The 53,262-nt window shown below is 36.9% G+C and carries 38 protein-coding genes, 1 other RNA gene and 2 pseudogenes; 26 read left to right on the top strand and 15 right to left on the bottom strand.

Going from position 1 to position 53,262, the window contains the following annotated elements:
- From SAGCYANO_RS31365 to SAGCYANO_RS31350, 3 genes and pseudogenes are all read left to right on the top strand, one after another.
- Window positions 1-969, top strand: a pseudogene (locus tag SAGCYANO_RS31365) (glycine dehydrogenase (aminomethyl-transferring)); the annotation flags it as partial.
- Window positions 970-1,644: 675 nt separating this feature from the next.
- Complete coding sequence (locus SAGCYANO_RS31360) at window positions 1,645-2,418, top strand: Uma2 family endonuclease (protein WP_307786022.1); 774 nt, start codon at window positions 1,645-1,647, stop codon at window positions 2,416-2,418.
- 619 nt (window positions 2,419-3,037) lie between these two features.
- Window positions 3,038-4,216, top strand: coding sequence for a calcium-binding protein (locus tag SAGCYANO_RS31350; protein ID WP_202223649.1), 1,179 nt, complete (start codon window positions 3,038-3,040; stop codon window positions 4,214-4,216).
- A 110-nt stretch (window positions 4,217-4,326) separates the two neighbouring features.
- Here the strand turns inward: SAGCYANO_RS31350 and SAGCYANO_RS31345 are convergent, their stop codons facing one another.
- On the bottom strand, window positions 4,327-4,902 hold the full coding sequence (locus SAGCYANO_RS31345; protein WP_202223648.1) for a Uma2 family endonuclease: 576 nt from the start codon (window positions 4,900-4,902) through the stop codon (window positions 4,327-4,329).
- A 205-nt stretch (window positions 4,903-5,107) separates the two neighbouring features.
- Between SAGCYANO_RS31345 and SAGCYANO_RS31340 the strand changes: the two genes are divergently transcribed.
- From SAGCYANO_RS31340 to SAGCYANO_RS46045, 3 genes are read left to right on the top strand one after another with little or no spacing between them, the layout of a single operon-like run.
- Window positions 5,108-5,542: a hypothetical protein gene (locus SAGCYANO_RS31340; RefSeq protein WP_202223647.1), complete on the top strand. Its 435-nt coding sequence runs from the start codon at window positions 5,108-5,110 to the stop codon at window positions 5,540-5,542.
- 19 nt (window positions 5,543-5,561) lie between these two features.
- Window positions 5,562-7,241 carry a ParA family protein gene (locus tag SAGCYANO_RS46050; protein WP_237396882.1) on the top strand — a complete coding sequence of 560 codons (1,680 nt, stop codon included), beginning with the start codon at window positions 5,562-5,564 and terminating at the stop codon, window positions 7,239-7,241.
- A gap of 4 nt (window positions 7,242-7,245) precedes the next feature.
- The gene (locus SAGCYANO_RS46045) at window positions 7,246-8,133 is read left to right on the top strand and encodes a P-loop ATPase, Sll1717 family (RefSeq protein ID WP_237396881.1); all 888 of its coding nucleotides are present in this window, start codon (window positions 7,246-7,248) and stop codon (window positions 8,131-8,133) included.
- A 355-nt stretch (window positions 8,134-8,488) separates the two neighbouring features.
- On the opposite strand, the gene SAGCYANO_RS31330 is transcribed toward SAGCYANO_RS46045, so the two are convergent.
- Complete coding sequence (locus SAGCYANO_RS31330) at window positions 8,489-9,055, bottom strand: 2'-5' RNA ligase family protein (protein ID WP_202223646.1); 567 nt, start codon at window positions 9,053-9,055, stop codon at window positions 8,489-8,491.
- Window positions 9,056-9,079: 24 nt separating this feature from the next.
- Between SAGCYANO_RS31330 and SAGCYANO_RS31325 the strand changes: the two genes are divergently transcribed.
- The 8 genes and pseudogenes from SAGCYANO_RS31325 (at window position 9,080) to SAGCYANO_RS31285 (ending at window position 16,433) form a co-directional block, all read left to right on the top strand.
- Complete coding sequence (locus SAGCYANO_RS31325; RefSeq protein WP_202223645.1) at window positions 9,080-9,346, top strand: YciI family protein; 267 nt, start codon at window positions 9,080-9,082, stop codon at window positions 9,344-9,346.
- A gap of 23 nt (window positions 9,347-9,369) precedes the next feature.
- An RNA gene (gene ffs, locus SAGCYANO_RS31320) (signal recognition particle sRNA small type) lies at window positions 9,370-9,466 on the top strand.
- A gap of 25 nt (window positions 9,467-9,491) precedes the next feature.
- Window positions 9,492-9,860 carry a phasin family protein gene (locus SAGCYANO_RS31315; protein ID WP_202223644.1) on the top strand — a complete coding sequence of 123 codons (369 nt, stop codon included), beginning with the start codon at window positions 9,492-9,494 and terminating at the stop codon, window positions 9,858-9,860.
- A 77-nt stretch (window positions 9,861-9,937) separates the two neighbouring features.
- Entirely contained in the window at window positions 9,938-10,363 is a 426-nt protein-coding gene (locus SAGCYANO_RS31310) for a hypothetical protein (protein WP_202223643.1), read from the top strand.
- Between the two features lie 473 nt (window positions 10,364-10,836).
- Window positions 10,837-11,675 (top strand): annotated as a pseudogene (gene rsmI, locus SAGCYANO_RS31305) (16S rRNA (cytidine(1402)-2'-O)-methyltransferase).
- Between the two features lie 862 nt (window positions 11,676-12,537).
- The gene (locus SAGCYANO_RS31300) at window positions 12,538-13,461 is read left to right on the top strand and encodes a hypothetical protein (protein WP_202223642.1); all 924 of its coding nucleotides are present in this window, start codon (window positions 12,538-12,540) and stop codon (window positions 13,459-13,461) included.
- Between the two features lie 352 nt (window positions 13,462-13,813).
- Entirely contained in the window at window positions 13,814-14,707 is an 894-nt protein-coding gene (locus SAGCYANO_RS31295) for a RimK family alpha-L-glutamate ligase (RefSeq protein WP_202223641.1), read from the top strand.
- A 463-nt stretch (window positions 14,708-15,170) separates the two neighbouring features.
- Entirely contained in the window at window positions 15,171-16,433 is a 1,263-nt protein-coding gene (locus SAGCYANO_RS31285; RefSeq protein WP_202223639.1) for a folylpolyglutamate synthase/dihydrofolate synthase family protein, read from the top strand.
- On the opposite strand, the gene SAGCYANO_RS31280 is transcribed toward SAGCYANO_RS31285, so the two are convergent.
- Window positions 16,413-17,660, bottom strand: a complete 1,248-nt coding sequence (locus SAGCYANO_RS31280; RefSeq protein WP_237396880.1) for a response regulator — start codon at window positions 17,658-17,660, stop codon at window positions 16,413-16,415. The genes SAGCYANO_RS31285 and SAGCYANO_RS31280 overlap by 21 nt on opposite strands.
- A 1,746-nt stretch (window positions 17,661-19,406) precedes the next feature.
- Between SAGCYANO_RS31280 and SAGCYANO_RS31270 the strand changes: the two genes are divergently transcribed.
- Window positions 19,407-19,589 carry a hypothetical protein gene (locus SAGCYANO_RS31270; protein WP_202223636.1) on the top strand — a complete coding sequence of 61 codons (183 nt, stop codon included), beginning with the start codon at window positions 19,407-19,409 and terminating at the stop codon, window positions 19,587-19,589.
- A 442-nt stretch (window positions 19,590-20,031) separates the two neighbouring features.
- On the opposite strand, the gene SAGCYANO_RS49595 is transcribed toward SAGCYANO_RS31270, so the two are convergent.
- Window positions 20,032-20,889, bottom strand: a complete 858-nt coding sequence (locus SAGCYANO_RS49595) for an extracellular solute-binding protein (protein ID WP_375340026.1) — start codon at window positions 20,887-20,889, stop codon at window positions 20,032-20,034.
- On the bottom strand, window positions 20,862-21,320 hold the full coding sequence (locus tag SAGCYANO_RS49590) for an extracellular solute-binding protein (protein WP_307786021.1): 459 nt from the start codon (window positions 21,318-21,320) through the stop codon (window positions 20,862-20,864). The genes SAGCYANO_RS49595 and SAGCYANO_RS49590 overlap by 28 nt, the downstream gene beginning before the upstream one ends.
- Window positions 21,321-21,734: 414 nt before the next feature.
- Between SAGCYANO_RS49590 and pilM the strand changes: the two genes are divergently transcribed.
- The 5 genes from pilM to SAGCYANO_RS31245 all read left to right on the top strand — a co-directional run bounded on the left by pilM (window position 21,735) and on the right by SAGCYANO_RS31245 (window position 29,939).
- Complete coding sequence (gene pilM, locus SAGCYANO_RS31260; protein WP_202223651.1) at window positions 21,735-22,787, top strand: type IV pilus assembly protein PilM; 1,053 nt, start codon at window positions 21,735-21,737, stop codon at window positions 22,785-22,787.
- A gap of 7 nt (window positions 22,788-22,794) precedes the next feature.
- Window positions 22,795-23,328, top strand: coding sequence for a PilN domain-containing protein (locus SAGCYANO_RS31255; RefSeq protein WP_237396879.1), 534 nt, complete (start codon window positions 22,795-22,797; stop codon window positions 23,326-23,328).
- Window positions 23,329-23,335: 7 nt separating this feature from the next.
- Window positions 23,336-23,605 carry a hypothetical protein gene (locus tag SAGCYANO_RS46040; protein ID WP_375340025.1) on the top strand — a complete coding sequence of 90 codons (270 nt, stop codon included), beginning with the start codon at window positions 23,336-23,338 and terminating at the stop codon, window positions 23,603-23,605.
- A 2-nt stretch (window positions 23,606-23,607) separates the two neighbouring features.
- Complete coding sequence (locus SAGCYANO_RS31250) at window positions 23,608-24,393, top strand: pilus assembly protein PilO (protein WP_202223635.1); 786 nt, start codon at window positions 23,608-23,610, stop codon at window positions 24,391-24,393.
- Window positions 24,394-27,545: 3,152 nt separating this feature from the next.
- Entirely contained in the window at window positions 27,546-29,939 is a 2,394-nt protein-coding gene (locus tag SAGCYANO_RS31245) for a type IV pilus secretin family protein (RefSeq protein WP_202223634.1), read from the top strand.
- A gap of 70 nt (window positions 29,940-30,009) precedes the next feature.
- On the opposite strand, the gene SAGCYANO_RS48240 is transcribed toward SAGCYANO_RS31245, so the two are convergent.
- Both SAGCYANO_RS48240 and SAGCYANO_RS31240 read right to left on the bottom strand, forming a co-directional pair.
- Entirely contained in the window at window positions 30,010-30,144 is a 135-nt protein-coding gene (locus SAGCYANO_RS48240; protein ID WP_255502768.1) for a hypothetical protein, read from the bottom strand.
- Window positions 30,141-31,376, bottom strand: coding sequence for a transposase (locus tag SAGCYANO_RS31240; RefSeq protein WP_237396877.1), 1,236 nt, complete (start codon window positions 31,374-31,376; stop codon window positions 30,141-30,143). Before SAGCYANO_RS31240 ends, SAGCYANO_RS48240 begins: the two co-directional genes overlap by 4 nt.
- A gap of 640 nt (window positions 31,377-32,016) precedes the next feature.
- Here SAGCYANO_RS31240 and SAGCYANO_RS31235 point away from each other — a divergent pair.
- From SAGCYANO_RS31235 to SAGCYANO_RS31215, 5 genes are all read left to right on the top strand, one after another.
- The gene (locus SAGCYANO_RS31235; protein WP_094671573.1) at window positions 32,017-32,304 is read left to right on the top strand and encodes an HU family DNA-binding protein; all 288 of its coding nucleotides are present in this window, start codon (window positions 32,017-32,019) and stop codon (window positions 32,302-32,304) included.
- A gap of 12 nt (window positions 32,305-32,316) precedes the next feature.
- Window positions 32,317-33,381, top strand: a complete 1,065-nt coding sequence (cobD, locus tag SAGCYANO_RS31230; RefSeq protein ID WP_202223633.1) for a threonine-phosphate decarboxylase CobD — start codon at window positions 32,317-32,319, stop codon at window positions 33,379-33,381.
- 963 nt (window positions 33,382-34,344) lie between these two features.
- Window positions 34,345-35,787, top strand: a complete 1,443-nt coding sequence (locus SAGCYANO_RS31225; RefSeq protein WP_202223632.1) for an NAD(P)/FAD-dependent oxidoreductase — start codon at window positions 34,345-34,347, stop codon at window positions 35,785-35,787.
- 822 nt (window positions 35,788-36,609) lie between these two features.
- On the top strand, window positions 36,610-36,816 hold the full coding sequence (locus tag SAGCYANO_RS31220) for a hypothetical protein (RefSeq protein WP_202223631.1): 207 nt from the start codon (window positions 36,610-36,612) through the stop codon (window positions 36,814-36,816).
- A 213-nt stretch (window positions 36,817-37,029) separates the two neighbouring features.
- Window positions 37,030-37,467, top strand: a complete 438-nt coding sequence (locus tag SAGCYANO_RS31215; protein WP_202223630.1) for a DoxX family protein — start codon at window positions 37,030-37,032, stop codon at window positions 37,465-37,467.
- A 521-nt stretch (window positions 37,468-37,988) separates the two neighbouring features.
- Here SAGCYANO_RS31215 and SAGCYANO_RS31210 read toward each other — a convergent pair.
- A complete protein-coding gene (locus SAGCYANO_RS31210) occupies window positions 37,989-38,207 on the bottom strand; it encodes a hypothetical protein (RefSeq protein ID WP_202223653.1) in 219 nt (72 codons plus the stop codon).
- A 57-nt stretch (window positions 38,208-38,264) separates the two neighbouring features.
- On the opposite strand from SAGCYANO_RS31210, the gene SAGCYANO_RS31205 reads away from it, so the two are divergent.
- Window positions 38,265-39,095 (top strand): metallophosphoesterase, encoded by an 831-nt coding sequence (locus SAGCYANO_RS31205; protein WP_202223629.1) that lies wholly within the window; start codon window positions 38,265-38,267, stop codon window positions 39,093-39,095.
- A 541-nt stretch (window positions 39,096-39,636) separates the two neighbouring features.
- Here the strand turns inward: SAGCYANO_RS31205 and SAGCYANO_RS31200 are convergent.
- The 7 genes from SAGCYANO_RS31200 to msrP form a co-directional block, all read right to left on the bottom strand.
- A complete protein-coding gene (locus SAGCYANO_RS31200; protein WP_237396876.1) occupies window positions 39,637-41,436 on the bottom strand; it encodes an ABC transporter ATP-binding protein in 1,800 nt (599 codons plus the stop codon).
- Window positions 41,437-42,425: 989 nt separating this feature from the next.
- A complete protein-coding gene (locus SAGCYANO_RS31195; protein ID WP_202223627.1) occupies window positions 42,426-43,487 on the bottom strand; it encodes a glycosyltransferase family 2 protein in 1,062 nt (353 codons plus the stop codon).
- A gap of 330 nt (window positions 43,488-43,817) precedes the next feature.
- Window positions 43,818-45,089 (bottom strand): glycosyltransferase, encoded by a 1,272-nt coding sequence (locus SAGCYANO_RS31190; RefSeq protein ID WP_202223626.1) that lies wholly within the window; start codon window positions 45,087-45,089, stop codon window positions 43,818-43,820.
- An 845-nt stretch (window positions 45,090-45,934) separates the two neighbouring features.
- The gene (locus SAGCYANO_RS31185; protein WP_202223625.1) at window positions 45,935-47,095 is read right to left on the bottom strand and encodes a glycosyltransferase family protein; all 1,161 of its coding nucleotides are present in this window, start codon (window positions 47,093-47,095) and stop codon (window positions 45,935-45,937) included.
- 1,107 nt (window positions 47,096-48,202) lie between these two features.
- Window positions 48,203-49,441: a glycosyltransferase family protein gene (locus SAGCYANO_RS31180; protein ID WP_202223624.1), complete on the bottom strand. Its 1,239-nt coding sequence runs from the start codon at window positions 49,439-49,441 to the stop codon at window positions 48,203-48,205.
- 786 nt (window positions 49,442-50,227) lie between these two features.
- Complete coding sequence (locus SAGCYANO_RS31175; RefSeq protein ID WP_202223623.1) at window positions 50,228-50,422, bottom strand: heavy-metal-associated domain-containing protein; 195 nt, start codon at window positions 50,420-50,422, stop codon at window positions 50,228-50,230.
- 694 nt (window positions 50,423-51,116) lie between these two features.
- Complete coding sequence (gene msrP, locus SAGCYANO_RS31170) at window positions 51,117-52,103, bottom strand: protein-methionine-sulfoxide reductase catalytic subunit MsrP (protein ID WP_202223622.1); 987 nt, start codon at window positions 52,101-52,103, stop codon at window positions 51,117-51,119.
- Window positions 52,104-53,262: the final 1,159 nt, after the last annotated feature.

Raw genomic sequence — 53,262 nt, 5'->3', positions numbered from 1 at the left:
AAACACAAAGATAACTTAGCTGCCATTATGGTTACTTATCCCTCAACCCACGGTGTATTTGAGGAAGAAATTACTGAAATATGCGAAATTATCCACAGTAACGGGGGGCAAGTTTATATGGATGGAGCGAATATGAATGCTCAGGTAGGTTTATGTCGCCCCGCAGAAATAGGAGCAGATGTTTGTCATTTGAATTTGCACAAGACTTTTTGTATTCCTCACGGTGGCGGCGGTCCGGGAATGGGTCCAATCGGAGTTCAATCTCATTTAGCAAAGTTTTTACCAGGTCACTCTGTGATTAATATTGGTGGAGAAAATTCTAGTGGAGCGGTATCTGCTGCACCTTGGGGTAGTGCAAGTATTCTGCCAATTTCCTGGATGTATATTGCCATGATGGGTGCAGATGGTTTGACTGAAGCGACTAAAGTAGCAATTTTGAATGCTAATTATATTGCTCAACGGTTGGAGAGTTATTATCCAGTTTTGTATAAAGGTAAGCATGGGTTTATTGCTCACGAGTGCATTTTGGATTTGCGTCCGTTGAAAAAGTTGGCTGGTATTGAAGTAGAAGATATTGCCAAACGTTTGATGGATTATGGTTTTCACGCGCCGACAGTTTCTTGGCCTGTAGCGGGTACAATTATGGTGGAGCCAACAGAAAGTGAGTCTAAGGAAGAATTAGACCGTTTTTGTGAAGCAATGATTTTGATTCGCCAGGAAATAGAAGAAATTGAAACTGGGAAAGCAGATAAAGAGGATAATTTATTGAAAAATGCGCCTCATACCGCAGAGAGTTTGATGGTGGATGAGTGGAAACATGGTTATTCTCGACAACGTGCTGCTTATCCCGCACCTTGGACGCGGGAGCATAAGTTTTGGCCTGCTGTGGGAAGAGTTGATAATGCTTTTGGCGATCGTAATTTTGTGTGTTCTTGTTTGCCGATAGAAGCATACAGTAATAATGGATAATGGATAATGGATAATGGATAATGGATAATTGATATAGTAGGGGCGGGTTCCGCGGTAGGGGCGGGTTCCGCGGTAGGGGCGGGTTCCGCGGTAGGGGCGGGTTCCGCGGTAGGGGCGGGTTCCGCGTTAAGTTAATGGTTTTACCAACAGCCTAGTGAACCCGCCCCGGTTTTACCAACAGCCTAGTGAACCCGCCCCGGTTTTACCAACAGCCTAGTGAACCCGCCCCGGTTTTACCAACAGCCTAGTGAACCCGCCCCGGTTTTACCAACAGCCTAGTGAACCCGCCCCGGTTTTACCAACAGCCTAGTGAACCCGCCCCGGTTTTACCAACAGCCTAGTGAACCCGCCCCGGTTTTACCAACAGCCTAGTGAACCCGCCCCGGTTTTACCCAGGACATGGTAAACCCGCCCCCCGCACCTCTAGAAAGAGATTTAGCAATCCCTCGTAACGCACCGCCTCTTTCATTATGTTCTGAAATTCAGAATGTGAAAGGAACCCAGATCCAGTAGTGGACTGACACATCTAAATTTTATGTATTAGATTATTGGGGCGGGGGCGGGTTTATTCAGTTGTGGGTGACACCATTAACTTAACGCGGAACCCGCCCCTACCCGATGCACCATTTTGGCTGAAACAGTCTACTAATGGACTACTAGACTTGAAGATTAATTATGTATCAGGATGAGATTGTCGAAGAAATTCACAAAATTCGTGAAGAATACTCTCGTTCATTTAATCATAATTTGAAAGCTATATTTACTGATTTACAAAAGCACCAAGCGGAAAGTGGCAGAGAAGTTGTGAATTTATCTCGAAAGCCAAGTATAACAAAACATTGGAAAAGAAAAAAACTAATGATTGCTCAACCCCAAGATTACCAAAAAATTCCCCCTGAAGAATATCTAGAATGGGAAGCTAAACAGGAATTTCGCCATGAATATGTAGACGGCAAAATTATAGCTATGACTGAAAGAAGTCTTCCTCATAATGATATTGCTATTAACTTTTGTATAGCCCTAAAACCTCATCTTCGCCAAAGAAGTTTTCGAGTTAATATGTCTGATGCTAAAGTTCAAGATGCTAAAAATAGTCGTTATTTCTATCCAGATTTAGTTATTAGTTGCAATCCTGATGATTTAAAATCCCGTAAGTTTATAGAACATCCTACAGTAATTATTGAAGTTCTTTCCCCCAGTACAGAAAAATACGATCGCGGCAATAAGTTTAAATATTATCGTCAATTTCCTAGTTTGCAAGAATATATTTTAGTAGATTCAGAATCAATATCTGTAGAAATTTTTCAACGTGGGGAGGGAAAAATGTGGCATTATTGTGGATATACAGAAGGTGAATCAATTACATTAGAGAGTATTGAATTTACTTTTGCTATTGAAGTTTTATACGAAGGAGTTAATTTTGAAACTGATACAGTCGAGCCAGAATAAACTTCATTAATGGGTAATGGATAATGGATAATTACCTCATATTCTCAAAAAAGTGTGAATTTTATCAGGACTTACACAAATTGACTGTTAAACCACCATCTGTAGGGGCGAATGGTATTCGCCCTCTCTATATGTAGAATCTCTGCGTAGGGGCGAATGGTATTCGCCCTCTCTATATGTAGAATCTCAGCGTAGGGGCAAATGGTATTCGCCCTCTCTATATGTAGAATCTCAGCGTAGGGGCGAATGGTATTCGCCCTCCCTATATGTAGAATCTCTGCGTAGGGGCGAATGGTATTCGCCCTCTCTATATGTAGAATCTCTGCGTAGGGGCGAATGGTATTCGCCCTCCCTATATGTAGAATCTCTGCGTAGGGGCGAATGGTATTCGCCCTCTCTATATGTAGAATCTCTGCGTAGGGGCAAATGGTATTCGCCCTCTCTATATGTAGAATCTCTGCGTAGGGGCGAATGGCATTCGCCCTCCCTATATGTAGAATCTCTGCGTAATTCCTGTTAATATTTGTTAGTTGCTCAGAATGCATTGCTGAGTTAAAATTTCTCAGAGCAGTTATTAGTAAAAATAACTTGGCTCATAATTAGTAATCAAGGAGTAAATATGGCATTTGTAGATAGAGTTTTTGACTTTTTCAATAGCGGGACAGGATCAATTGAGGAGGGACCTTATGGAGGAACAGCGAGCAGTTCTCCTATACCTATTGTTACCGATGTAGTATTGTTTGGTAATCAACAGGCTTTTGTATCCTTGCCGAGAGATTCATTTATAACCGTTGGTTTTGCAAACAAAACAATTGTTGACGGTCCTGGAAACGACATTGTTATTAACGAATTAGGCAGCAGTAGTGAATTTGCGAATGTCTTCGTAAGTTCTGACTTGGAAAATTTTAGCTTTCTAGGAACCGCTGGAGCAGGTTCTAGCGCTTTCGACTTGTCAAACATTGGATTTACTCAACCTGTAAGAGCAATACAAATTGTCGGGTTAGATAGTACAGATTTTTTCATTAGTAGTAATGGTGGTAGATCGCGAGGCTTCGACTTACTAAATGTAGAAGTACCAGACTCCAGCCTCCGAGACATCATCACAACCATCAACGGCAACAACAGAAACAACACACTTGACGGCACTGGCGGCAACGAAACAATTAACGGCAGAAACGGCAACGATGTACTAAACGGTCGCGGTGGCAACGATAACTTAATCGGAGGCGGCGGTAACGATAACCTCATAGGTGGTAATGGTAGAGACACTCTTAATGGTGGTAATGGTAGAGACACTCTTAATGGTGGCGCTGATAACGATAGGTTAATTGGAGGCGGCGGTAACGATCGCCTCTTAGGTGGCAATGGTAGGGACACTCTTAATGGTGGTAATGGAAACGACCGCTTTGAGGGTGGCGCTGGCAACGACATTTTTACAGGTGGTGATGGCAGAGACAAATTCATCTACAACACCAACAGGTTGTATCGTTCCAGAGATATCGGTACAGATACAATTACCGACTTTACACCCGGAGTGGATGATATTATCCTCGACAAAGACACCTTTATCAGCTTGAATAGTCGTGCAGGCAATGGTTTTAGTATCAACCGGGAATTTGATATCGTTACCAACAGAACTGCCGCTACCAGGTCAGTAGCAGATATCGTTTACGACCGCTCCACAGGAGATTTATACTATAACCCCAATAGCGCCTTCTCTGGTTTTGGAGGTGGTGGCAAATTTGCAACTTTACAAGGAGCGCCAAATATTACTGAGTCCGATTTTGTGTTGCAGTAAAATATAATCATAACTTACGCAAATTGATTGTCAAACCACCATCTGTAGGGGCGAATGGCATTCGCCCTTTCTATATGTAGAATCCCTCCGTAATTCCTGTTGATAATGCACTACAGAGTTTCTCCAAAAATGACATCCTCATACAAACTATCAATGCTAGTCCGAAAGTCAATACTTGCCAGGTGAACTTCACTACCTTGAGTATAAGTGTGCAATACCCACAGACCTTCAACATTGCGACGGAAACATTCTAAACGCTGGCGTTTTTGGTTAATCAAAACGTATTCTTGCAAAGTTGGTAATTGCTGATAGTTAGCAAATTTGTCACCGCGATCGAATGCTTCAGTGCTTTCGGATAAAACTTCTACTATTAAACAAGGATATTTTTTATGATTTGGCAAAGCTTTATCTCTGGTGTCGCAAGTTACCATCACATCAGGATAGAAGAATGTATTAGTAGTTTCTATCAGAGCTTTCATATCCGACATATAGACGCGACAACCACTGCCTCGCAGATAATTTCTTAATGCTGAAGCTAGGTTGAGGGAAATAGTCACATGAGCATCACTAGCACCTGCCATTGCATATACTTGTCCATCAATATATTCGTGTTTGATAGAGCTGAGTTCTTCTCCTGTTAGATATTCTTCAGGAGGAATATAATTTGTGTTTTGGTTAACGATCATGGTTTGGGAGATAGAAGAATTATATCATTGTATCATTAGTAATAACGAGTGAGGGCGTTTTGCTCCGCAACATATAAAGCGGCAGCTCTGCGTTAGCAAATGCCATTTGCCCCTAAATATGGCGTTTTCAAGGTGAATTTGCGTAAGTCCTGTATAATGTTAAAATCATTATAATTGTTACGATCAAAGCCATATTTTTTTATTGATGGAAGATTACCAAGCAGCTTTTTTAGAGCGCCATTCTGATACAGAAATATTAGATAAATCAGGAAGAAAAATTGGAGCTATGCACTTTGGAGGTGTCACTATTGAGTGTTTATTAAAAGCAATGATTTTTGCTACTTTACCAAACAGTGCAACTAGAGAATGGAAAACAGATAACAATAATCCAGGACATACTTTTACTAATCCAGGACATAGCTACACAGAAGCATTAAAACGACATAATAAACTTAAATCTAGAATTGATAAGTTTCCTCAAGTACGAAAATGGCTGGATGAAGTTGAGAACCCGATGGGTCAACATTTTATAGATATACGTTATTTTGCTATTGAAGCTAATAATGTAAATTATAAAAGCTGGTTCAACACATATCAAAAGCTTATAGGATGGCTACAAAAACAAGCTACTACACTTTAAGAAATTAAAGGAATTAAAAATGCAAGAAAACTGGCAAGTATTATTAAAGCAAAATATCAAAAACCAATTCGTTCAAAACTCTCAAGAGTGGATAGATGTAAATATTTCCACATCAGGTTTGCTCAATTTAACTTTAGTTAGTAACAGCTTTTTTCGTGTATCTATCCCTCAGCGGAAAGAACAAATTTCCAGCTTACTAAAATCTCAGGTGCCTCATTTATCTCCTGGGTTTCTTTCCTTATATACACCTCAAGAAGCTGAATCATTAAATATTTTACCTCCACAAATTTCTGAGACATTCTCACCAAGCACTTGGCAAGACTTAGCTATTCAAGCGGCAAACCCACAAAATCAACCTCAACTACCCCAGAAAGAACCCAGTATACCCAGAACAGTAACATTTTATTCTTTTAAAGGAGGAGTAGGTCGGACTACTGCATTAACTCATGTAGCCTCAATTTTAGCAATGCGAGGCCGTAAAGTTGTAGCTATAGATTTAGATTTAGAAGCACCTGGGTTAAGTACAGCATTTAACCTTAAGGAACAGTCAAAATATGGAATTGTTGATTATTTTTACGAACGTTCTTACTTACCAGAAGGAATAGAACCCAGTATTTTAATTACAGACATATTTAGTGAAGTAAGAATACCTAACGCTAAAGGGAGATTATTTGTTGTTCCTGCTGGATATCTTAGTCTTGATTATGTGTCTAAAGTTGACGATCTTCATGCCACAACTGTTATAGATGGAGATAAAAATCTTTGGTCTATTTTTAAGCAGGAAATTCAAGAACAATTAAAACCAGATATTATCTTAATTGACTCAAGAACTGGGATTAATCAATGGGGCGCTTTATCATTAATTCAAGCTGCTGATGAAGCAATTATTTTTCTTTTTCCTAACGAACAAAATAAACAGGGAATAGAGCTACTACTAGAATCTCTTCAAAGTCTGAAAAATTTATCCATTAATTTTGTTTTTTCTCCTGTACCTGATGCGAAAAAGAGTGGTTTAGATAAAGTTAAAAAAATTTCTAATTTCTTGCTCGAAAGGATAAAAAATGGAACAGATGAAAACTATGATACAGATGAAAATGATTCAAATACAAGTAAATATCAACCAGAAAATGATGAGCCATTAGTAGTACCTTACCTTGAACCAATTGCTTCTGCTGATAACTATCCGATACCAGAAATACAAGATTACTATAGTAAAATTGCTAATCTAATTGATGAAAAAAATGATGAAATTCAACGCAGTAGTGTTTTAAATATTGTTGAACAAAGATGGCAAATTATTGAAAGTCTAGAGTTTCCTGAAGTAAATGCCGCCGATCAGAAACAAGATTTAAGCTTATTGTTTCAGCGCACTACTGATTTTGAAAAATTTTTAGATGATACAACTTGCCTAATTCGAGGAAAAAAAGGAACAGGTAAAACTGCCCTATATTGGTTATTTTTAAAACATCAAGAACTGGCTCAAAAATTAGCTCACAGACGGTTATATAATACTGTGTTTTTATCAGGACATGGTAGATTTCAGGAAAGTAGACCAACTCGTGATGAATTTCAAATTATTCATCAAAATTTGCAGAAAAAGAATGGAACATGGGAAGCTTTTTGGAGAGCTTATTTACTATTTAGATGTTATCAGGAAAAATTACTTAAATTTCCCAGAGGTAAAAGGAGAAAAGTTTAGTGAGTTGAAAAAAATAATTAATAATTTACCAAAAGATATATGGCAGTCTGAATCAACTCAAGCTTTATTAGAATTATCTACTAACTCTCAACTCATACTTACAGTCAAAGATGCAGTAAATATTATTCTTAATCAAGAGGCAAAAGAAAGGTCTCAAAAATTATGGTTTCTTTACGATGATTTAGATGAAGATTTTTCGGAAGCAGGAGAATTAAGACAACAAGCATTAACTGGATTATTTCAATTAGTTCAGTCTTGTGATGCAAGTAGACTAACGGAAATTAGATTTAAAATTTTCTTGAGAGAAGATATTTGGAATCGTTTAAGTTTTGATAATAAAAGTCATTTTACTGGAAGGGATATTATTTTACAGTGGAATCAAATAGACTTTTTACGTTTAGCGCTTCGTCAAGCAATACAATCTCAAAATTTCAAGAATTTAGTCGATCAAGTTTCTCCTGTTGCTGTTGAAAGTATAGATATAGCGAATGAAGAAGAGCTTGATAAAGCATTAGAATTACTTTGGGGAAGTCGTCGCAGAGGAGGAAATAGAGCGAAAAAAGTATCTCGATGGGTTTATGAACGATTAACAGACTCAAGTGGCACGACTTTTCCTAGGAGTTTAAGTATATTACTTAAAGGAGCAAAAGAACAAGAACTAACTGATCAAGGAAAATCATCAACTAAAATCCGTACAGAACGTTTACTTCAAGGAAAATCTCTAGAATCTGGATTAAGAAAAGCATCAGAAAAGCGATGTGAAGAAATTAAAGAGGAATATCCCTATCTAATTAATTTTTTTGATTCCCTTAAGGGAAAATCAGCTTTTAATAAAAGAAGAATTACAAGAAATATGGCAGAATTTACCAGAGAAAGTTCTAGAAAATTTTGAAGAGTTTGTTTCTTTGATGAGGGAAATAGGAATTATTGAATTTCGGGAAAAAGAAGAACGCTATAAATTTGCTGATATATATGTGTATGGTTTTGAAATGATTCGTCAAGGTGCAGTATAGAAATTTATATTAGGATGGAAAAATATAGTTTATAACCCAATTAAATAGCCTAATTCTATAGATTCATCACATAAGAAGTACAGATATTAATAATTAAATTAAATATTTCCAGTGCGGGCATCTTGCCCGCATGAGTGTACCTCACCAAGGTGGAATTCACTGTATATCTGCCAAAATTGTGGATTTAATATTCGTGAATTATCTCAATATTATGTATATGCCAAAATTGTGTATTTAGTATTTTTGAAATCCTTTAAAAGGAAACTCATTACAAATATCCCATCGCTTGCCATTATGAATTAATAAAGTTAACTGAGAAGCCTTAAATTCAAACTCAAGCGATCGCTCTCGAAATTCTAACCAAGCTGCTCGAAAATTTGTTTTAGTTAAGTCTCGAAAAGCTACAGTAACATGAGGAGAAAAAGGGCGAATTTTAGAAGGGGGATGCACAATTCCTAAATTAGTTTCTGTAAATCCAATTAACTCTTTTTGTATTTTTAATAGTTCTGGAGTTTTAACAACATTAACATAGATAACACGAGGTGGGAAAGCAGCAAACCCAGACAAAGTAATGGGAAAAGCAGAGCAATTTTGAGCAAAAGTCTCTAAAGACTCCTGCAAAACTGCCAAATTTTCCGTCGGCCATTTAAAAGGAGGCTGTAAAGTAATATGAGGCACCGACCTTAAAGCATGACTGCTATTATATTTATTAGCAAAATATTCCTTAATTTCCGTAACTTGGTTTTGAATATTTTCAGGTGGCACAAGAGCCACAAATAATAAACGTTTTGATTGACCCATAAAATTCAAAATTCAAAAAATAAAATGCCTTGGTTTGCCAAAATAGAAAAAGGTATAGTCGAAAAAACCATATTTGACCAATATGTACCAGCTCATAAAACTTATGTCCAAGAATTAATTGCCAAAGGACATAAAGCTAAGAGTGGTTACTGGAAAAACCATCAAGGAGGAATGTTACTATTCGAGGCCAAATCTATGGCAGAAGCCCAAAAAATAGTAGCCGAAGACCCCCTGATCAAAAATAATTGTGTCAGTTATGAAATTTATCAGTGGTGCATAGTTGCAGAATAAAAAATTGTGTTATAGTAATAAATGATTCGGACCAGCGCGACTATAACGCCTAAACCTTGTCAGGACCGGAAGGTAGCAGCAACACGGGATGCTTATGGTAGGCGTTGACTCCGGGTCACCCTATTAAAAGGAGCCAGAATATATTATGGATAATTTGGGAGGAATTATTCAAAGGGCAGTTTATCTAGGAGTGGGATTAGCCTCTTATGCAGGAGAGAAAGCTAACGAGAAATTAGCAGAACTAAGAACAGAGACCCAAAAACTGGCAGATGAGATGGTCAAGCGTGGTGAAATGACTACCGAAGAGGGTCGTAAATTTGTCGAAGATATGATGAATAAAGCTATGCAAAAGCCATCGGTAGAATCATCTCCAGAAACAAAACCTAGGGAACCACGTCGTATAGAAATTCTTTCTGAGGATGACAACTCATCAGAGTCAGACCAAGAAGTAGACCGAATGCGCCAAGAAGTGCATAAGCTACAGGATGAATTGCGTCGGCTGCAAAAAGATTAAATCTAAGGCCAAAAATTAAGCTCGGCTCTAAGAATTTAGGTACTCTAAGTTAAAGGGAAAAGTTCAAACATATAATAATGGAAGACTGGTCAAAAAATTTGTTTGAAGTAATTGAAACTGCTGCTTTAGAAGTAGAAAGTTTCTTCAATGAAATGGCAGAAGAAGTTTCTGAAGTGCTTGATGAGTGGGGAAAGTTTTCGGAGGAGATTACTGAAGAAATACGTAGTAACTTTATTGTAGAGATAGATGAGTATCTGAATGATTTAATCAACCCTATTATCGAAGTATACCTAGACTTAGATTTTGATGTGGGAGAGGAAAATATAGACTATTTTGTGGATCGTGTAGAACCAACACTAGAAAAACATCCAGCTTGTAGAGGATGTAGCAATTATCATGGTCAAGTTTATGGCGGAAATTTATTAGTTTGTGGAATGCACCCTTATGGTGTAGAGGGAGAAAGTTGTCCAGACTGGGAATCAGATAACAGTAATTTGAACTAGTAGGGGCGAATGGCATTCGCCCTCACTAAATGGCATTCGCCCTCACTAAATGGCATTCGCCCTCACTAAATGGCATTCGCCCTCACTAAATGGCATTCGCCCTCACTAAATGGCATTCGCCCTCACTAAATGGCATTCGCCCTCACTAAATGGCATTCGCCCTCACTAAATGGCATTCGCCCTCACTAAATGGCATTCGCCCTCACTAAATGGCATTCGCCCTCACTAAATGGCATTCGCCCTCACTAAATGGCATTCGCCCTCACTAAACAGCATTCTCCCTGACGAGAAAAGTAATAAGTTTATTAGAATCAAAATTTTACTCCTCAATTTAAAAGATGGAGGAAGTAGAATAGTCAAGTTATAGTAGTCAAACAAAGGTTAAGACATTTATAAAGGCTCAAACGAGCGTCAGGGATTACTTTTGACTTTTGACTTTTGACTTTTGACTTTTCCCTTGCGGGGAGCGCTATATGAATGAAATAAATTTAGGGACTCTTTACATTGTTGGCACACCAATAGGCAATCTAGAAGACATCACATTTCGAGCAATTAAAACCCTACAAACAGTAGACTTAATAGCAGCAGAAGACACTCGCCACACCAGCAAATTATTACAACATTTTGATATCCAAACTCCACAATTAAGTTACCATCAACATAACCAACAAAGTCGTATACCTGAATTAATCGAAAAATTACATCAAGGAAAAACAATAGCTCTAGTAACTGATGCAGGAATGCCAGGAATATCCGACCCAGGATATGAAATAGTAAAAGCTTGCATTGCAGCAAATATTTCCGTAGTACCAATACCAGGAGTAAGTGCAAGTATCACAGCATTAAGTGCTTCTGGACTACCTACTGATAAATTTATATTTATCGGTTTTTACCAAGCAAAAGTAAACAACGTCAACAAGACTTAGAAGCTTTACCCAACTTACAAGAAACCATAATTTTATATGAATCTCCTCATAAACTCAAACAAACCTTGGAAGATTTAGCAAAAGTATTAGGTAAACAGAGAAAAATAGTCTTAGCTAGAGAATTAACAAAACTCTATGAAGAATTTTGGCGTGGTACAGTTGGACAAGCAATTATTCATTATCAAACTAATCAACCAAGGGGAGAATTTACCCTGATTATTGCAGGAGCAGAACCAGATACACCAGTAATATCAGAAGATACTATTAAAGTAGAATTACAAAAACTTTTAGAACAAGGAATTTCGCGATCGCAAGCAAGTCGCCAACTTGCCCATCAAACCAACCTATCCCGTCGCCAAATTTATCAAATAGCTCTAAAAATATAGTTAGGGTTTGCACTTCACTAGTCTTTTAGTAGGGGTAGGAGACAACCCACCCTAACCCTCCCAGGAGGGGAAGAAAACCCACCCTCAACCCCTCCCAGGAGGGGAAGACAGGAGAAATAGGAATTTAGAGGAGGCAGGAGTAAGAATTGTAAGAATGATTTTTATGCCCAACTTTGCCTAAAATATTAACTTTTTGAGCGTTTTAGACGTGATACCAGGCACTTTTTAAAGGCCCCAAAAAGGCACTTGTCTTTATATGTCAATGCTTTTAGATTAGATCGGCAAGCCCTAGTTATCAGCATTAAATATTAAGAATATCAAAAAAAATAGGAAGTCATTATCGACACCAAGGTTATATTCTATAATAAACGTTGTACATAAATATAGTCATATATAGTTAAATATAGTCTTTTGTCTCCTGAAATTTGGGTGACTGTTGAGATAATTTAATAATGTCTGTGATTATAGAAAATCAAATAGCCACGCATAGTCTAATGATCTGACTTCAATAGGGTGAAATTCCACCGACTGACACGCTACCTCTAGATACATAAGAACCTATGTCCAAGCCTCTGTTTTATGACCAAGCAGAAATTGAATCAGGGAGATAATCATGCAAAGAGGTAAAGAAAAGCAGCTCTGTTATGTCTTTGACTATGAGATAGAGAAGCCAGTGCGTTGGGCGGGTTCCCCGACAGTCACGCAACAGGCGTTGTGTTTTAGTGCCTCCTCCGGAGGAGCTGCGCTAACACGAGCGTCAGGGTAATACCTGCAAAATAAGGATATGTCTTATGTGACTATATTTTTATGAACTATAACTTGAGTTCAACCTCAAATTTACCTAAAAAAAATACACTCAAACATGAAAGTTTTCAAGGTACTGCAGGTTTCTGTAATTAAGATTACCGAGTCTCCACTGAAGCTCAGTATTCAAGCAGAGGGACTGACTGCAACTTCCGGATGGACAAATCCTCGTTTAGATAACTCAGCCGATCCTAATCCAGATGATTCAGTCCTAGAATTTAGTTTTGACGCTGATAAACCATCAGATATTAGTCTTCCACGCTTAACGCCAATTATGGCTACTGTGGATTTTACACCGACCAATGGTGCAGATGCGGTAATTGTTTCGGCCCGCATTAATTCCATTACTGTTCATGCTGGTGAGTTTATCACACCAGGCCAGGCAAGCTCTCAACCGACAACATTGGCAGTAGGAGAAGAAGAGCCTCAATTTACTACATTGGCATTAGGGGAGGAAGAACCAAGTACACGAGCATTAGGAGAGGAAGGCCCTCAACCAACTACATATGCACTAGGAGAGGAAGGCCCTCAACCAACTACATATGCACTAGGAGAGGAAGAACCTCAAGCTACGACATTGGCAGTAGGAGAGGAAGGCCCTCAACCAACTACATATGCAGTAGGAGAGGAAAGCCCTCAACCAACTACATTGGCATATGGAGAAGAAGAATCTCAAGCTACAACATTGGCAGTAGGAGAGGAACAACCTCCTCAAGCAACTACATTGGCCTATGGAGAAGAAGAATCTCAAGCCACGACATTGGCAGTAGGAGAGGAACAACCTCCTCAAGCAACTACATTGGCCTATGGAGAAGAAGAATCTCAAGGCACAACATTGGCAGTAGGAGAGGAACAACCTCCTCAAGCAACTACATTGGCAGTAGGAGAAGAACAACCTCAACCGACAACAAAGGCAGTAGGGGAAGAGGGACCTACCACAATGGTAGTTGGTGAAGAGGGTGGTCCTTTTGGTCGGTACTAATAGATATCTCCGTTAACGAAGTCAGAATTTAGAAGTTAACCCACCCCTAACCCCTCCCTCGAGGGGAACTAGTGCCGCTACGCGGAAGTCAGAAGTCAGAAGTATTGATTGGCAAGGCTCTTAGGATTTTGTAACTGGTCAGTTATTTCCGCCATTCTGCACTAGGGGATGCACGAGCAACTCTCCAAAAATATTGCACCTTAAAAAGGCAGGGTTGCGCGACGCACATTATTTTGATCGTCAAAAATAAAATCAATTATCGTGCATAAATCATCAATTATTTCCCCCTACTTTGTACGGGCTTTGCATACAACGTCCCTACGACCTATTCCCTCTTTTTCGGAGAGGTCTAATGATTAAATCAGGAGATGGTGGATGTTTGCTAGTTGCAGGTGGGAGGTTAGATCCGAATCTAACTCGACTAATTGAAATTGCTAAAAGTCAAGAGGTTTCTGTTTGCGAAGTATTCCATGGGCAAGAAGAGAGTCCAGAGTTTTCATGGCATCTTACTCAGGGACAACCGAGAATAAAAGACCGAGTTATATCGGCAACTGGAGCGTTTATTCGGTATGATGTTTTTGGTAATTTGAGCGCTCCCAAATCTGGAGCATCACAACGGGCCTCTGGTTGGTATCAAACTCTCTATGGTTGGTTACTCTCACAACCTAAGATCCGTTTGTTCAATCGTAACCATTTACCTGCGGTTGGCAATAAGCCAGCAATGCTGATTTTAGCCCAAAAGTTAGGGTTGCTCATCCCTGATACTTTGATTACAAATGAAGCTGATGAATTGGGCAAATATTCTGCGGGGAGTGCAATTGCCAAGCCAGTTGCAGGGGGTGATTTTTGTTATTCCCTAGAAAAATTGCATTCCTCTATCCAGTTTCGGAATGGTTGTGCAGCAATGCCAGCTATTGTCCAAAATAAATTAGTCGCGCCAGAAATTCGGATATATATAGTAGGAAATTATGCCTTTGCTTTTGAAATTCGTAGTCAGCATCTAGATTATCGGGTTCAACCAGATGCTGAAGTTATTCCTCTCGCAACACTGCCAGATGAAGTGGAGTTATTACGAAAATTAATGGCAAGTTTAAAGATGGATTTTGGGGCCGCTGACTTCAAAACAGATCCAAAAACGAAGCAACTTGTATTTTTAGAACTGAATAGTTCACCTATGTTTGTTAGGTTCGATCAAATGGTCAAGGGGTCCTTATGTGAAGCAATGATTCAGACTTTGGTCGGATAGGGCTATTCATTAATTGATAATTGATAATGGATAATTGATAATTACCTCGGGTTTTAACAGAAACGGAATTGAATATAAGGAGATATTATTTTTTTCTTTCCCCTTAAAAGGGGAGGCTTTAAACCAGAATTATTTAATAATTAATAATTAATAATTCGGTAACTGTTGTCAATAATCTGGTATAATCTATAAGAATATCTAATTATATGGCGGTCAGTTTGCTCCGCAACGCTAGCGCGAACTGACCGTGACAGCTTCCGGACTGGAGAACGCCGACGTTGCCAGGTTGAAGCAGGAATAGAACAGATAATCATAGATTTCTATAGATTATCGTAGGTTTCTAAGAACGGTTTTCATTAAAAATCTCCAGAAAAGGTTTTCAAACCCTATAAACAAGTTAAGATTTAGGTAAACAAAAAAAAGCTGACGGCTGATAGCTGATAGCTAATTGCTATAAAAAACTGTGAACTCAATAGAATCTTTCTTAAAACGCTTTGAACACTTTGGCGTTGAGCTTGGTCTGGAACGCATCTACCAACTCTTAGATAACTTAGGAAACCCTCATCAACAGATACCCATTATTCATGTCGCCGGGACAAATGGTAAAGGTTCTGTCTGTGCTTACTTATCCTCGATCCTCACAGCAGCAGGATATAAAGTTGGACGTTACATTTCACCCCATCTTGTAGACTGGACAGAGCGTATTTGCCTTAATGAACAACAAATTTCTACTACTCAACTAGAAGAGTTATTAAAAGAAGTAGAAGCAGCTATTAATCCAGAAAAACCTTCACCCACTCTGTTTGAAGTTATTACTGCGGCAGCTTGGTTATATTTTGCTCAACAAGAGGTAGATGTAGCAGTTGTAGAAGTAGGGTTGGGAGGAAGACTAGATGCCACAAATGTCTGTCAACAACCAATGGTAACTGTTATTACTTCAATTAGTTGGGAACATTGGCAAAGGTTGGGTCCTACTTTGGCTGATATTGCTGGTGAAAAAGCGGGTATTCTTAAACCAGGATGTCCTGCAATAATTGGGAAATTACCGCCAGAAGCGGAAAAAGTAGTACAAAAGCGGATTAATGACTTGGGATGTCCCGCAGTTTGGGTAAAATCTGCTGAATTATTAGAGGGGAGTAGAGGAAAAGATTATCTGCCAATGGCTCATTATCAAGGTATTGAATATCCACTCCCATTACTTGGAGATGTACAGTTAATCAATTCAGCGATCGCTATTGAGACAATTCATATTCTGGAAAAACAAGGTTGGCAGATTTTTCCCACAGCAATTAAACAAGGGATAGCTAATACTAAATGGCCAGGGCGTTTGCAATGGGCGAAATGGCAAAACCGTAAATTATTAATTGATGGCGCTCATAATACTGCTGCTGCCCAAGTATTGGGGAGATATGTCAGGACACTTAATTACCCATCCATCAGTTGGGTTATGGGTATGCTTTCAACTAAGGAACATTCAGAAATTTTTCGCGCTTTGATTAGACCGGGCGATCGCTTGTACTTAGTTCCTGTCCCAGACCATAGTTCGGCTGATACGGGCCAGCTTACTACTATAGCTAAGAATATTTGCACAAAATTAGCATCTTGTCAAGCTTATCCCAATTTAACGACCGCGATGGAAGAGGCTGTGGCTGAAAGTAAAAATCCGATCGTTTTATGTGGTTCTCTATATTTATTAGGACATTTTCTAGCAACTAGCAGGAACTAAAGACCCTACTACTGAAATGTCTGTTTTTGTGTTTGCTAAATACAGGTATTTATGAATAATTGCCTCAATTTTTTCTAAGTTTACTGGTTTATTTATAAATTCAGAACACCCTACAAACTGAGCGCGAACTCGATCGACTACACTACCTCTTCCAGTGAGAATTATTATAGGAATATTTTTTAAATGAGGTATTCTACGAAGTTGGCTGCAAATTTCATAGCCATTAGCAATAGGCATTTCTATGTCTAAAAATATTAAATCTGGCTGTATTTTTATGAGAGTAGACACAGCCAATGCAGACTTTTGAATGCCTATAAATTGATAGCCTTTTTTTGTAACAATTTTTTCCATAACTTGATTAACTATGGAGCAATCATCTATACAAACTACTAATTTTTTCTGGCTCTTGATAATAGTTTCTGGCAGTTGTGAATTTTTTGTTTGAATCTCTTTTGTTTGTCTGTTTAGTGCCTCAATTTTCACTACAGATAATGCAGGTAAATCTGGTACATCAGTCAACTGAATTATATCTTGATGCACATAATTCATAAATATTTTAGTTAGCTTTAATAAATCCCGGTCTAAGTAAAAAGCTAAATCTCGCAGTGTTAGTTTTTTACTAATTAATATCTGCAATTTTTGGTATGTCAAAGCTGATGTATATTGTTCTAAGAGTTCGGGTTTACTCAATACAGGAGATAAATTGGGAGAATACTTTTGTAAATTTGCCTCGCACCAAGCTTGCCATATTGGCTTAACTTTTTCAAAAGCTTCATAGATACTCAAGCGAAAAATTGGTTGTTTCATTTCCGCTTGTAGATGACAAGTGAGAGAGGTGATTTTTAAAGTATCTAAATGATCTTGCTGAATTAAATCAAACAATACTTCTATCAGGGTGTTTTTAATTATACATATAGCTCGTGAAAGTGATATTTTTTCTTGTTTAAGTAGATTATTAACTATGTAATATTGCCAGCTTTCACAAACATCGTATGTGTATAAACTAAGAGTTTCCAGAGAAATGCGGGGGCAACATTTAGTGCAATTTCTGCGCCATCTTCGCCAGGAATTACTACCACCTGTCGCCCAAGTTATACAACCCCTATAAAAATATAATTGCCATACTTGTCCATCCGTATTTTGGAGTTCTACCTTACCACTAAATTGTTTAGGTATTAAACGGATTAAATGTTTAAAAAATCTAGCTGTAGTTGGTTTTGTTGTCATAATCATTCTTCAATACTCCATCAATGCAGTCCTGAGTTCTGTATTCTTGATTCTTCTGAATTTTATAATAATTTCATTTGAGTTGCTTCAAAAACATGGTTGCTTTTAGGCAACAGGTCATTTCAGTTATCAGTTATCAGTTATCAGTTATCAGTTAGCCCCATAAGGTCGTAACTTCGGACTTCAGTACCTCTTGCAATAAGAAGGCTTGAGGTTAGGAATATTCTCTTTCTCTTGGTCTCAAGGTTGGCCGGACTTTTTACTTCACGCTTCCTCAAAAGTGCTTTAATTAATGGATAATGGATAATGGATAATGGATAATTACCTCTCCCTAAAAGCTATCCCTGATAAGGAACTCCTGAAAACTTTGTGGAGAGAGTGGGAAGGGTGGCGAGTTTGGGGAGTTTGGGGGGCAAAAATAGGGAAGATATTTTTAGGAAAAACACGAAAAATGATTTTTTGAGTTATTACACTCTAGTTTATAGCAAATAAAGGGCAAGTTGATTTTCTGGAGATGTCTAATAAAAAATGTTACAAATGAGTAAGTGGAAATTTTTGCCAGGTATTGATTTTTCCATAGCAGCCATTTTGAAAATTGGTATAAGAGGGGAAATCAAAAGCTGATAATCTAATATAGAATTCGGTCACATAATATATCTTTATAATTCTATAATTACTTTAATATTCAATCTCCCCTACTCCCCATCTACCTACTTCCAACTATGTAATAAGTATTCAACCGAATTTGATAAAGACTTTTAGCTATTATATTAGTAGGACTTAAAAAAAACCGAGTCATAAAACAGTCTCAAATATATATAGGCAGAGGGTTTCACCTCCAAAAGGTATAATTCCTTAATTGTCAAGGGTTTTCCTACAGAATACTGCGCAAACACCATAAAATGCCTAAGTAGCATTAGGTAGTTTTTGTAATTTTTAAATATACCAGGGCGCACTACTAGCGTGTCTAGGCTAAATTTGTGGGTAAAACCCAACGCTATAATCCCCCCTAACCCCCAGCAGGGTCAATTTATTGTCGTCAGAGAAAAAAGGAGGAGGGAGTGGGGAGTGTGGGAGATGTGGGAAGTGTGGGAAGGACAGGACCTCATAAAAAATAGGGTTGCAAATATTCTCTGACGACAAAGAATTAGCCCTGCTCTAACCTCCCTTGGAAAGCTATCCCTGATAAGGAACTCCTGAAAACCTTGTGTGCAGCAGGGGAGTAGGGGAGTAGGGAGTAGGGGAGAAGGGAGAAAGAATCAATAAAGAAAAGGAAAAACTACTTAATTTATCAAAAAATCTACTTTTTAATACACTTTTTCTCTGGCAAAATCTTTGAAATGCTAGTACATAAATTGTCTATAATGTCTACGTTTTATGTTAAGAAAGATGTTTATAAAGCATAGCTTGGAAAGGGGGGAAAGGTCTATATTTTCTAAAATTTACCCACATTTTCAAGCTAGACGAGCTACTACTGGACTGTTTCACCTAAAATAGTGCATTAGCTTTTTTCGTCACCCCATCCCCCCATCACCCCCAAATTCCCCTCCTGGGAGGGGTTAGGGTGGGTTCCCATCACCCCATTTTCTAATGCAACATTTAAGATGAAACAGTCCACTATTAGCGCGTTTCAGCTAAAACTGTGCATTAGATGGGAAGGGTGGGAAGTGTGGGGAGGGTGTGGAGTCTCGGAAGGGTGGGGAGAAAAAGACACCTAGAAATAAAAATAAGAGTGCACCATTTTAGATGAAACAGTCCACTACTGGACCGACACACCTTAAATGGTGCATTATATGGGGAGTGTGGGGAGGGTGGGAAGTGTGGGAAGGGTGGGGAGAAAAAGACATCTACAAACAAAAAATCAATTGCACCATTTTAGATGAAACAGTCCACTACTACAAATTAGAAAACAGAACTAGAGCTGCTTAATTTTTTCTTGAATATTATAATTTTTTTTCGATAAATAATTTATTATCTAACTTTTCATCAAAAAAATAAATGGTCCATGAACCGCTCAACTAAACTTACTCAAACTTACTCAAAGGTCTGAAAGCTTAGTTGCTCGTAGTGGGTCAAGCACTACAGGGTTAAACGGCAAACCCTTTATTCCCCAAAAACATCGGGAATTACTTTTCTAATAATATTAAATGCTCATTCACATCAGTATTTAATAACTTATTATCTCCTGTTTTATACAATCCTCTGACTATTCTTTTTCCTTTAAATATCGGTTTTGACTCACCATATACTTATCCCTTAAACAACCGAAATATTTCAATGGTTGATTTGAAGTTAAACTCTAGACTTACCTGTTATATTAATAATGAGAAATCAAGCCTCTTAAAAAACTTTTCTCTTTATATCTTCTTCCCTATATTCCCGATAAATTATCCCATTCAAATGCTGCATCAGCGATCGCCTCTTCAACAGTTTTTTCTGCCAACATAGCTGCCTGTAAATTTTGAGAAATAATCTGTTTCAACTTATTCACATTTTTAACTGGTGGAAGTAAAACTTCTGCTTTAAGCATTTGATTAGCACTAATAATTCGAGCCTTATCTTGAGTAGAAGCATCAGAAGGAAGATTTTGAAAATAATTATTCTCTAAAGTCTGAGTTATAGAAGGTAGAACATTAGCCTCTTGAGTAAAAGCCGTTTGATTTTGATTGTTAGTGATAAACAAAGCAAATTTCAGCGCTCGGTCTGGTAGTTTAGTATTACCAGAAATAGCTAAATTCATTAGCATAATACTATTTTTACCAGTTTCACCTGTAATTTGAGATACAGGTTTTGAGACTTGTCCAATCTCTGGTGCATTTTCAGATATTGCCTCGATCGCTTCCGACCCAGAAAACAACATAGCTATTTCTCCAGATAGATATAAATCTATACCAGCCTGACTTCCTTTTGTCAATACTTCCTTTGGTAATAGCCCATCTTGATATAGATCGACCCAATACTTAAATACTGCCCGACCAGTTGGAGTATTAAAAGCAGCCTTTCCATCAACATCTAATAGTTTTACTCCCATCTTGCCAAAAGATTCTAGTACCTCTGACAATTCTTCTGGTAGAAAAGAAATAAAAAATGCGTACTTATCAGTTTTTTCTTTAATCTGTTTAGCCACCTCTGCTAACTCTGAATAATTTTTGGGAGGTTGCTCTAGTCCTGCTTGTTGAAATAGCTGAGAATTATAAATAGTTATATTTGTTGTAGCATACCAGGGGATACCAAAACTTTTACCATTAATTTGACTAGCCTGCCAAAGGTTAGATAAATATTGATTTTTACCGAATCTGATAATATAGTATCCAAATTTAACCAAGCATTAGTTTCAGTCAATAGATATCCAAAACTTGAGTTAAGATTAACCACATCTGGAAGATTTTTTGCCAAAATAGCACTCTGAGTTTTCTTTTCCATAACTGACCAAGGTATATCAACCCATCGTACTGATAAATCTGGATTATCAGTTTCAAAATCAGTAATCAATTGATTAAAATAATTCGTAAATTGAGGTTGAAGCTGTATCGTCCAAAACTTAATTTCTTGAGTATTGAAGTTACTAGGAGAGAGAGTGGTGCAACTAATCAAAAATGTTAAAATTAGTCCGAATGTAGCAAATAACCTAAACCGTTTCCCTTTAACGATGTAAAACATTTTATAAAATTTAAAAAGTATCTGAAATATAGTTATTTTATTGAAACTGTGAGAGATTGTACACTTTGAATAACTAGGTAACAATCAAATTATTATATAATTTTTGATTACTATCTGTTTGTCTATTTGTAAGCATTCAGGATTCACCAGTCAGCTTTATTACCCTATCTAGATGATTTGCTCGTCAAAAAAATTAGATTAAATTTAAGCTGTAACATGATGATATTTAAAATCACTTAACTGTCTATAGTGTTTTCAAATGAGATGTAAATATAGATAGACCATTTAATTGATTCAAAACAGCCATAATTCATAGCTCTAATTATGGCAAATTAAAAAAACACATTTGTATTAAATTAAAATCAGGAAAACCATGGTTAATTACTTAAAAACTTATTAAAAAAGCAACCAGGAATAGGAGTAGAGATAGGCCCAGAAAGAATAAATATTGCTGAAATTCGTAAACAAGGAGACAAACTAAAGTTAGTAACCCTTGCCACAGTAGAAGTACCAGAAGATGTATTTTTAGAAGGTCAAATAGTTGATGCTCCTACAGTATCAGAGCTAATAGAGTCAATTATAGAAGAAAATAATATCAAGACCAGAAGAGTAGCAACAGCAATTCCCGGCAGAGAAGCAGTAACTCGTGTAATACCTGTACCAGCAGAATTAAACGACCAAGAATTGCAAGATTATATGAATCAAGAAGCAGGTTTATACTTACCATTTCCCAGAGAAGAAGCAGATGTAGACTACCAAAAATTAGGAATAATAGTAGATCCAAATGATGATTTAGAAAAAGTACAAGTAGCCTTAGTAGCAACTAGAAAAGAAGTAACAGATAGCTACATAGAAGTATTCACCCAAGCAGGATTAGCAATAGATGTTTTAGAAGTAAGTAACTTTGCCTTAATCCGAACAGTAAAAGATATACTTCAACAGTATGGACCCCAAGAAGCAACAGTAATAGCAGATTTAGAATTTGACAGTACTGAACTTGCTATCGTAGTAGATGGAGTACCTCAATTTAACCGGACAATTCCCATTGGTACTTATCAAATGCAATCTTCCTTAAACGAAGCAATGAACTTACCTCCAACCAGAGATACCAGCGAACTACTGGGAATGACCGTTCCAGTATTAGATACAATGGGAGTCACAGGAAACGAACCAAACCCCGGAACTAATGCCTTACTAAAAGTATTAGCAGAATTAGGGGATGAGCTACGACGCTCAATAGATTTTTATCTCAATCAATTTGAAGATTTGGAGGTGGCACAATTATTATTAACAGGGTCGGGTGCAGCAATAGGACAAATAGATGACTTTTTTATGCAACGTTTAAGTTTACCTGCATCTAAAGTCGATCCAATAGAAACTTTAGCCCTAGAAATAGAACAAGAAATTCCACCAGAACAACGTTCTAGTCTAGGAGTGGTATTAGGTTTAGGATTAAGAGAGGTTTAAATTAATTATGTATGGCTTAGATATAAATTTTCTCAACGACCGCCCAGAATATAAAAAAGATATTCCCAAACCCGATCGTGATGGACCATCACTAGAAGACCCCAAACCAATTCTAATTGGGGCTGCAGTAGCAGTAGCAGTTAATGGTCTAGTTGCTGGTGGATGGTTCTATCTCAATCGAGTAAACACCAAATTACAGGCAGACCTAGACAAATTAAATGGCGAATTGAGCAAACTAAACGCCCAAATTAAAGATATAGAAGCAATCAAAGAAAAGACTAAAACATTTAAAGCAGAAGCAAAAGCCTTAGCAACAGTTTTTGACCAAATTAAACCATGGTCAGCTTTATTGGGAGAATTTGGCACCCTAATACCTAGTGGGGTCAAAATAGCTAGTATCGAACAAAAAGAACCAAAAATAGTTGCTCCAGCAGCATCAAAAGATCCAAAAGGGGATAAAAGAACAGGCAGCAGCGCCACCAAAACCAACAGCAACTGTATCATTTTCGGGAACTGCAGATTCTTATGGCCAAGTCAATGACTTTTTATTGCTACTGCAAAATTCTCCCTTTTTCCAAGGAGAAAAAACAAAACTAATTAGTGCTACGAAAAAAGCCAATCCAACCAGACTAGAATTACAAGAATCTAGGTCAACTTTAGCCCCAGATATACCAGAATTACCACAAGTAGTTGAATATAAAATAGAAACAAATCTCAGCCCTTTAGGCGCATCAGAATTATTGCCTCAATTAAAAAGTCAAGGAGCAATTGGATTAGTAGATAGAATAGAAACATTAACAGAAAAAGGAGTATTTTAAAAATGGTAGTAGCAAATGAATGGAATCCAGAACTAGAAGAACAAGAAGGAGAATTAGGGGGTCCGAAAATATTCGGCATCTCACTCAAAGACCCCAGATTTCTCGGAGCAGTTATTGGCGTTGTCGGGTTAGGAGCAGCAGGATTTTTAGCATATAGTCAGCTCAAACCTGCCATTGAAAAAAGTGCTGCATTAAGAACAGAAATACAGACAGCAGAAAATACTATAAAAGAACAGAAAAAACAAATAAAAGAACGACCAAAAGCAGAAGCAGAAATGGTAGAAGCTGAGAAACAAAGAGAAGACGTAACCAGCTTATTTGCCAGTGAAAAAACCATGAAAACTCTGCTGTACGATATGAATAAGCTGATCGATCAAATTAATACAGGTATTAGGGATGAAGACCGACAGGCAAAAATGATTAAATTTCAACCAGTAGAGTCAAAAGATGGCAACTATATAGTTAACGATAATTCATTAGGACCACTGGTAAATGGTAAATTAAAGCGACGAGAATTCAAAGTAGAATTTGAAGGAACTTATGCCCAAACAAGAGCCTTTATGATTGCTTTGGAGCGAATGCAAACATTACTGGTAGTAAAAAACTTAAGAACTAAACTACAGCAAGGAAATCAAATTATCGAAGTTGAATGGAGACAAAATAGATTTGTACCAGTCAGTCAACCAGAAAGTAGACTCAGAACATCCTTTGATATGCACGCTCTGTTGGCTTTAAGCGAACAAGAATCATTGGCTAAACCAGAATCGGCCAAACCAGAAGAGCAATAAACCTACATTCTGCACGACAAAACGTAGCAGCAAAATATAAGTCAAAAGTCAAAATTCAAAAGTTAAAAGTCAGAAATAATAAGAAGTAAGAAGTAAGAAGAAAATTATAGTGGTCAATAGGAGTCAAGGATTCAGTAAGTATTTATGCTGCCATAAGTAATCTGGAATTTGACTCCTGAACTACAGAACGTAACAGAAAAAGATAAGTAAACAGTCAAAAGTCAACAGTCAAAAAATATAAGTCAAAAGTCAAAAGTTAAAAGTCAGAAATAATAAGAAGTAAGAAGTAAGAAGAAAATTATAGTGGTCAATAGGAGTCAAGGATTCAGTAAGTATTTATGCTGCCATAAGTAATCTGGGAATTTGACTCCTGAACTACAGAACGTAACAGAAAAAGATAAGTAAACAGTCAAAAGTCAACAGTCAAAAAATATAAGTCAAAAGTCAAAAGTTAAAAGTCAGAAATAATAAGAAGTAAGAAGTAAGAAGAAAATTATAGTGGTCAATAGGAGTCAAGGATTCAGTAAGTATTTATGCTGCCATAAGTAATCTGGGAATTTGACTCCTGAACTACAGAACGTAACAGAAAAAGATAAGTAAACAGTCAAAAGTCAACAGTCAAAAAAATATAAGTCAAAAGTCAAAAGTCAAAAGTCAGAAATAATAAGAAGTAAGAAGTAAGAAGAAAATTATAGTGGTCAATAGGAGTCAAGGATTCAGTAAGTATTTATGCTGCCATAAGTAATCTGGGAATTTGACTCCTGAACTACAGAACGTAACAGAAAAAGATAAGTCAACAGTCAAAAGTCAACAGTCAAAAAATATAAGTCAAAATTCAAAAGTCAAAAGTCAGAAATAATAAGAAGTAAGAAGTAAGAAGAAAATTATAGTGGTCAATAGGAGTCAAGGATTCAGTAAGTATTTATGCTGCCATAAGTAATCTGGGAATTTGACTCCTGAACTACAGAACGTAACAGAAAAAGATAAGTCAACAGTCAAAAGTCAACAGTCAAAAAAATATAAGTCAAAATTCAAAAGTCAAAAGTCAGAAATAATAAGAAGTAAGAAGTAAGAAGAAAATTATAGTGGTCAATAGGAGTCAAGGATTTAGCAAGTATTTATGCTGCCATAAGTAATCTGAGAATTTGACTCCTGAACGACAGAACGTAGCAGAAAAATATAAGTCAAAATTCAAAAGTCAAAAGTCAGAAATAATAAGAAGTAAGAAGTAAGAAGAAAATTATAGTGGTCAATAGGAGTCAAGGATTTAGCAAGTATTTATGCTGCCATAAGTAATCTGAGAATTTGACTCCTGAACGACAGAACGTAGCAGCAAAATATAAGTCAAAACTCAAAACTCAAAACTCAAAACTCAAAACTCAAAACTCAAAACTCAAAACTCAGAAATAATTAAGAAGTAAGAAGTAAGAAGAAAATTATAGTGGTCAATAGGAGTCAAGGATTTAGCAAGTATTTATGCTGCCATAAGTAATCTGGGAATTTGACTCCTGAACTACAGAACGTAGCAGCAAAATATAAGTCAAAACTCAAAACTCAAAACTCAAAACTCAAAACTCAAAACTCAGAAATAATTAAGAAGTAAGAAGTAAGAAGAAAATTATAGTGGTCAATAGGAGTCAAGGATTTAGTAAGTATTTATGCTGCCATAAGTAATCTGAGAATTTGACTCCTGAACGACAGAACGTAGCAGAAAAATATAAGTCAAAATTCAAAAGTCAAAAGTCAGAAATAATAAGAAGTAAGAAGTAAGAAGAAAATTATAGTGGTCAATAGGAGTCAAGGATTTAGCAAGTATTTATGCTGCCATAAGTAATCTGAGAATTTGACTCCTGAACGACAGAACGTAGCAGCAAAATATAAGTCAAAACTCAAAACTCAAAACTCAAAACTCAAAACTCAAAACTCAGAAATAATTAAGAAGTAAGAAGTAAGAAGAAAATTATAGTGGTCAATAGGAGTCAAGGATTTAGCAAGTATTTATGCTGCCATAAGTAATCTGAGAATTTGACTCCTGAACGACAGAACGTAGCAGCAAAATATAAGTCAAAACTCAAAACTCAAAACTCAGAAATAATTAAGAAGTAAGAAGTAAGAAGAAAATTATAGTGGTCAATAGGAGTCAAGGATTCAGTAAGTATTTATGCTGCCATAAGTAATCTGAGAATTTGACTCCTGAACGACAGAACGTAGCAGAAAAATATAAGTCAAAACTCAAAACTCAAAACTCAAAAGTCAGAAATAATTAAGAAGTAAGGAGTAAGAAGAAAATTATAGTGGTCAATAGGAGTCAAGGATTCAGCAAGTATTTATGCTGCCATAAGTAATCTGAGAATTTGACTCCTGATCGAGGTAAATGAAGATAATTTATATAGTATAAATACTTAAGCAAGCTGCGGATTTTATACTGATTTTCATGTTACAAATTGAAGTGCAGAATGTGGGATAAAATAAAAGTTAACGTAATTTGCTAAAAACTACGGTACTCTTTGTTCTTAAAAATACTTAGGGCTTGCTTATTAAATCTAAAAGTATTTACAGATAAAGGTTTTAGCCTTTTTGGGGTCGAATTGTAGTGCCTGGTTTTCAGCTCTTCACGCTCAAAAAGTTAGTATTTTAGGTGCATAGTTGGGCAGAACAATCTTGAGACAATTCTTACTCCTACCTCCTCTAAATTCCCTTTTATCCTGTCTTCCCCTCCCCTCCAGGGAGGGGTTAGAGGTGGGTTGGGAGAGGTTAGGGGTGGGTTGTCTCCTGTCTCCTGTCTCCTATCCCTACCAAAAGACTTTCCATACGCAAACCCTACTTATGCATTTTACTCTTTCTGGACGAACTCCCTGATTCAATTTCTGCTTGGTCATAATACAGAGGCTTGGATGTAGGTTCTTATGTGTCTAGAGGTAGCGTGTCAGTCGGTGGAATTTCACCCTATTGAACTCAGATATTTGACTCTAGAGGCTATTTGATTTTCTATGATCGATCGCCGACAAAGTTAGATTATCTTAAATATTCGCCCAAATTTCTAGAGACAAGAAACTATATTTAACTATATATTATATTTCTGTTGAATTTTTATTATACTCTAGCCAAACACCAAAAATTTCCTAATCATCACCTAGCGTGGAGTGAGGACAGTGAAACAGCAAATTCAATTTAGTAGTGGACTGTTAAGTGGGGTAGCTGCAGTAATCATCGCCCAGACACCAGCTTTTGCAGTCACACAAATCACCCAAGTTCAGTTAAGTTCAGTAGAAGGCGGCGTGAACATCGTCCTAATGACAAACAATGGCGATCGCCCCGAAGTTTTCTCAGTAAATAGAGATAACTCTTTCGTTGCAGACATAATAAATGCCCAACTAAGCATTCCCGAAGGCAACAAATTTCGGAAAGATAGTCCAGCACCAGGCATAAAATATGTAGAAGTAATGCAGGTAGATGCCAACAGCGTGCGGGTAGTCATCCAAGGTATAGAAGGCCCTCCCAGAGGCAGAATAATTCAAGGAGGTGGCCAAGGAATTATTCTGAGCGCTGCTGCAGGTTCAGGAGAAGTAGCTCAAGCATCTACACCTAAACCTAATAGCTTTCCCCCACCCTCAGAAGCATCTGAACCTGCACCCCCACCTGTACAACCGGAACCTACTGTAGTACCTCCAAGAGAAACCACTACAGCCCAAGAACCAAACGTATTATTACCAGATTCTGAACTAACAGGAGATGGTTTCCCCACCTTACCAGGACAACCATCCCCCAGTGAAGTCCCCCCTTTTCAACCACGAGCAGTAGCACCACCAGTAGGTGACATCGCAATATCCAATATTAATCCCTCAGTAGAAGTTATAGATTTAGGCACACAAGAAAGAATACCTCGTTTAGTATTGCGAGATGCTCCAGTCAGAGATGTTTTAGCTTTATTAGCTAGGGCTGCCGGGTTGAATGTAGCCTTCAGTTCAGGTGGGGAAGAAGAAACTGGACCTAGCATCTCTCTGGATATTGAAAATGAGTCTGTTCAAGATGTTTTTAACTATGTTCTACGTCTAAGTGGGTTGCAGGCCAACCGAGTAGGGAATACAGTATTTGTGGGGCAAGAGTTACCAACAGAAGCCAGAAATGTTGTAGTTCGTTCTTTCCGCTTAAACCAGGTTACAGCCCAAGCTGCTGCAGGTTTCTTAGTTAGTATGGGAGCTGAAAGTGCAATTGTGACAAGTCAGCCAGTAACTCAGGTGAATACAGTTAATATTCCAGGAACTAATCAGGCAATTACAAATACAGAAACAATTGAAAGAACAGTTATTCAGCCTCTACGTTACGACCCCCAAGATGCTCCCCCATTGTTAAAAGGTTTACAAGTAGTAACTGATAGCCGACTTAATAGTGTGACTTTAGTAGGACCACCACAACAAGTAGAGATTGCTGCTGCCCAACTGGTACAGCTAGATTTACGACAGAGGCAAGTAGCTGTAAACGTCAAGGTTATAGATATTAATTTAGCAGCAGACGAAAACTTTAATAGTAGTTTCTCCTTCGGAGTTAACGACAGTTTCTTTATTAACGATAATGGGGCAGCATCTCTGAATTTTGGCAGTCTCCAACCTGCTACTATTACACAACAAAATGCTAGTCCTCTTTCTCGTCCTGTCACTGGTAACCCACTTGCTGGAAACGACCCATTCTTTGATAGCCAACGTACATTTGACGTTCCATTTACAGGTATCCCTAACGTCAATCAAGGTAGAGGTACTTTCCTCAGACCAATAGCTCCCACAACAAGCGAACCTACAAGAGTTGGGATTACAGATTATGAACCATCAGAGGTAGAAATTACTGACGATGGAATATTGGAGGTAGAACTAGGAGAGGCAGAATTTGGCTTATTTCCCCAGATTTTGTATCCAAGGCGATTTCTTGGTCAACTAAGGGCTACTGTTACCAGCGGTAATGCTAAAATTCTCACCGACCCAACTTTAGTGGTTCAGGAAGGAGAAATAGCTAGTGTCAGACTTGTAGAAAATATTGTCAGAAGTATTGACAGTAATTTTACAGATGATGGAGGTACAACTCGAGAAACTAGAACTGTTAGATTTGAAGATGTAGGTCTAACCCTAGCTATACAAGTAGAGAGAATAGACGATAATGGCTTTGTAACTGTAACTGTTAATCCAGAAGTGAGTTTTATTTCCCAGAGGATACCAACAGATGCTGATAATGCAAGTGAATTTGGTACAGAAATAGCCAGGCGTCGGGTAGAATCTGGCAGAATTCGCCTACGGGATGGACAAACTCTGATTATTTCTGGCATTATTCAAGAGCAAGAAAGAACGACAATCAGCAAAGTACCTATTTTAGGAGATTTACCAATAATTGGTCCTCTCTTCCGCAGTAGTCAAAATGACAATCAACGAGCAGAGACAATTGTCTTACTAACACCTCAAATACTGGATGATGGCGATCGCTCTTCTTGGGGTTATCGATTTAATCCTAGTCCAGATGCTTTGCAAATGATGGAAAGGGGTCAGCCAAGAACGCGTTAAGGTTAAATTTCAGGGATGGTCTATATTGATTGATTTAATTTGAACCATCCCACTTTGGTTGATTAAAAAACTACAACGTCTTAGTTTTAACTACTATCTCACCAAACCAGACTCCACTCATCTGCTGTACAATACCTACATAATTCCGGCACTCACTAGGTAAAACCTGGTAATGCCAGTCAAAGATGTTTGCTTCTTGCTTCAACCTGGGAGGCCGCCCTCTTCCAGTTCACAAGCGTAAATTTGGGTACAGCCTACCCTATTTTTTTGATTAACTTCCCCATACTGAGATAACACCAATGCCGCATTCAAGTCCCGGTCTATTCTCATTCCACAGTGAGGACAGTTAAAAGTACGGTCCTTTAACTTTAATTCTTGATGAATTTTACCGCAACTATGACAAGTTTTAGAAGATGGAAACCACTGGTCAGCTAGCACTATAGTTCCACCAGAAGCAACGATTTTGGTTGTCAATCGTTCCCTAAATTGATAAAATCCTTGGCGGGCTATAGACGCTGCCAATTTACCATTTTTCATCATACCTTTAACATTTAAACTCTCTAAGCAGACGTGCTTAACTTTACCCACTAAGAGTGTAGTAGTTTTCTCTATGAAATCCCTACGCACGTTAGCAATATGACAATGGTACTTCGCGAGTTTTTTGTAATATTTAATGGCATTTTTTGAAGGTGGTTTACCTTTACCTCCTAGTTGTTTATTCCTATTGCGCCATTGAAACTTAGCAATTTTTAATTGCTCTAGTTTAATAGAGTCTGGGAGACTTACAACTTCGGAGTCCCTCTTTTCTTGGTTTGCTATACTGGCAAATTGTTTGACCCCAACATCTATACCAAAAGTTTCGTATTGTCGCTCATCTAATAGAGGATGAACTGGCAACTGCTCGGCTTCAATACTAAAACTAACAAACCATTTTCCCCCTGTTCTACTAATAGTAAAAGTCTGACTTGCTGTGGAGTAAGGTATTGATTCCCATAATCTAAAAGTTCCTAATGTTGGTATTTTAATTTTTTTACCAGGACTAATAGTTACTTTTCCATTACTGTCATAAACCGTAAAAGATTGTCTGTCTTTTTTCCTTTTCAATTTAGGATATTTACTTATTCCTTCTTTATACCGTTTAAATGCTTCACCTAGATGTTGAAAAGCGCTTTGATAAATGCGAGAGGAATAATCATTTGTCCAGGCATATTCTGGTTGCTTTTTTACATAGTTAGTAAAGACTTTTTTAGCTTCTAAAATGCGTAATGTGTAACTCAAGCTAACTTTCTGACCACGTTTGTTAACTTTGGTCATGGCAGAAGTTCCATTAACCATATTGAGGCCATAGTTGTAAACAAAACGGGCATAACCAGCACACTGAGCCATAAGTGAGCGCTCTTGGTTATTGAGTTTTAATTCAAATTTTTTGGCGTACAATCAAATCACCTCCAAGCTTATTGTCAACTATTTTTTTGGCTAAGTAAAAAAAATCCCCTTTTTTTTTCAGTTCTTGCCGGAAATTGCCATAGATATTGATACTAGCAATCAGCTCCACCAATGGAAATTTTTCATCCTAGATCGGCAGATAGTTAGAGGCAAAAACCTTTTCACCCAGAGTGCTTTCCAGAATGAATTTGAGGCACCACAAAAATAAGAAAATCTGGAAAAAAAGTCCTTTAAGCAATCTACAACAGTTTTTTTGGCCCAAAATATAATTAAAAACTAAAGAAGTCTAGAAATCCACATAAATTAAAGGTTTCACCGTTCCAGATCGCCCAAGCACAGATTAGAATAAACCAGTGAAAGCTAGATTGTATGGGGTTTTCAGCAAAAAGATCCTGATGTTATCCCAAAAACTCATGCTTATGATAGGCAAGAGAAGAGAGGAAAGCATTACCAGTCAACAGGTCTGAGGTTTTGGTAGAAGAAACAAAAGGTTGAAGTTAATCACAAAAAGCCTGATAGTTAAAAACCTATCTATGGTATCCCAAGACCTTGCTTACCTGAACTTTAGATTTACTTGCTGCAAACTAAACCCCGCTAGAACATTCTGTCCAAATCAAAAAGGAGTATTTCAATGAACAAAGGCGAATTAGTTGACGAAATTGCAAAAAAAGCTGATGTCACTAAAAAGCAAGCCGATGCTGTACTTAGTGCAGCCCTAGAAGCTATTATGGAGGCTGTGGCCAGTGGAGATAAAGTTACCCTCGTGGGCTTTGGTTCATTTGAATCAAGAGAACGCAAAGCCAGGGAAGGTCGTAATCCCAAAACAGGTGACAAAATGGAAATACCTGAAACTACAGTGCCTGCTTTTTCTGCGGGTAAATCTTTCAAAGAGTTAGTAGCAGACAAAAACGGTAAATAATCATATCCAGCTTTGACTAAACCAGTACACGGAGGAAATTTAGCTTGGGCAGCCACAATAGCAGGTTGTCCAATATCTGCTATTCTTGATTTTTCTGCCAGTATTAATCCTCTAGGGCCACCAGATTCGGCTATCCATGCCATTCAAAGTCAGATCGGCAAACTCAGAGCTTATCCAGACCCTAGTTATCAGGAGTTAAAGAGAGCGCTGAGTCTAGCACATCCTCCTCTGACTCCAGAGTGGGTTTTACCTGGCAATGGTGCGGCCGAATTATTAACTTGGGCAGCTCTAGATTTGTCAAAGCTGGAGACAACTTATTTGGTAACGCCAGCTTTTGGTGATTATCGACGGGCCCTGCAAACTTTTACCGCTAATGTAGTTGAATGTCCCTTAATCATCGGGCGATCGCAATTACCTCAGTTGGAAATAGGAGCTGATACTAATAAAGGACTACTTCTCAATAATCCTCATAATCCTACGGGAATGTTGATGAAGCCTGAAGCAATTGTCCCTTATTTAGAAAAGTTCGGTTTGGTAGTGGTAGATGAAGCATTTATGGACTTCTTACCACCGCCTCAACTAGAAAGCTTGGTGTCATTGGTGACAGAATTTGATAATTTGGTCATTTTACGCTCTTTGACTAAATTTTACAGTTTACCTGGACTACGCCTTGGTTATGCAATTTCTCATCCTGAACGCCTTCGGAAATGGCAACAGTGGCGAGACCCCTGGCCTGTAAATACTTTAGCTATTGCCGCGGCTCAAGCAGTTTTACAAGACCAAGCATTTCAACGGCTAACTTGGGATTGGTTGGCAGATGCTCGTTCCCAGTTATTCCAAGGATTGGCGGAGTTACCGGGGTTAGAGCCATATCCCGGTGCAGCCAATTTTTTATTAGTTCATTCACAAAAGTCTGTTGACTGGTTACAGACAATATTACTGAAACGGCATAAAATTTTGATTAGAGATTGTTTAAGTTTTCCAGAATTGGGCGATCGCTATTTTCGAGTGGCTGTCCGTACCAAAGAAGAGAATCAAATGTTACTTGATGCTTTAGCAGAAATTTTGAATTGTTGAAGAAGGAAGAAGGAAGAAGAAAGAAGGAAGAAGGAAAAAGTGGATGGGGACTCAAACACCAACCAATTGTCAATACCCTGTAGACAGCTATCCCTGATCAGGAACTCCTGAAACCTTGATGGGAGGGTGGGTAGGATGGGGAGGTGTGGGGAGTGTGGTCCGTAAGAATATTCAAAAAAAGGCGTTGCATAGTGACGAATGATTTGACATTTTTGATGAACATAATTTTGGATTTGAGAATTGCTAGAATGATTAATATTAGGTTTTTTCGAGTCAAATTATCGACTAATTTTTGGCAATAGACATAGGCGTAAAAATCAAAAATAAAATCAATTATTATCCATAAATTATCAATTATTTCTCCCTGTTGCCTGTTGCCTTTCGGAGCTGTTGCCTCTTTTCTGGAGATGTCTAATATCATTCCATAATGTGCAACCCCCAAAAAAACGTCTAATTCAATACACTTTTCTGAGGAAAAAGCCTCTCAAACAACTTACACATAACTTCTCACTAATGTCCGCGTTTTATGTTAAGAAAGATGTTTATAAAGCATAGGTAGACAGAGGGGTATTAAACCCAAAAGAAAAAGATAAAAAATTGAATCGGTATCTGGGACTGGCGGAGATAAAGTGTATGATTTATTGATAATTCAGGAAATCTAAGTTTTGTCTACAGAGCATTCCGTAGGAAAAGTGGGGTTGCTGATTTGAGGTATGAAATTTAACTTTGGGTAAATTTTCAGCAAAAACATTAGTAAAAATTAGACCTATTTCTGACTCTAAAGTCACAGAAAAACTCTTTTCTGACTCCTGACTCCTATAAAATCATACATTTATTCAGCAACGCTGGAAAAGCTAATGGCAATAGCTAGTTGACCAATACACACTAATAACTTGAAATAATAAGAGTGGTAATTTTAAAAATACTGCTCTAATGGCTACTGACTACTGACTAATAATAAATATGCTTGACTACGATGTGGTAATCATAGGTGGGACAATAACAGGAATTTATGCAGCTATTACCGCAGCACAACTGCAAGGTCGTGTGGCACTTGTACAACCTTCCTCTTCAGATTTTAGTAGTACCCAAGGATTTCATCACAACAAAATTATTGGTCAAATAGGAAATTTTGTTGAGCAGATAGACCGCAAACAATTGTTTGGAATTTATCAAGGTAATGATGATTCTGGGGATATTTGGGTTAAGTTTGAAGAGGCAAAAAAGTATGCTGATTATGTGGTTTCTAATCAATTATCAAAATATGAACCTGCCGTTTTAGCAGCATTAGGAATAGATGTAATTTTTGGTGAGGGTAAGTTTGTCGATCGCCCTAATTTAGCTTTTGTGGTGAAAGGACGACATTTGCGCTCTCGCACATATTTATTAGCTACAGCATCCCAACCTATAATACCAACTATTCCAGGATTAGCTACTACCAAGTTTATTACTCCTCAAGAAATTAAACAACTCTCAAAACTTCCTCAAAGTTTAGTAGTTATTGGTGGAGACCCTAGTGGAGTAGAAATAGCGCAGAGTTTTTCTCGGTTGGGAACTAAAGTTACTATGGTAGTGAAAAGTTCTCATATTTTAGGTAAGGAAGATTCAGAAGCAGCATTTTTAGTTCAAGCTCAGTTAGAAGCAGAAGGTATCAGAATTTTAACTAAAACTGAAGTATCTCAAGCTAGAGAAATTGATGATAAAAAATGGATTTTAGTTGGGAATGAAGGTATAGAAACAGATGAGATTATATTAGCAGCAGGGAATAAACCAGAATTTAAAAGTTTGAATTTAGAAGCGGTAGGTGTGAGGTTTAATAATAGTAATTTATTGTTAAATCAAAAGTTACAAACTACTAATTCTCGCATTTATGCTTGTGGAGATTTAGTGGGTGGTTATTCATTTTCTCAAATTGCTAATTATGAGGCTAAAATTGCCTTGAAAAATATTCTTTATTTCCCGATTTTTAAGGTCAATTATTATGGGATTCCTTGGGCAATATTTTCCGATCCACAATTAGCAAGAGTTGGTTTAACCGAAGCTCAAGCGAGACGACGTTATGGAGAAAATATATTAGTTTGTCGGCAATATTTTAAAAGTATTGACCGGACTCAAATTTTAGATAAAACAACAGGATTTTGTAAAATTATTGGTCATCGCAATGGCAAAATTTTAGGTGTTTCTGTAGTGGGAATAGAAGCAAGTGAAATAGTTCACATTATGGCATTAGCTATTCGTCAAGGGATAAAAATGGAAGCGATCGCTGAATTACCTCATATTTGGCCTACTGTATCAGAAATTAATGCTCAAACAGCAGCAGCATGGTTAAGGCAAAAAAGAGAGGGTAATCAAATAGTTAAAGATTTCCTAGAAAATTTATTTCATTGGCGACGTTCTTTTTTTTAAAGGAAAGGAAATTAGAAGTCAGAAGTCAGAAGTCATTTCAGTTATCAGTTATCAGTTATCAGTTATCAGTTATCAGTTAGCCTCCTCCGGAGGAACTGCGTTAACAGTACCTTTGCAATAAGGAGGCTTGACATAAAATATTATCTTTTTTTATCCCCTTTTATCCCCTTAAAAGGGGAGACTTGAGACCAAAGTTTTTCGGTCAGGAGAGTGGGAATTATCTAGAAATATTCTGGCATTTTATCTCTACATTGAGTGAAAGTATAGAGTGTGACAACTGTATAAACGGATTTAATATAACTACCTTTTTTGAATTTGGTATGAGAAGTAAATTAGAAGGGAGAGAGATTTTTTTCAAGGATAAATGTCAAAGTTAGGAATAATACAAAAGAGGCGATAGAACAATGAGGTAATTATTAACCCACATTCCGCACCACAAAATGTAGCAACCGAAGAAGGAGTCAGGAGACAGCTATACTGGAGACAGAATTTTAGAAGAAAATTATAGCTGCCGTGATTGAGTCATAATCAGAGCAAGTATTTATGCGTAAATTTTTTACTAGGAATTTGATGAACGAAAAAAGTATTGAGATGATTTGCTTATGATAAATACCTACCAAGCTACAGATTTATATACTGCTTTTAATGATACGCTCTTGAAGTGCGGAATGTGGGATTAATTGTTAATTATTAAGCGGTAATAGAGAATTAGGGGTAAAAAAAGGAAAAGCGGGGATTAGGAAAAGAAAGTTTTGATAACCCGAATTAAGCGGATATAATGTTATCTTTTTCTTTATGGGTTTATACCAATTTGAAAAAATAATGTTACGAATAGTAAGAGCGATAAAAAAACTTTACAGGAGATATCCCTTTGACAAAGCGGTGCGACCCCGCGACGACGCCAGCTCGCTTGCGGAACGCGCACCAAGAGAAAAAGATAATTTATACCCTAAAAAAGGTATTAAAGCAATTCCCATACGACTCCTGATTCCTGACTTGCCCTCCCAGGAGGGGTTAGGGGTGGGTTGACTCCTAATAAATACCCTAGCTATTTGTAGCAAACATTTATCAATTTGGTATTAATACCCCACTTTCTACACTATCTACAATTAGTTGGAAATTCAAACCCCATCAACTTCTTCCTTTTTTCTTCTTCCTTCTTCAAAATGATGATAAATTTAGAATTATATATAAGAGCCTAATGCCAATATTTGTAGAGACAAATCTCACAGGAATAACAGAATGAATAACATTGAAACTCCAATTTTTCTTAAACGCAAAGATGTAACTTTAGCCTATACATTATTAAGAATAGTATTTGGAATCAACTTCTTTGTACATGGTTTAGTCCGAATTGGAAATATGGGAGGATTTATCCAATCAATGGCAGATAGATTTCAAGAATTAGTACCAAGTTTTGTGATTATACCATTTGCTGCAATAATTACTCCTGTAGAATTAATTTCTGGGTTCCTAATGATAATTGGTTTGCAAACAAGGAACGCAATTATTGCAGGTTTTCTATTAATGATGCCATTAATGTTTGGAGTTTGTTTACTACAACAGTGGGATACAGCATCATCTCAACTTATTTATTGCCTAGTTTTCTTCATACTTTTAGCAGGTTGTAGTCTGAATACAATCTCTATCGATCAACTTATTCATAATAGAAATTCCTAAAAAATAGAATTCAAGAATTTAGAATTTATAATTTAGAATTTATAATTTAGAATTTATAATTTAGAATTTATAATTTAGAATTTAGAATTACCTCTCCTTGAAAACGGATAGGATTGACGAACAGGAAAATTTTTATTTATTATTCCCTTAAAAGGGGAGGCTTTAAACCACAATATTTCGGTAATTGAAGAAGACAGAAGGGAAAATTACTTATTGATTCAAACTCCAAACAATTTTAAGTACCCCTGTTGACGGTGTAGAGTCAGTCAATTTATTATCACTAGACATCTCCGGAAATTAAACATATAGATCATTTTTTGTGTTTTTTTCATAAATCTTCTTCCCTGTTGCTTGTTGCCTACTTCTGCAAAAAGTCTATTCTTTTTCACCAGATGTCTAATAATAAAAATCAAATCAATTATTTCACAGAAATTATAAATTTTTTCCTCCCACTCACTTTACTGTAGGGACGCCCTTATGCAACGTCCCTACCTACTCCCTATGCGTGGAGGAGATGTCTACTAGAGAAAAATTGTATCCTTTGAAATTTCGTAGAACGGGAGCAAGATGCTCCCACTGCCATACCTAACAAAAATCATGACAATGCACGACCAATAAAAATGCACTGCCACCGAAAAATTCTCCCATCTCCCCCACTCCCCTACTCCACCACTCCCCCACTCCTCCACTACTCCCCTACTCCCCCACTCCCCCACTCCCCCACTCCCCCACTCTCCCACTCCCCACTCCCTTTTGCTATGCTATAAGCGCCTCAGTGTAGTAATAGTTTATGTACCATGCACAGGATATTGACAGGCCAATTGCAGGTAGATTACTTGACCCTGAAAATTACTGGGTTGCCTAACCATTTACAAGGGACAAAACTCGTACACTTGACCGACTTCCATTATGACGGACTGCGACTATCCGAATGGTTGCTTTCTGAAGCGATCGCTATTACCAATGAAGTTGAACCAGATTTAATTTTACTCACAGGTGACTTTATTACAGATGAACCTGCACCTATATATGATTTAGTATTGCGATTGAAATATCTCGAAAGTCGCGCTGGAGTTTATGCTGTACTCGGCAACCACGATGAAGAATATCCGGGCGCCAGGGATAAAGTCATTGATGCTTTTACTCGTATAGACATTCCTATTCTGCTTAACCAAGTCGTCTATCCTCTGGGTTCAGGTTTAGCTTTAGTAGGGTTAGAGGACTATTGGTCTAGTAACTTCAAACCTACTGGAGTCATGGAATCTATAGATGAAGCGGTCCCCCGGATCGTCTTATCCCATAATCCCGATACCGCTAAAGTTTTACAAAAGTGGCGTATTGATCTACAACTTTCTGGTCATACTCACGGGGGGCAGATTAGGTTGCCATTTATCGGACCTATCCCTCAATACCGGGAACCTGTTCGCAGACTAATACCTAAATTTTTACGACCTTTTGTACCATTTATGGATAAGTGTCACAGAATAGTTGAGTATTGGGAATGGTCTCAGGGGTTGCATCAAATTGGAAATAACTATTTATATGTGAACCGTGGTTTAGGAACTTATTTTCCAGGCAGATTATTTTGCCCACCAGAAGTTACAGTAATTACATTGGAAAGTGACTAATATTATGTCCGGATAATTAGACATCTCCAAAAATCAAAAATAAAATCAATTCTCACACTAGATATATCAATTCTTTCTCTTTACTACCTACTGCCTCTTTTCTGGAGATGTCTATTAGGGTTTGCTGAATAAAATCTTTTTGCTTGGGTAGGAGACAGGAGACAGGAAGAACGGGGAATGAGCGAGGAGGTAGGAGTAATATCATGTCCGGTTGAATAATTAGACTTTGGTGGAAGGAAGGCAGAAGGCAGGAGGCAGGAGGCAGAAGGTTTTCTACTATTATCACCTTAATTTTATACACAAACGATGCTACCGGACATAATATAAAAATTGTTGATCGTGATTTTTCAGCTTTTGCTTCCCGAAAATCCTCACTTTTTTAACCTAAGCTACCGAAAAGCTCATACTTTTTAAAGACGTAAAAAGCCTAAAACCAATATAAGTCAATGCTTTGCTATTTAATCAGCAGAGCAATAATTAGTGATAAAAAACCTTCTCCCTTTAAATCTTTCTTTTCCTTCTGCCTTCTGCATTCTTCAAATTAAACTAGATTTGGGATAACATTAATGCTAGTTTGCAATTTATATAAACCTGCATACTTTTCCCCAAGCTCTATTAATTGTTGATGAGTACCTTTTTCCACAATTGTACCTGACTCAATATACAAAATCAGACCAGCAGGTTTGGCAGCTCTCAAATCATGGGTAATTAAAAAAGTGGTGCAATTTTCAGTTAGTCGTGCCAAAGCTTCACTTACTTCCCGCTCATTTTCATTGTCTAAACCTACTGTTGGCTCATCTAATATAACTATTGGTGCTTGTCGCACGATCGCTCTGGCGATCGCTATTCTTTGACGTTGTCCTCCAGATAAGGTTGCACCACGTTCCCCTACAACTGTATCGTAGCCATTGGGTAATTCCATAATAAAATCATGGGCATTTGCCAACTTAGCAGCAGTAATAATATCTGCCTCTGTAGCTTCCAAACAACCATAAGCAATATTATCGCCCACACTAACAGCAAATAATACACTATCTTGCAAAACTATACTAATTTGTTGTCGTAAGGAATCTACTTTATATTCTCGCAAGTCGCGGTCGTCAATTAAAATTCTGCCTTCTAATGGGTCGTATAGTCGTAATAGTAAACTGACCAAGGTGGACTTACCACCACCAGAAGTACCAACTAGAGCAACTTTTTGCCCTGGTTTAACTTCAAAGTTGACATTTTTGAGAATTAAATTTTCATCCTCATAAGCAAAACTGACATTATCAAACCTAACTGCACCTTGGAATGGTGGAGCAGAAATGGCACCCCGCGCATCTTGAATTTTTGGCTCTATTTCTAATAGATCGACAATACGTTCGCCAGAGGCAGTCGCTTTAGCAATTTGTCCTGTATATTTAGCAAGTTGACGCATTGGCTTAAAAGCCATCTTCAAATAAGTGATGAAAACTAATAAGTCTCCTGGTGTCATCTCTCCTTTCTGAATTAGTTGCACTCCACGCCACAACACCAGAGCTGTTGTCAATGCCAATAATATTTCAACGATGCGCTCTTGAGCAGCTTTCAGTTTTTGAGTTTGAACTCCTTCATTTAGACTTTTCTTGTTATGACTGGAAAAATTGCTCCCCAACATTTCCTGAAGTGATAAAGCTTGTACTACTTTAATAGCTCCTATTGCTTCAGCTGCAGTGGCAGCCATCGCACCTTCTCTTTTACGTTGTACTCTTGCCGAGTTTTCGATGCGCTTACCCAAATATAAGGTGGATATCATAAATATGGGCAAAGCTAAAGTAGCAATGAAAGATTTTTGCCAACTTATCCAGAACATTACTCCTAACATTCCAACTAAGGTAAGTAGGTTTGTCAGCAGTGGTACAATTGCGATGACTGTTACTTCGCGCAACCGTTCTATATCATAAGTAACACGGGCTATTAGGTCTCCACTTTTGGCTTTACTGTGAAATGATAGGGAGAGACTTTGTAAATGATGGTAGAGTTGGTTACGGACTTCGGTCATTATATTAGTAGCAGCTAGGGCGCTATTAATTGCACTATAGTAAGCTGCTAATGCTCGCAAACTGGCGATCGCTACTATTGCTAGAGCTAAAACAGTGAGTAGACCCATCGCACCAAAGTCATCAATAATTTTGATTCCTACGGGTTCGACATTGAAGTCAGTCAAGATGATTTTATCAAAGATGAATTTGAGTGGCCAAGGTTCTAGTAAGCGGAAGCAAGTTTCAGCTATTAGTGCGAATAAAGAAGTAGCAATGGTCGATTTTTGTTTGCGAATTTGTGGCCAAAATTTTCTAATAATTTTCCAGCTACCAGACATTATTTTTTTCTGGTTTTTTACAGTCTTACTCATAAGGGAAAAGAGGGAGTGGGGGAGTAGGGGAGTGGGGGAGTGGGGAGTAGGGGAGTGGGGGAGTTAGGGAGTGGGGGAGTGGGGGAGTGGGGGAGTGGGGGAGTGGGGGAGTGGGGAGAAGTAAACATATAGAATAATTAGGGTTTGCGCTCATAAAGCTAAAGGTCAGGATAGCTAATGCTTAAGAGTTTTTTATATTCAATTTATCTCCTAGTTATTAGCTCTTATAGCAGTCGAAGTAAAGGTTAGGACAGGTCAAAAGCTTAAAACTCAGACAACGTAATACTTTTCCTTCTTCCTTCTTCCTTCTTCCTTCTTTCTTCTGCTATATTGGCATCAATTTACTGAAATTTTTTGCTGAAATTCAAGAAAATTTATTCACATAAAATGACCGAAACCGTTGTCTGTTCCCGCCATCTCCGCGTCCCCGCGTCTGGTGCGTCTCCGTTTCCTACCCCCACCAACCAATTTTTTCAGCAAACCCTAATTAATATTAGCTGGGATGCTAATTAGCAAAAAAGTTTTTCGGCTTTATATTTGAGTAGTTCAATTACTAATTATTAGCTGAGAATTAGTAAGCATTTCCTGCGGAATGCTGCGCAAACAGCTATTAGCAGTGAGCTATTAGTAATGAATAATTACTTTAGGGCTTACGCAGATACGCTATATATAGTACTTGTAACTATTGGACAATAGTTACTGGACTCTATACATAGTGTCTTTGCGTAAGTCCTGTACTTATAAGGTGTAGGAAGGTACTTAACTTTTTATTCTTTCTCAATTTCTAAATTGCTTTTACCGAAAAATCGTGGGTATGCGCTTCCCCTTTTAGGAGGATAAAAAAAAAGAGAATTCCGTACTTCAAGCCTCCTTATTGCAGAGGTACTGATAACTGATAACTGATAACTGATAACTGAAATGACCTTCCCCAAAATTAATAGCTTAATAGCTGATAGTTAATAACTGACTGCTGAATGCTTACTTGAATTATTTTTTTTACTTTGAGAATAGCGACTGGTAATAAAACGATTTAATTTTCGTTCTAATGGCAGTAGATTTTTTTCTAACCAAGGATTAGATTGCCCAAAGAAAAAGTTACGAATTAAAGGTTTAAGAAATGCTTGGTGTCGTCGATGACCAAGGCGGTCGTACCGCTTTTTAAAGTATTTATCTTTTAATAGATATTTTTGTTGTTTTTTGCCTGTATTTAAATCGCGACCTAAATCCCATTTATCAACAAAATATTCTAAGCTTGCTAATTCCCATTCATCACTCCAGCGCAGCATAAAAAAGGGAATATCTGAGAATACAAATGGTGGTCCGGGAACGTAAGTTACAACTGAATTTGGTTCGCAATATATCGTTCCTCCTGCTTTTGTTACGGTCAGGCAAAAATCAATATGTTCTCGTGTATTTAGTAAACCTTCATCTATACAGCCAATTTCATCAAATATTGAAGTTTTGACTAACATACAATGAAATTCGGCAAATTCACATTTTTGTCGTTGCAGTTTATCCTGTACATCGGCAACTAAACGATTCACAAAATAATGTTTTTCATGGACTTTGTGCAGGAGTTTATCGCCTTTGATTTGTAATTCTATTCTGGCTTCTCCACCCGCTAAGTGTATTTTTTGGTGTAAATTTTTGCCAATACAAACTAGAGGACAAACAACAGTAGCTTCTGTTTCTGCGGCACATTTAATTATTTTTTCTAACCAACCTGGAGCCACATTTACGTCATTATCTATAAATACTATATATTTAGTTTTTACCTCTTTTAAACCAATATTTCTGGCTTGGTTGGGAGATAAGTAATGCTCGGTTATTATTAACTGAAATCCTTTTTCGGTAGATTGTGTTTCAAGATATTTTTTGATGTTTTTAGGAGAACCGCCATCTACATAAACCAGAGAAAAAGGATACTTAGTATTTTCATAAATGCTTTCTAAAGATTGGCGAGTATAACTAAAACGTTCTCTGGGAGAAACAACAATAGTAACTTCTGGTTTTGTCATGGCTATTTATTAACAAAAAAATGTGGATAAAGTGTTCAAAAAGAGTAATTTAAAGGTAAGCATTAAGCAGTCAGCCATCAGCTTTATAGAATTAAAAGTATGAGTAATAGAATTGCCCACTACTTTATAGGGTTTCTCAGTCTAATAGACATCTCCAATAATAAAAAATAAAATCAATTATCCAGCATAAATCATCAATTATTTCCCCTCCACCGGAGGGGTTAGGGGTGGGTTCCCTACTCCCTACTCCCTTTTTCCCCTCCTGGGAGGGGTTAGGGGTGGGTCCCTACTCCCTCTTTTCTGGAGATGTCTAATGAGGTACAGCCATCTTTAATTTGTCTTCTGTTCCCTGTTCCCTGTTCCCTGTTCCCTAGAGCAATAAAACTTTGTACCTCCAAGACTCGAAAACTGCTGTAAATTTGGTTGTGGCAAAACTTGCTGATAAACTTTTGCCCAATTTTCTTGTTCCACAGCAGGAGCAAGTTGTTCTAGCACTTTTTTCTTTGCAGCTTTTCCTAATTCCTTGATTAACTCAGGCGATCGCGACAATTTTCGCAAAGCTACTGCTAATTCTTCACTTGAACCTGGGTTAACAACTAAACCATCAACACCATCTGTCAAAATTTCACCAATGGCATCAACATTTGTTCCTACTATAGCTCGACTAGCTAACATTGCTTCTAACAAAGCATTGGGACAACCATCATTGAGGGAAGGAATCATAAAAACATCCATCTGGGGTAAATATGCCATTGCCTCAGCACGACTAAGTGTCCCAGTTATAATTATGCGATCGGCAATGCCACTATTTTTGAGTTCTTCTTCCCAATATTCTTGTTCTCGCGCTACGAAATGACCTACTAATAGTAATGTTAATTCAATATTTTCTGCACTAAGTTGGGCACAAGCATCCAGGAGATATTCTAATCCTTTTTTATCCCGAAATCTGCCTACGGAACCGATAACTATTCCTTGGCAATTTTTTTCCAGTTCTGGAGTAGGTAAATTATCAAAGTCTACTGGTTGAATTGAGTTCCAAAAAACGGAAGATTTTGCTTCTAAATTAGGTAGTAAAACTGTTGCACGTTTGAATAGATCGTGACTCACAAAAGTTAGCCAAGATGCCTTTTCTAAAGTCCAACATAATTGGGCGTGTTGTTGGGGGTCAAAAATATGTTTGTGCAGGTCACTACCACGAATACTATTAATTACAGGTCGTTGATTTTCTAGAGCTAATAATGTTGTTAAAAAGCCTGTTTCTTTAATAAAAAAGGAATGAAATAAATCAAAATCAAATTGTTTATGGAGGAGCTGGAGTTGAAAGTATATTTCACTCCGATAATCCATAATCATTATACCAGGTGTATATTGTTCAGTTGTCCGAACTGCTGCTCTGAGACGATGTACTAAAATTCCATCTTGTTCTATTGTTTTACGTTTAGCTCGTTGGATAGTTTTCTTTCTTTTACTGAAATGAAAAACGGCCACATGAACTTCATAATTCAACTCTAATAACATTCGAGCAATTCGATATACTGACTCACCTACTCCTCCCACATCGGGGGGAAATTCTAAGGTGGTTAGGCAAACTTTTTGTTTCATGATTTTTATTTAATTCAGAGGAGGTTTAAATAATTAATAATTAATAATTAATAATTAATAATTAGGGTTTGCTGATTAACTATCAAAGTCTTGATACATAAAGACTTGAGCATTTTTAGGGACGAAAAAAGTGCGCCTGTTTCAGTTGAAAACGCTCAAAAAGCTAGTATTTTGAGCTGACTATGGCAGAAGAATCAAGAGACAATTCGGCGTTGCTGATTCTGGGTATGATTTTGCCCCCCTAGCCCCCCAATTTTGGGGGGAATAAAACTCTAAAAGTCCCCCAAACTTGGGGGATTTAGGGGGCTTGACCAGAACCAAACAATCGCACATTCATACTTCAATTCAGCAACGCCGAAAATTCTTACTCCTACTTCCTCTAAATTTCCATTTCTCCTGACTCCTGACGTAAGCATTCAGCGGTCAGCTATCAGCTATCAGCTATTGCTTTTAGTGAGTGATAAAAGCAATATTTAATTGAGAAACGAAAAATCTTACTACAAAAATCAGCTCCAAAGTCTGTATTGATTTCAACCCCGTCCTTAAGCATAAGGTCTTATTGCTGAAGTCCGCAGTTCCTCCGCAGGAGGCTAGCTGACGGCTAATAGCTGAATGCTTACCTCCTGACTCCTGACTACTCCCCCTGCTAAAAGACTTTTTCAGCAAACCCTAATTAATAATTACTAAGTAAGAAGTTTAAAACTTTAATTATTAATTATATTGAACTGCTATTTAAAAAGCGTTTCCTGATGGAATGCTCCGCAAACAGATATCTAAGTTCTATGCACAAATTTTTAAGCTGATAGCTGATAGCTGATAGCTAATAGCTAATAGCTGATAGCTAATTAAGCAACATATTCTGTTTTTATACATAAATTTTGTAGATATTCTGCTGTTTTTTCCACACCATTAAAATCTAACTTACTAATAGCTGGTTGAAATTGAAGATAATTAACAATTTTGGCAGCAAATTTCTCTGGTTCCAAATCTTCGGAGTGAATCATTTTTACAATTTCCATTTGTTCCAATTTCTGCACCCGCATAGTTTGTTCCTGGTCTCCATTTCCGGTAAAAGCCATCATCATTGCTCGGACACCAGTCATTAAAATATTCATTGTTGTGTTATACCCTGACATACTTATTGATAAATCAGCATTCTCCATATAATTAAGTAAGTTTGGTGTATAACGCTCAATATTAATATTACTTTGACCTGCTGCTAAATCTTGCAGTTTTACCCAAATTTCTTCGGGAATAAAAGGTCCTGTAAACATCTGAATTTTATGAGGTAAAGTCTGTTTTAAAATCGGAGCAGTTTTAACTACACATTCTAGCAATTTATGTCCGAATCTACCCCCACCAACACTAACTAAAATCAATGGCTTTTTATCATTAATTTTAGCCATAGTTTCAACATCAATTTCTGGAACTTTTTGAGCAACATATCCAGTGTAATATACCTGAGATTTTAAGTCATTGACACGAGAAAAAGTTTCTTCTAGGCGAATAAAATTTGGGTCACTATGAACTAGCAACATATCAAAATATTTATTGATTAATTTACACACTTTTTCTTCATGGCGTGCCTGATTTTGCTTTGGTACTACAATATCTCGTAGACTACTTACTACTTTTATTCCTGCTTTATTTGCTTGCTCTATCAGAGGAATTAATTCTGGAGAAAATCTTCTTCTGCCAAAAGGAAATAACTCAATCATTAAGATATCTGCTTGTAGACGTTCTAAGATTTCAAGTAACTGATTTTTACGAGTTTCTAGCACTTCTTCTACATTTTCAAATTGTTCAGGAATCAAAAGTTTCTCAAATTCTGGATCTGTTTTAATTGGAGGAATATTTATCATCTCTACAGTAGGCGGTACTGGAAAATTTTCGATAACTTCACCACCATTAATAAAACAAATCTCAAAATCTTTTTGTAGACCTTTGACAATTTCCATGCTCCGAATTAGATGCCCAATACCTAAAAGGTGTTGGCAGTAAAACATAATTTTTTTCATCTTATAAATAGTTGCTGTAGAATCCTACTATAATCAATCACGAGATTTAGTTTTGCCAGGAAAGAAACCAGCAGATAAATTACTTTCCTCTTAAAAATTAGAACAAACTTACAGGTAAGCATTCAGCTGTCAGCTATTAGCCATCAGCTATTGCTTTTAGTTTTAGATAAAAGCTTTACTAATTTAGGCAGAATTTATACTTAAGGAGCCATGATTGAATAAGTTGTACAAATTTTATCTGGGATAAATTGTGAAATATAGCTTCCATTAAAAAAACTGTTCAAGTTATTTTTACACGACTACTAACTATAAAAGCTGGCGCTCAACAGTCTATATTCATTAAAACCTCATCATGATAGCTGATAGCTGACTGCTAATAGCTGTTAGCTCCGCATTCCGCAGGAAATGCTTACACTTACAGCAGTTTTGGAGTTTATGAGGTACAAAATTTTAGGACTTTAGGCAGTAGGGAGTAGGGAAAAAAAGATTAATTTTAAAACTGTACCTCATTATCCTAAAAGTGCTGTAATTTAATCAACAATTAAATCAATACCTTTAATTCTTTAGTAAGCATTCAGCCGTCAGCCAGCCTCCTATGGTCGGAACTGCGGACTTCAGCTATCAGCTATTGCTTTTATCCTAGACTAAAAGCAATATTTAATTGTCTTACTACAAAAGTTGCCTCCTTTAGCCTTAAAGTCAGTTGTTAATTTAAACACTGTCCTTAAGGAGACATTCTTGTTGCTGAAGTCCGCAGTTCCTCCGGAGGAGGCTAGCTGACAGCTCTTAGCAGTCAGCACTTCCCTGCGGGATGCGTTCGCATTCAGCAAATAATGAATAATTTCTTATAAGCTTAAAGAAGCGTAATTTTACAGTAAGTTTTAATTCTATCCAAATTTCTCAATTACTTTTACCTCCTCCGATCATCAATAGCTGATAGCTAATAGCTGACTGCTGAATGCTTACATATAAGTTCAACAATTCCAGAAATATTAGTAGAAACAATAGGAATTTCCATTGCCATTGCTTCTAGAAAGGATAAAAGTCTCAGAAAGTCGCGGATAAACTTTCAATAGATAACCTATTTTTTGCTTGTTAATAGCCATTTTGCATCAGGAGAATTATAAGCAACGAAATTGTAATTACTAGATTTTTATCAGACAATAAACTGTAACTTAAGTCAAGAATTCTAGGTAGGGCATTCAAGTCTAACTTAAACATATTAGGCTTTTCCTTTCTGATAGTACTTAAATTTTCTAACACTGCTTGACTCAAATTTTCTGGGTTTAATAAGTCTGGATGAATTGCTTTGATTAGACCAACTTTATCCATATATTCAGCACGAATTAATTGCTCTTTAACTGGCTGAATTCGAGGTACAATAACTGCTGGTTTGCCAAAGGATAAAATTTCACAAACAGTATTATATCCACCCATAGAAACAATCGTATCAGCAGCATTCATATAGCTTGTTAATTCATTGGTAAATTCAATAATTTTAACGTGAGAATACTGTTTTACCTTTCGATGTAGTGCTTGCTGTTTTTCCTGTGGCATTTCTGGACCACAAATAATTAAACTCTTTATTTTGTGTGCTTTTGGGAGATGATTTAATCCTGAAATATAATTATCAATTAAATGATAACCATCAGCACCACCCCCTGTAGTTACTAACACAAATTGTTCATCAGGATTAAAATTTAATTCTTGTCGTATTTCATAACGATTTTTTCGTTCTGCTGTGCGACGAATATAACCACAATATTTGACTTTATCTGAAATTGAAGCAGGAAATTTATATTCTTTTGTAATATCAAAAACTTCTTTCATACCCACGACCCAAACTTGGTCATAAAACATTTCAATTCCTGTATAGTATCCCTTTGCTTTCCATTCTGTGGTTGTTTTTTCAGAGGTATCCAGTATATCTCTAAGCAATAGTACGACTTTTGGAGGGTAATCATAATTTTTGATCTGTTCTAAGGTAGCTTTCAATTCTTCTTGCAACCCATAAGGTTTTTTATCTACCAAAATAATGTCTGGTTTAAAATTTATTGTCGTTACTTTAATTAACTCAGAACGTAGTTTAAAAATTTCCTCTGTTTCAGTTTCTAGATATTTAGCTGCAAGTTGACCGCACTCATTCCTACCAATACATGGAAGCTTAATATAATCAAGTCCTTTTGGCATCCGAAAACTATGTACAACTGGCGAACTACATACAAGCAATATTGATAGTTTAGGTATTGCCTCCAGTAAATATCGACAAATTGCTAACATCCTACGAAGGTTTCCCAAACCATAGGTATCATGGGAATAAACCATTATTTTCATAGATACTTGCCTCATTTTTAACACAACTTCACAAATCTATTCTTATACCACTGTAAAAAAAGTATAAGTTGAAAGCGATCAGGTATACAGAATATTGCGATTGAATGTGATATTTACTAATCTCTGTTCCTTCGGTAAAAGTTAAGGTAGTCCCAAATATGTAAGGATATTTAGATACCTCCAGAAAAGAGGGAACAGGGAATAGGGAGAAATTATTAATTATTAATTATTAATTATTAATTATTAATTATTACTTCTCCTTGAAAATAAGAGGTAAGACTCAAAGGAAAATTAATTCATTGTTTCTCCTTTAAAACAGAAGTTTTAAACCTTAATTATTAGGTAAAAATCGGTGTTGGTGAATTTAGCTATGATTTTCGAGCTTAGGGAATAGGGAATAGATAGGGACGTTGCATACAACATCCGTACATATTAGTTCGTTCATGGGTTGTTCGGGAGCAATTAGTGAAAGGGGTATTTATAATTCATATCTTGATTACGGTTCGCCCAAATATCTTAATTCATAGAAAGAATGTTAAGAATAATAAGTGTGATTCAAAGGCAGGTGCAGGAGATATCCCTTTGACAAAAAAAGAGTATTTCCTACCTCAAAACTGGTATTGAAACCATTCATCCTGACTCCTAATAAAGACCATAGTCATTTGTAGCAAACATTTATCACGCTTGTTATTAGGCGACAAGTGCAGCAAAGTCAAATTAAAAATCCTGGGAGTCTTTTCAAAAAAAGTCCCCCAGGTTATCAGTTTGGTTATAACAAAATTTGTTCTATTCAACCGTATGGCCAGCAGCAACGATCGCTTGCTTAATGGACTCCTCAGATGCTTTGGTTTCCACAGTCACAATCTTTTGCTCCAGGTCCACTTGGACATCAGCTTCCGATTCCTGAGTTTTGATTGCTTTCGTAATAGTATCTGCACATCCACCACAAACAATAGATGGAACTTTTAGTTGTATTGCCATATTAAAAATTAGTTAGGTTGACAAATTTTTAATTAGTATAGCGCTCCGCGCTAGGGAATAGGGAACAGGGAATAGGGAATAGCTAGCTTTCAATAATTGATAATTGATAATTGATAATTGATAATTACCTCTCCCTAACAAGGAAGAGGATTGAAGAAAAGGAACATTAATTCATTGTTTCTTCTTTAAAGGAGAGGATTTTTACCTTAATTATTCGGTAAAAGATTTTCAGGATTATTGAAAAATGTCTTAAGCAATTCTTGTAGTGCTATATGTCACGTTTCCATGGATAATTAAGTAGGACTTGCTGATTAAATCTAAAAGCATTGACATATAAAGGTAAATGCCTTTTTGGGGCCTTTAAAAAGTGTAAACTTTTCAGATATTCATGCTCATAAATAGAGCGTATTTTAGGCAAGACTTGGGCAGAAAAATCATTCTTACAATTGTTGCTCCTACCTCCTCGCTCGGGGTTGCACATTATAGAATGATATTGCCAAAAATTAGTTGAGAATTTGACTCGAAAAAACCTAATATTCATCATTATGGCAATTCTCAAATCCAAAATTCTGTTCATCAAAAATGTCAAATCATTCGTCACTGTGCAACACCGAGTTTCCAAATTTCAGATGAGCGATAAAACTATATTTTTATCAACTATATTTTCATCTTTCCCCTACAAAAAATTCTGCTATTAACTATAAAGACTAGCAACATATTCTCCATAACCGTTATAAGGTAAAGTTGGAACTTTTTCCCAAGACCAACTAGCACCTTCACTTAATACTTTCTCAGTTGCTTGTGACCATCGAGGGTGAGGCACATTAGGATTAACATTTGCTTCAAAAGCATATTCATTTGGTACCAAAGTATTCCAAAATGTTGCTGGTCTTGACTCTATAAATTCAATTTTTACAATTGATTTTGCGCCTTTAAAACCATACTTCCAAGGAATAACTTGCCTTAATGGCGCTCCATTCTGTTTAGGTAACGATTTACCATACATTCCTACTGCAAAAAAAGCTAATTCGTTAGCCATTTCATCTATTGTTAAACCTTCCGTATAAGGCCAAGGATAACCATTAGCCCAAAAACCAGGACCTTTAGTAATTTCTGCATCGTAAAAAGAGGTAAAACGAACATATTTAGCTTTTGATGTTGGTTCCACATCTGCCATTAATAATTTCATGGGAAAACCTAACCAAGGTATTACCATTGCCCATGCTTCAACACACCGAAATCGATATATTCTTTCTTCTAGAGGAAATTTTTTCTGTAGTTCATCTATGTCATAAATACGAGGATTTTTTACTAAACCTGTAACTTCAACTTTCCAATTTTCAGTGGGTAAAGCTTGAGCAGCTTGCCAAATAGATTTATTACCACCAAATTCATAGAAATTATTATATTTTGTAGCAAGAGCTTCGCTTGTTATTGGTCGGTCAACTTGAGAAAAGTTAGGATTAATTGTGAATTTACCAGTCATTGGTAATGTTACTGCTTCTGAAGTTAAAGATGTTTTGGAGTTCCGTCCACAACTGGTAAGAGTAGATAACGTAGTAGCACTTAAACCAACACCGATTAAATTTTTCATAAACCGACGACGGTTTAAATAAGTAGTTTCTGGAGTTATTTTTGTTTCAGGAATTTCCCAAGATTTTTTGATCCGGATTAGAGCCATGATTAATTGTTAATTACTATGAGGTTTTAGCTTGAATACTGAAGATTGATGATTTTTTCATCCCTAGTTTATAATATATAGCAGGTTTATTTAATTTGCAGACTTCGCCCTATGAAGTTTGACCACAAATCTGGGTGCATCTCAATTTTGAATAAAGCCAAAAAATTATCGCTTTTAGGCAACAGGCAACAGGCAACAGGGAATAGATAGGAAAAAAGTATTTTTGCAAATACGAGATGCACCCAAAAATATTTTGTTTTAGGGAGTATGGAATAGGTAGGGACGTTGCATAAGGGCGTCCGTACATAATAGAAAAGAATAAAAACAACTGTACCTCAGTAAACGCTATATTTTTAGACTTAAAAATCTGCGGAGGAACTACGTTAACAGTAATTAGTAACGAATAATTACTTTTAAGGTTTAGTCGGGGGACTTTAGCAATAACTTTTATTCTTTCTCAATTTCAAAGGTTGCTTTTACCGAAAAATTATGGTGTAAAGCCTCCCCTTTTAAGGAGATAAAAAAGATAATATTCCTGATGTCAAGCCTCCTTATTACAGAGGTACTGATAACTGAAATTACCTTCCCCAAAATTAATAGCTGATAGCTAATAGCTGACGTCTGGATGCTTACAATTAGACCGCAAAAATTATCAAAAAATTTATATAATTGATTTTTTTAAGAGACTAAACCGATAATAGAATTGCTAAAGTTAGCAAAATTTATGCCTATAGAACTTCATAAGCATTTCTAGCAAAATGCTTTGCAAACAGTAATTAGTAACGAATAATTACTTTTAAGGTTTAGTCGGGGGACTTTTGCAGTAACTTTTATTCTTTCTCAATTTCAAAGGTTGCTTTTACCTTTCCCAAAATTAATAGCTGATAGCTAATAGCTGATGGCTTAATGCTTAAAGCACTTCTGTTTTGTTTATGTAGAAAATATCTGGGAATTTGAAATCAGTGACTTTTACTTTGGCGGAACAAAAATTAACCAAATAATGGGCGTTAAAAGAAAGAATAATATATTTCTTCCAAAACTTTTAGTTGAATCAATTCAAGATATGAAACCAACAATTTTATCTCCCTATTCCCTATTCCCTATTCCCTATTCCCTGACTTCTGCAAGAAGTCTAATGATAATAATTTCATACTTTATC

This window comes from Okeania sp. KiyG1 (assembly GCF_014132355.1).
Classification (GTDB): Bacteria; Cyanobacteriota; Cyanobacteriia; order Cyanobacteriales; family Microcoleaceae; genus Okeania.
Note: the sequence above shows the minus strand (reverse complement) of the source record. Positions and strands in the feature narration are given on the sequence as shown.

Bases quoted from the DNA above. Each gene is read 5' to 3' on its own strand.
- SAGCYANO_RS31360 (WP_307786022.1), top strand. From the start codon at position 1,645: ATGTATCAGGATGAGATTGTCGAAGAAATTCACAAAATTCGTGAAGAA.
- SAGCYANO_RS31350 (WP_202223649.1), top strand. From the start codon at position 3,038: ATGGCATTTGTAGATAGAGTTTTTGACTTTTTCAATAGCGGGACAGGA.
- SAGCYANO_RS31345 (WP_202223648.1), bottom strand. From the start codon at position 4,902: ATGATCGTTAACCAAAACACAAATTATATTCCTCCTGAAGAATATCTA.
- SAGCYANO_RS31340 (WP_202223647.1), top strand. From the start codon at position 5,108: ATGGAAGATTACCAAGCAGCTTTTTTAGAGCGCCATTCTGATACAGAA.
- SAGCYANO_RS46050 (WP_237396882.1), top strand. From the start codon at position 5,562: ATGCAAGAAAACTGGCAAGTATTATTAAAGCAAAATATCAAAAACCAA.
- SAGCYANO_RS31330 (WP_202223646.1), bottom strand. From the start codon at position 9,055: ATGGGTCAATCAAAACGTTTATTATTTGTGGCTCTTGTGCCACCTGAA.
- SAGCYANO_RS31325 (WP_202223645.1), top strand. From the start codon at position 9,080: ATGCCTTGGTTTGCCAAAATAGAAAAAGGTATAGTCGAAAAAACCATA.
- SAGCYANO_RS31315 (WP_202223644.1), top strand. From the start codon at position 9,492: ATGGATAATTTGGGAGGAATTATTCAAAGGGCAGTTTATCTAGGAGTG.
- SAGCYANO_RS31310 (WP_202223643.1), top strand. From the start codon at position 9,938: ATGGAAGACTGGTCAAAAAATTTGTTTGAAGTAATTGAAACTGCTGCT.
- SAGCYANO_RS31300 (WP_202223642.1), top strand. From the start codon at position 12,538: ATGAAAGTTTTCAAGGTACTGCAGGTTTCTGTAATTAAGATTACCGAG.
- SAGCYANO_RS31295 (WP_202223641.1), top strand. From the start codon at position 13,814: ATGATTAAATCAGGAGATGGTGGATGTTTGCTAGTTGCAGGTGGGAGG.
- SAGCYANO_RS31280 (WP_237396880.1), bottom strand. From the start codon at position 17,660: ATGACAACAAAACCAACTACAGCTAGATTTTTTAAACATTTAATCCGT.
- SAGCYANO_RS31270 (WP_202223636.1), top strand. From the start codon at position 19,407: ATGAAACAGTCCACTACTGGACCGACACACCTTAAATGGTGCATTATA.
- SAGCYANO_RS49590 (WP_307786021.1), bottom strand. From the start codon at position 21,320: ATGTTTTACATCGTTAAAGGGAAACGGTTTAGGTTATTTGCTACATTC.
- SAGCYANO_RS31255 (WP_237396879.1), top strand. From the start codon at position 22,795: ATGTATGGCTTAGATATAAATTTTCTCAACGACCGCCCAGAATATAAA.
- SAGCYANO_RS31250 (WP_202223635.1), top strand. From the start codon at position 23,608: ATGGTAGTAGCAAATGAATGGAATCCAGAACTAGAAGAACAAGAAGGA.
- SAGCYANO_RS31235 (WP_094671573.1), top strand. From the start codon at position 32,017: ATGAACAAAGGCGAATTAGTTGACGAAATTGCAAAAAAAGCTGATGTC.
- SAGCYANO_RS31225 (WP_202223632.1), top strand. From the start codon at position 34,345: ATGCTTGACTACGATGTGGTAATCATAGGTGGGACAATAACAGGAATT.
- SAGCYANO_RS31220 (WP_202223631.1), top strand. From the start codon at position 36,610: ATGTTACGAATAGTAAGAGCGATAAAAAAACTTTACAGGAGATATCCC.
- SAGCYANO_RS31215 (WP_202223630.1), top strand. From the start codon at position 37,030: ATGAATAACATTGAAACTCCAATTTTTCTTAAACGCAAAGATGTAACT.
- SAGCYANO_RS31205 (WP_202223629.1), top strand. From the start codon at position 38,265: ATGCACAGGATATTGACAGGCCAATTGCAGGTAGATTACTTGACCCTG.
- SAGCYANO_RS31200 (WP_237396876.1), bottom strand. From the start codon at position 41,436: ATGTCTGGTAGCTGGAAAATTATTAGAAAATTTTGGCCACAAATTCGC.
- SAGCYANO_RS31195 (WP_202223627.1), bottom strand. From the start codon at position 43,487: ATGACAAAACCAGAAGTTACTATTGTTGTTTCTCCCAGAGAACGTTTT.
- SAGCYANO_RS31190 (WP_202223626.1), bottom strand. From the start codon at position 45,089: ATGAAACAAAAAGTTTGCCTAACCACCTTAGAATTTCCCCCCGATGTG.
- SAGCYANO_RS31185 (WP_202223625.1), bottom strand. From the start codon at position 47,095: ATGTTTTACTGCCAACACCTTTTAGGTATTGGGCATCTAATTCGGAGC.
- SAGCYANO_RS31180 (WP_202223624.1), bottom strand. From the start codon at position 49,441: ATGAAAATAATGGTTTATTCCCATGATACCTATGGTTTGGGAAACCTT.
- SAGCYANO_RS31175 (WP_202223623.1), bottom strand. From the start codon at position 50,422: ATGGCAATACAACTAAAAGTTCCATCTATTGTTTGTGGTGGATGTGCA.
- msrP (WP_202223622.1), bottom strand. From the start codon at position 52,103: ATGGCTCTAATCCGGATCAAAAAATCTTGGGAAATTCCTGAAACAAAA.